Source organism: Mesorhizobium sp. Root695 (assembly GCF_001428185.1).
Classification (GTDB): Bacteria; Pseudomonadota; Alphaproteobacteria; order Rhizobiales; family Rhizobiaceae; genus Mesorhizobium.
On the sequence record NZ_LMHO01000010.1, the window covers coordinates 110,279 to 166,276 of the forward strand.

54 protein-coding genes and 2 pseudogenes (2 of these 56 only partly in view) are annotated in these 55,998 nt (G+C 63.8%); 27 read left to right on the forward strand and 29 right to left on the reverse strand.

The annotated features are described in order from the left end of the window. From ASD99_RS11980 to ASD99_RS12020, 9 genes and pseudogenes are all read right to left on the reverse strand, one after another. Positions 1-1,034, reverse strand: the 5' portion of a protein-coding gene (locus tag ASD99_RS11980) for an ABC transporter substrate-binding protein (protein WP_057143792.1). It extends 607 nt beyond the left edge of the window; the window shows 1,034 of its 1,641 coding nt (coding positions 1-1,034); it begins with the start codon at positions 1,032-1,034; its stop codon lies off the left edge, out of view. A 157-nt stretch (positions 1,035-1,191) separates the two neighbouring features. Next, a complete protein-coding gene (locus ASD99_RS11985; protein ID WP_082583256.1) occupies positions 1,192-2,139 on the reverse strand; it encodes an alpha/beta hydrolase in 948 nt (315 codons plus the stop codon). Positions 2,140-2,150: 11 nt separating this feature from the next. Further along, positions 2,151-2,831, reverse strand: coding sequence for an isochorismatase family protein (locus ASD99_RS11990; RefSeq protein ID WP_057143794.1), 681 nt, complete (start codon positions 2,829-2,831; stop codon positions 2,151-2,153). Then, positions 2,828-4,123, reverse strand: coding sequence for a M24 family metallopeptidase (locus ASD99_RS11995; protein WP_057143824.1), 1,296 nt, complete (start codon positions 4,121-4,123; stop codon positions 2,828-2,830). The genes ASD99_RS11990 and ASD99_RS11995 overlap by 4 nt, the downstream gene beginning before the upstream one ends. 322 nt (positions 4,124-4,445) lie before the next feature. Beyond that, positions 4,446-5,417, reverse strand: a complete 972-nt coding sequence (locus ASD99_RS12000; RefSeq protein WP_056585499.1) for a GlxA family transcriptional regulator — start codon at positions 5,415-5,417, stop codon at positions 4,446-4,448. Positions 5,418-5,510: 93 nt separating this feature from the next. Next, complete coding sequence (locus tag ASD99_RS12005; protein WP_057143795.1) at positions 5,511-6,692, reverse strand: trans-sulfuration enzyme family protein; 1,182 nt, start codon at positions 6,690-6,692, stop codon at positions 5,511-5,513. Next, positions 6,689-8,110, reverse strand: coding sequence for a pyridoxal-phosphate dependent enzyme (locus ASD99_RS12010; protein ID WP_057143796.1), 1,422 nt, complete (start codon positions 8,108-8,110; stop codon positions 6,689-6,691). Before ASD99_RS12010 ends, ASD99_RS12005 begins: the two co-directional genes overlap by 4 nt. A 167-nt stretch (positions 8,111-8,277) precedes the next feature. Continuing rightward, a complete protein-coding gene (locus ASD99_RS12015) occupies positions 8,278-9,612 on the reverse strand; it encodes an FAD/NAD(P)-binding protein (RefSeq protein WP_056585505.1) in 1,335 nt (444 codons plus the stop codon). Between the two features lie 22 nt (positions 9,613-9,634). Then, positions 9,635-9,970 (reverse strand): annotated as a pseudogene (locus ASD99_RS12020) (RrF2 family transcriptional regulator); the annotation flags it as partial. A gap of 411 nt (positions 9,971-10,381) precedes the next feature. On the opposite strand from ASD99_RS12020, the pseudogene ASD99_RS12025 reads away from it, so the two are divergent. Further along, positions 10,382-10,621 (forward strand): annotated as a pseudogene (locus tag ASD99_RS12025) (ABC transporter ATP-binding protein); the annotation flags it as partial. A 196-nt stretch (positions 10,622-10,817) separates the two neighbouring features. On the opposite strand, the gene ASD99_RS34075 reads toward ASD99_RS12025, so the two are convergent. Then, positions 10,818-10,994, reverse strand: a complete 177-nt coding sequence (locus ASD99_RS34075; RefSeq protein WP_164482288.1) for a hypothetical protein — start codon at positions 10,992-10,994, stop codon at positions 10,818-10,820. Positions 10,995-11,303: 309 nt separating this feature from the next. Here ASD99_RS34075 and ASD99_RS12030 point away from each other — a divergent pair, with 309 nt between their 5' ends. The 4 genes from ASD99_RS12030 (at position 11,304) to ASD99_RS12045 (ending at position 14,668) form a co-directional block, all read left to right on the forward strand. Next, entirely contained in the window at positions 11,304-11,663 is a 360-nt protein-coding gene (locus ASD99_RS12030; protein ID WP_056585512.1) for a septal ring lytic transglycosylase RlpA family protein, read from the forward strand. Positions 11,664-11,955: 292 nt separating this feature from the next. After that, positions 11,956-13,233 (forward strand): polyhydroxyalkanoate depolymerase, encoded by a 1,278-nt coding sequence (locus ASD99_RS12035; RefSeq protein ID WP_057143798.1) that lies wholly within the window; start codon positions 11,956-11,958, stop codon positions 13,231-13,233. A gap of 247 nt (positions 13,234-13,480) precedes the next feature. Further along, complete coding sequence (locus ASD99_RS12040) at positions 13,481-14,098, forward strand: transglutaminase-like cysteine peptidase (RefSeq protein WP_056585516.1); 618 nt, start codon at positions 13,481-13,483, stop codon at positions 14,096-14,098. Positions 14,099-14,431: 333 nt separating this feature from the next. Beyond that, positions 14,432-14,668 carry a hypothetical protein gene (locus ASD99_RS12045; RefSeq protein WP_056585518.1) on the forward strand — a complete coding sequence of 79 codons (237 nt, stop codon included), beginning with the start codon at positions 14,432-14,434 and terminating at the stop codon, positions 14,666-14,668. Between the two features lie 180 nt (positions 14,669-14,848). On the opposite strand, the gene ASD99_RS12050 is transcribed toward ASD99_RS12045, so the two are convergent. The 4 genes from ASD99_RS12050 to ASD99_RS12065 are packed head-to-tail and all read right to left on the reverse strand — an operon-like array spanning position 14,849 to position 17,638. Further along, positions 14,849-15,217 (reverse strand): helix-turn-helix domain-containing protein, encoded by a 369-nt coding sequence (locus tag ASD99_RS12050; protein WP_056585520.1) that lies wholly within the window; start codon positions 15,215-15,217, stop codon positions 14,849-14,851. 25 nt (positions 15,218-15,242) lie between these two features. Continuing rightward, positions 15,243-15,788 carry a Smr/MutS family protein gene (locus ASD99_RS12055; RefSeq protein ID WP_057143799.1) on the reverse strand — a complete coding sequence of 182 codons (546 nt, stop codon included), beginning with the start codon at positions 15,786-15,788 and terminating at the stop codon, positions 15,243-15,245. Next, a complete protein-coding gene (locus tag ASD99_RS12060) occupies positions 15,785-16,909 on the reverse strand; it encodes a murein transglycosylase A (protein WP_057143800.1) in 1,125 nt (374 codons plus the stop codon). Before ASD99_RS12060 ends, ASD99_RS12055 begins: the two co-directional genes overlap by 4 nt. Positions 16,910-16,933: 24 nt before the next feature. After that, positions 16,934-17,638 carry a Tim44/TimA family putative adaptor protein gene (locus tag ASD99_RS12065; RefSeq protein ID WP_056585526.1) on the reverse strand — a complete coding sequence of 235 codons (705 nt, stop codon included), beginning with the start codon at positions 17,636-17,638 and terminating at the stop codon, positions 16,934-16,936. A gap of 199 nt (positions 17,639-17,837) precedes the next feature. On the opposite strand from ASD99_RS12065, the gene ASD99_RS12070 reads away from it, so the two are divergent. Both ASD99_RS12070 and secB read left to right on the forward strand, forming a co-directional pair. After that, the gene (locus tag ASD99_RS12070; protein WP_082525386.1) at positions 17,838-18,338 is read left to right on the forward strand and encodes an FxsA family protein; all 501 of its coding nucleotides are present in this window, start codon (positions 17,838-17,840) and stop codon (positions 18,336-18,338) included. Positions 18,339-18,469: 131 nt separating this feature from the next. Then, positions 18,470-18,970, forward strand: a complete 501-nt coding sequence (secB, locus tag ASD99_RS12075) for a protein-export chaperone SecB (protein ID WP_056585530.1) — start codon at positions 18,470-18,472, stop codon at positions 18,968-18,970. On the opposite strand, the gene ASD99_RS33295 is transcribed toward secB, so the two are convergent. The 6 genes from ASD99_RS33295 to ASD99_RS12100 all read right to left on the reverse strand — a co-directional run bounded on the left by ASD99_RS33295 (position 18,940) and on the right by ASD99_RS12100 (position 23,476). Further along, positions 18,940-19,215, reverse strand: a complete 276-nt coding sequence (locus tag ASD99_RS33295) for a GIY-YIG nuclease family protein (RefSeq protein ID WP_156388979.1) — start codon at positions 19,213-19,215, stop codon at positions 18,940-18,942. The genes secB and ASD99_RS33295 overlap by 31 nt on opposite strands. Positions 19,216-19,376: 161 nt before the next feature. Further along, the gene (dnaQ, locus tag ASD99_RS12080; protein WP_057143801.1) at positions 19,377-20,081 is read right to left on the reverse strand and encodes a DNA polymerase III subunit epsilon; all 705 of its coding nucleotides are present in this window, start codon (positions 20,079-20,081) and stop codon (positions 19,377-19,379) included. 177 nt (positions 20,082-20,258) lie between these two features. Further along, the gene (coaE, locus tag ASD99_RS12085) at positions 20,259-20,864 is read right to left on the reverse strand and encodes a dephospho-CoA kinase (protein ID WP_056585534.1); all 606 of its coding nucleotides are present in this window, start codon (positions 20,862-20,864) and stop codon (positions 20,259-20,261) included. Next, positions 20,861-21,703, reverse strand: a complete 843-nt coding sequence (locus ASD99_RS12090) for a shikimate dehydrogenase (protein WP_056585536.1) — start codon at positions 21,701-21,703, stop codon at positions 20,861-20,863. Before ASD99_RS12090 ends, coaE begins: the two co-directional genes overlap by 4 nt. Continuing rightward, positions 21,696-22,295 (reverse strand): Maf-like protein, encoded by a 600-nt coding sequence (locus ASD99_RS12095; RefSeq protein WP_057143802.1) that lies wholly within the window; start codon positions 22,293-22,295, stop codon positions 21,696-21,698. The genes ASD99_RS12090 and ASD99_RS12095 overlap by 8 nt, the downstream gene beginning before the upstream one ends. 359 nt (positions 22,296-22,654) lie before the next feature. Then, complete coding sequence (locus tag ASD99_RS12100) at positions 22,655-23,476, reverse strand: pyruvate, water dikinase regulatory protein (protein ID WP_056585540.1); 822 nt, start codon at positions 23,474-23,476, stop codon at positions 22,655-22,657. A gap of 405 nt (positions 23,477-23,881) precedes the next feature. On the opposite strand from ASD99_RS12100, the gene hemE reads away from it, so the two are divergent. From hemE to ASD99_RS12120, 4 genes are all read left to right on the forward strand, one after another. Then, positions 23,882-24,913: a uroporphyrinogen decarboxylase gene (gene hemE / locus ASD99_RS12105; protein WP_057143803.1), complete on the forward strand. Its 1,032-nt coding sequence runs from the start codon at positions 23,882-23,884 to the stop codon at positions 24,911-24,913. Then, positions 24,913-25,449 (forward strand): protoporphyrinogen oxidase HemJ, encoded by a 537-nt coding sequence (gene hemJ / locus ASD99_RS12110; protein ID WP_057143804.1) that lies wholly within the window; start codon positions 24,913-24,915, stop codon positions 25,447-25,449. Before hemE ends, hemJ begins: the two co-directional genes overlap by 1 nt. A gap of 174 nt (positions 25,450-25,623) precedes the next feature. Continuing rightward, positions 25,624-26,889, forward strand: coding sequence for a transcription termination factor Rho (rho, locus tag ASD99_RS12115; protein WP_082525387.1), 1,266 nt, complete (start codon positions 25,624-25,626; stop codon positions 26,887-26,889). Between the two features lie 172 nt (positions 26,890-27,061). Further along, on the forward strand, positions 27,062-27,979 hold the full coding sequence (locus ASD99_RS12120) for a DMT family transporter (RefSeq protein ID WP_082583253.1): 918 nt from the start codon (positions 27,062-27,064) through the stop codon (positions 27,977-27,979). A 1-nt stretch (position 27,980) separates the two neighbouring features. Here the strand turns inward: ASD99_RS12120 and ASD99_RS12125 are convergent, their stop codons facing one another. Continuing rightward, the gene (locus ASD99_RS12125) at positions 27,981-29,999 is read right to left on the reverse strand and encodes a thioredoxin domain-containing protein (protein WP_057143825.1); all 2,019 of its coding nucleotides are present in this window, start codon (positions 29,997-29,999) and stop codon (positions 27,981-27,983) included. Positions 30,000-30,066: 67 nt separating this feature from the next. On the opposite strand from ASD99_RS12125, the gene mnmE reads away from it, so the two are divergent. The 7 genes from mnmE to ASD99_RS12160 all read left to right on the forward strand — a co-directional run bounded on the left by mnmE (position 30,067) and on the right by ASD99_RS12160 (position 37,930). Continuing rightward, positions 30,067-31,386, forward strand: a complete 1,320-nt coding sequence (gene mnmE / locus ASD99_RS12130) for a tRNA uridine-5-carboxymethylaminomethyl(34) synthesis GTPase MnmE (RefSeq protein WP_057143806.1) — start codon at positions 30,067-30,069, stop codon at positions 31,384-31,386. A gap of 389 nt (positions 31,387-31,775) precedes the next feature. Next, the gene (gene mnmG, locus ASD99_RS12135) at positions 31,776-33,656 is read left to right on the forward strand and encodes a tRNA uridine-5-carboxymethylaminomethyl(34) synthesis enzyme MnmG (RefSeq protein WP_057143807.1); all 1,881 of its coding nucleotides are present in this window, start codon (positions 31,776-31,778) and stop codon (positions 33,654-33,656) included. Continuing rightward, positions 33,653-34,285, forward strand: a complete 633-nt coding sequence (rsmG, locus tag ASD99_RS12140; protein WP_056585552.1) for a 16S rRNA (guanine(527)-N(7))-methyltransferase RsmG — start codon at positions 33,653-33,655, stop codon at positions 34,283-34,285. The genes mnmG and rsmG overlap by 4 nt, the downstream gene beginning before the upstream one ends. 53 nt (positions 34,286-34,338) lie before the next feature. Then, complete coding sequence (locus ASD99_RS12145; protein ID WP_013528736.1) at positions 34,339-35,139, forward strand: ParA family protein; 801 nt, start codon at positions 34,339-34,341, stop codon at positions 35,137-35,139. Between the two features lie 69 nt (positions 35,140-35,208). Continuing rightward, positions 35,209-36,099: a ParB/RepB/Spo0J family partition protein gene (locus ASD99_RS12150; protein WP_056585553.1), complete on the forward strand. Its 891-nt coding sequence runs from the start codon at positions 35,209-35,211 to the stop codon at positions 36,097-36,099. Between the two features lie 383 nt (positions 36,100-36,482). Then, on the forward strand, positions 36,483-37,109 hold the full coding sequence (locus tag ASD99_RS12155; RefSeq protein WP_056585555.1) for a DUF1326 domain-containing protein: 627 nt from the start codon (positions 36,483-36,485) through the stop codon (positions 37,107-37,109). A 32-nt stretch (positions 37,110-37,141) separates the two neighbouring features. Continuing rightward, positions 37,142-37,930: a DUF2182 domain-containing protein gene (locus ASD99_RS12160; protein ID WP_056585557.1), complete on the forward strand. Its 789-nt coding sequence runs from the start codon at positions 37,142-37,144 to the stop codon at positions 37,928-37,930. Between the two features lie 44 nt (positions 37,931-37,974). On the opposite strand, the gene holA is transcribed toward ASD99_RS12160, so the two are convergent. Continuing rightward, the gene (gene holA, locus ASD99_RS12165; RefSeq protein ID WP_057143808.1) at positions 37,975-39,018 is read right to left on the reverse strand and encodes a DNA polymerase III subunit delta; all 1,044 of its coding nucleotides are present in this window, start codon (positions 39,016-39,018) and stop codon (positions 37,975-37,977) included. Positions 39,019-39,489: 471 nt separating this feature from the next. Between holA and ASD99_RS12175 the strand changes: the two genes are divergently transcribed. From ASD99_RS12175 to ASD99_RS12195, 5 genes are all read left to right on the forward strand, one after another. Next, positions 39,490-40,722, forward strand: coding sequence for a 3-methyl-2-oxobutanoate dehydrogenase (2-methylpropanoyl-transferring) subunit alpha (locus ASD99_RS12175; RefSeq protein ID WP_057143810.1), 1,233 nt, complete (start codon positions 39,490-39,492; stop codon positions 40,720-40,722). A 3-nt stretch (positions 40,723-40,725) separates the two neighbouring features. Next, positions 40,726-41,739: an alpha-ketoacid dehydrogenase subunit beta gene (locus ASD99_RS12180; protein ID WP_057143811.1), complete on the forward strand. Its 1,014-nt coding sequence runs from the start codon at positions 40,726-40,728 to the stop codon at positions 41,737-41,739. 1 nt (position 41,740) lies between these two features. Continuing rightward, a complete protein-coding gene (locus ASD99_RS12185; protein WP_057143812.1) occupies positions 41,741-43,060 on the forward strand; it encodes a dihydrolipoamide acetyltransferase family protein in 1,320 nt (439 codons plus the stop codon). Between the two features lie 98 nt (positions 43,061-43,158). Then, the gene (gene lpdA, locus ASD99_RS12190) at positions 43,159-44,556 is read left to right on the forward strand and encodes a dihydrolipoyl dehydrogenase (RefSeq protein ID WP_057143813.1); all 1,398 of its coding nucleotides are present in this window, start codon (positions 43,159-43,161) and stop codon (positions 44,554-44,556) included. A gap of 100 nt (positions 44,557-44,656) precedes the next feature. Continuing rightward, complete coding sequence (locus ASD99_RS12195) at positions 44,657-45,508, forward strand: glycosyltransferase (RefSeq protein WP_162256691.1); 852 nt, start codon at positions 44,657-44,659, stop codon at positions 45,506-45,508. A 48-nt stretch (positions 45,509-45,556) separates the two neighbouring features. On the opposite strand, the gene ASD99_RS12200 is transcribed toward ASD99_RS12195, so the two are convergent. Further along, positions 45,557-46,660, reverse strand: coding sequence for a saccharopine dehydrogenase family protein (locus ASD99_RS12200; RefSeq protein WP_057143815.1), 1,104 nt, complete (start codon positions 46,658-46,660; stop codon positions 45,557-45,559). A gap of 125 nt (positions 46,661-46,785) precedes the next feature. Here ASD99_RS12200 and ASD99_RS12205 point away from each other — a divergent pair, with 125 nt between their 5' ends. Further along, a complete protein-coding gene (locus tag ASD99_RS12205; RefSeq protein ID WP_056586784.1) occupies positions 46,786-47,214 on the forward strand; it encodes an Lrp/AsnC family transcriptional regulator in 429 nt (142 codons plus the stop codon). Positions 47,215-47,352: 138 nt separating this feature from the next. Here the strand turns inward: ASD99_RS12205 and ASD99_RS12210 are convergent, their stop codons facing one another. The 3 genes from ASD99_RS12210 to ASD99_RS12220 all read right to left on the reverse strand — a co-directional run bounded on the left by ASD99_RS12210 (position 47,353) and on the right by ASD99_RS12220 (position 50,293). Beyond that, the gene (locus tag ASD99_RS12210) at positions 47,353-48,717 is read right to left on the reverse strand and encodes a sensor histidine kinase (RefSeq protein ID WP_057143816.1); all 1,365 of its coding nucleotides are present in this window, start codon (positions 48,715-48,717) and stop codon (positions 47,353-47,355) included. Beyond that, the gene (locus ASD99_RS12215) at positions 48,714-49,391 is read right to left on the reverse strand and encodes a winged helix-turn-helix domain-containing protein (RefSeq protein ID WP_056585581.1); all 678 of its coding nucleotides are present in this window, start codon (positions 49,389-49,391) and stop codon (positions 48,714-48,716) included. The genes ASD99_RS12210 and ASD99_RS12215 overlap by 4 nt, the downstream gene beginning before the upstream one ends. Before the next feature lie 104 nt (positions 49,392-49,495). Further along, positions 49,496-50,293 (reverse strand): hypothetical protein, encoded by a 798-nt coding sequence (locus ASD99_RS12220; RefSeq protein WP_056585583.1) that lies wholly within the window; start codon positions 50,291-50,293, stop codon positions 49,496-49,498. 253 nt (positions 50,294-50,546) lie between these two features. Between ASD99_RS12220 and ASD99_RS12225 the strand changes: the two genes are divergently transcribed. Further along, positions 50,547-51,182, forward strand: coding sequence for a methyltransferase family protein (locus ASD99_RS12225; protein WP_056585585.1), 636 nt, complete (start codon positions 50,547-50,549; stop codon positions 51,180-51,182). Positions 51,183-51,261: 79 nt separating this feature from the next. On the opposite strand, the gene ASD99_RS12230 is transcribed toward ASD99_RS12225, so the two are convergent. Next, positions 51,262-51,747, reverse strand: a complete 486-nt coding sequence (locus ASD99_RS12230; protein ID WP_056585586.1) for a hypothetical protein — start codon at positions 51,745-51,747, stop codon at positions 51,262-51,264. Between the two features lie 218 nt (positions 51,748-51,965). Here ASD99_RS12230 and ASD99_RS12235 point away from each other — a divergent pair, with 218 nt between their 5' ends. After that, positions 51,966-52,331, forward strand: a complete 366-nt coding sequence (locus ASD99_RS12235; protein WP_056585588.1) for a RidA family protein — start codon at positions 51,966-51,968, stop codon at positions 52,329-52,331. A gap of 32 nt (positions 52,332-52,363) precedes the next feature. Then, positions 52,364-53,599: an amidohydrolase/deacetylase family metallohydrolase gene (locus tag ASD99_RS12240; RefSeq protein WP_057143817.1), complete on the forward strand. Its 1,236-nt coding sequence runs from the start codon at positions 52,364-52,366 to the stop codon at positions 53,597-53,599. A 153-nt stretch (positions 53,600-53,752) separates the two neighbouring features. Here ASD99_RS12240 and ASD99_RS12245 read toward each other — a convergent pair whose 3' ends face one another. Together ASD99_RS12245 and ASD99_RS12250 are read right to left on the reverse strand one after the other, a co-directional pair. Further along, positions 53,753-55,546, reverse strand: a complete 1,794-nt coding sequence (locus tag ASD99_RS12245) for an NAD(P)/FAD-dependent oxidoreductase (RefSeq protein ID WP_057143818.1) — start codon at positions 55,544-55,546, stop codon at positions 53,753-53,755. Positions 55,547-55,612: 66 nt separating this feature from the next. Continuing rightward, positions 55,613-55,998, reverse strand: partial view of a MurR/RpiR family transcriptional regulator gene (locus ASD99_RS12250; RefSeq protein WP_057143826.1) — the end only. 559 nt of this gene lie beyond the right edge of the window; only the last 386 of its 945 coding nucleotides appear in the window; its start codon lies beyond the right edge, outside the window; it ends in the stop codon at positions 55,613-55,615.

Here is a 55,998-nt window from a genome sequence, read left to right on the forward strand (position 1 = left end):
AGCACGGCGGAATTGTCGACGGCGAGCTGGGCGGCGCGGCGCACCCTGGCGTCGTCATAGGGCGCGTTGCCGACATTGAAGCGGGCGACGATGGTCGAGCCGGTGGCGATCTCGGAATTCATCAGCCCCATCTGCTCGGTCTGCGAGACGGCGTCGGAGGCGGTTTCGTGGTCGGTGTCGATCTCGCCGGATTCGAAGGCCGACAGCATGGCGTTGGGGTCGGAGCCGTAATCGACCCATTTGATGCCGTCGAGGTGGAATTCGCCCTTCCACCATGGCTTGTCCTTGCGCTTGACCTCGGCGCCGGTCTCGGCATCCCAGCTGACCAGCTCGCACGGGCCGGTGGTAATCGCCAGCGCCTTCAGCGGATCCCCGTCGCCCTCATAGGAGCGGTGCATGATCAGCGCCGGATAGTCGGCCATGCCGGCGATCAGCGAAATGTCGGGCTTTGGCAGGTTCAGCTTGATGGTGAAGTCGTCGACCTTGGCGATGCCGCCGTCGACGACCTTCTTGGTGTCGGCGTTGACCAGCGTCCCCATGCGCGCGGCGACCGAATTGCCGGGCACCGAGGCATCGCACCAGCGGGTGAGGTTGTGGATGACATCGTCAGCGTTGAAGGCATCGCCGTTCGACCAGGAGATGCCCTTGCGCACATGCAAGGTGAGCGTCCTGGCGTCGTCGCTCGCCTCCCAGCTCTCGAGCAGCCAGGGCTCGAAGGAGAAGTCGGTGTTCCAGCGCACCAGATATTCGTTGCAGTGGCGGGCGACGTTGGACATTTCGACGCCGTCGAAGGTGCGCGGGTCCTTGAAGCCCTTGACGTTCATGGCGACGCGCAAGACGCCGCCCTTCTTCGGTTCCGCCGCGCGGGCAGGGGTGGTGCTCAGACCGCCCAGCGCCAGCGCGCCGGCAGCGCTGACGCCGAGGCCGGCCATCAAAGCAAGATACTCGCGGCGGTTGATGCCGCCGGTCTTGAAATCGTCGGCAACGGGCTTGGCCTTCGGGTGCAGTTTGCGGTCGGTCAGCATGAATTTCATCGTCGTTCCCCTGTTGTTGGGCGCCCCGGCCGATCGACAGACGCGGGGGCGGACGCGACCGCCGGGACGCCATTGCCTGGGGCGATGATAAAGCGGCGTGACGGTGAGGAGTGTTCGGTTTTCCGCAGTGATTGTGCGGCGCTCCGCCGGCGGCACCTCAGTAAGGCCACTCACCCCGGCCCAGCGCTGCCACCGCCGCCACGATCCGCGCAAACGCTTCCGCCGCCGCCGGCAGGGTCGTGCGGGCGCGCAGGAAGCTGTGCACGAGGCGCTTTTCCTCGTGCCACCAGGCCTTGCCGCCGGCGGCCAGAATGCGGTCGCGATAGGCCTCGCCGTCCGACGACAGCGGGTCGCATTCGGCGGTGACGATCACCGTTGGGGGCAGGCCGGAGAAGTCGGTGTCGCGCAAAGGCGAGAAGGTCGGGTCGTCCAGTGATTGCCGCTTGGCCGAGCGGACGTCGCGGTAGAAGGCGACGTCGGCCACGGACAGCAGCGGCGCCTCGGCGTGTTCGATGTAGGAGCCGGCGGTCTCGTCGCCGCCCAGGCCGGGATAGATCAGCACCTGGCCGATGGCGGCGCTGACATGGCGGCGCGTCGCCTGCGCCACCCCAGCCGCCAGATTGCCGCCGGCGCTTTCGCCGCACAGCACCAGCGGCAGATCGGTGGTCGCGGCTGCCCATTCGAAGGCGGTGACGGCATCGTCGAAGGCGGCCGGATGCAGATGCTCGGGCGCCAGCCGGTAGTCGACCGACAGCACGTCGAAACCGGTGCCGGCGCAGAGCTCGGCGCAGATGTCGTCATGGCTCTCCAGCCCGCCAAGGATGAAACCGCCGCCGTGGAAATAGAGCACCAAGGCCCTCGCGGCCCTGCCGGCAAGCTGGTAGCGCCGCACCGGGATGTCGCGGCCGGCGGCGGCGATCAGACCGTCGCTGGCCTTGACGCCGGGCGGGCGGCCCTGGTGGAAGGCCCGGCTCATCCTGTCATAGACGGCACGCTGCTTGTCGATCGGCAGGCCGAGGATTTCGGGCGGATACCAGGCGTTGACGGCGTCGATATAGGCCCACAGAGCGGGGTCGAGCCTTGTTTCGTATTTGCCGCGAGTCATGCTTTCGGCGGTCATAGATCGGCGTAGAGCGCGGCCGCGTTGTCGAAGCTGAAGCGCAGCGGCACCGAGCCTTCGACCTGCCAGACGGTGACGGTCTCGCCGGCCAGCAGCCGGCAGGCGCCGTCGGTGTCGGTGACGGCGCCGCCATAGAGCCGGTTGGCGAGGTTGAGGATGCCGGTCTGGTGCATGGCGGCGCTGCCGCTGCCGCAGGCATCCTTGACCAGCAGCACGCGAAAGCCCTTGGCCACCGCATCCTTGACCGTGGCGTCGATGCAGGCCTCGGTCCACACGCCTGATACAACCAGCCATTCGATGCCGGCCGACTTGATGTCGCAGGCCGCCGGGCCGGAGCGGAAGGCGCTGGCCTCGGCCTTGACCAGCAGCGCCTCGCCCTTGATCGGCGCCACCTCAGGGCAGATCTCGGTCAGCGGATCGCTCTTGTCGGAAAAGGCCGACTTGCCGTCCTCGCCGACAGGATGAAACGGCCGGTCCTGCTTGTCGAGATCGACGATGTAGGCCCAGTGATAGAGCGGCACATGGTTTTGCCGCGCCGCCGCCTGCAGGCGCTGGACGTGGGCGAGGACGCCGGCAAAGCCGTCGACAAGGTAGCGCTTGTCCTGCCGGTGCTCCTCCTGCAGGTCGATGAAAACAGCGGCCACCGTGCCGCGCTTGATAGCGATGGGAGCCTTCACGCGAGAAACTCGTCCTCATAGGGAAAGCGCGACAGGAGTTCGGTGCCGGTGTCGGTGATCAGGATCTCGTCCTCCAGCTTGACGCCCTCGCGGCCGCCCTTTTCGCCGATATAGCTTTCGACGCTCACCACCATGCCTGGCACGATATGACCGTCGCGGCCATAGGTCTCGTAATCCATGGCATGCGCGATGAACGGCGTTTCGCCATGCATGCCGACGCCGTGCATGACCGAGGTGTAGCGCTGGTCGACGAAACGGTCCGGGATCTTCCACGCCTTCTCGGCAATCTCGCGGAAGGCCATGCCGGGTTTGACGATGGATATGTTGTGCTGAACCTGGTCATGCGCCATGCGGTAGAGCGATTTCTGGTAAGGCGTCGGCTTGCCCGGCCCGCAGCGGAAGGTGCGCGAGAAATCGGAATAATAGCCGTAGCAGCCGATCGTGTCGGTATCGAGCGCCAAAAGTTCGCCGGGCCGGATCTTGCGGCCGCTGGCCTCGTTGAACCATGGGTTGGTGCGCTGGCCGGAGGTCAAGAGCCGCGTCTCGATGAACTCGCCGCCCTGGCGGATCACCTCGCCATACATGATGGCGAACAGGTCGTTTTCGGACACGCCGGGCTTGATCGCCTCGCGCACGGCGTAGACGGCGGCCTCGGCGCCGGCCATCGATACCTGCAGGCATTTGACTTCCTCCGGCGTCTTGACCGCGCGCACGGCCAGGATTTCGCCCTGGCAATCCTTGACCTCGCAGCCGCGCTTTTCCAGGGCCAGCGCCTGCAGATGGCTGCAGCGGTCGAGGCCGAGCTTCATCGAGCCGCCGCCGTGCTGCTTCAAAAGCTCGGCGATCTCGTCGGCAAAGGGGCCGGCGGTTTCGTCGTCGCGGCCTGACACCGACGACCACACGAGCTTGGAAGGCCGCGCCTCGTCGATCGTGTCGAGCACCATCGAGACATGGTAGCTCTGCGGGTATTCGAACAGCACGATCGGCCCGTCGGTGGGCACGAAGAAATAGCGGGTCGAGTTGCGCAGGAAATAGCCGAACATGTTGCGCGAGCCGGTGGCATAGCGCTGGTTGTAGGGATCGAACAGCACGACGCCGCCATAGCCGGCCTCGCGCATCCAGCCGCGCAGCTTGGCCAGCCGGCCCTTGCGCAAGGCGTCGGCGTCGATGAAGGACGGCTCGGTGTCCGACAGCCACATGCCGCCGGCCGGGTCCGCGGCGGCCGGATGGCGCATGCGGTCCTTGAAGTCCACGTCCTCGGTGCTGTCGGGGTCGAAAACGACGATGCTCATGGGTGTGCGGCCTTGGCTGGGTTGCGAGGCCGGAGCATGGCGCAGGAGACGCGAAAGCATTGTGCGGAAAACCGCGTGTGTTGTGCGGGATGCCGCTGGCAAGTCGGTTGCGCCGCGATCCTTCGCGCCCCCCTCTGCCCTGCCGGGCATCTCCCCCACGAGGGGGGAGATTGGCAGCGTCGCCCGCCACGCTTCACTCTTCAATTCTGGCGATTGGCGAAAGCGCCGGTGACAGCCGATCTCCCCCCATGTGGGGAGATGTCCGGCAGGACAGAGGGGGGGGCGCTGTCCCGCCAACGTCCCACCCGTCAGCGAGCGCAAGCTAATGCCTCCTCGCCAGCTTCGGCGGATGCCCATGCTCCTCGCGAAAGGCCCGGGCAAAACTCGACATCGAGGCGAAGCCGCAGGCGAGCGCGACGTCGCGCACGGCGAGCGTCGAGTGCGCCAGGAGATCCGCGGCGCGTTTCAACCTGAGCCGCCGGTAGTAGCCATTGGGCGAGATGTCGAGTTCGGAGCGAAAGGAGCGTTCGAGCTTGTCGGAGGAGACGCCGAGCTTCGCGGTCAGCTCGGCCATGCCGAGCCGTTCTTCCACCGCTTCCTCCATGATGGCGATGGCCGACAGCACCAGTTCGTTCTGGACGCCGGTGCGCAGGCGAAGCGGCATCATCTTGCGGTCGATGCTGGAACGCAGCTGGCTGTGCACGAACCATTCGGCGACACCGGCGGCAAGCTCGGCGCCGTAGTCGCGGGTGACGATCTCCAGCATCATGTCGAGGCTGCCGACGCCGCCGGCCGAGGTGAAGCGCTTGCGGTCGATGACATAGAGGTCGCGCCGGAGCTCGATGTTGGGGAAGGCCTCGGTGAAGGCCGCCTGGCTGGTCCAGTGCAAGGTGCAGGCATGGCCGTCGAGCAGGCCGGCCCGCGCCAGGAAGAACGCCGCATCCGCCACCGCGCCGATATGGGCGCCACCCCGCAGGCTCTTGCGGATCCAGCTTGCCGCATCCTCGGCGACGAGGTGATCGGCATCGCCGCCCGAGCAGACGACGATGCGGTCGACCTTGGGAGCATCCTCGGCATAGAAGCCCGGCTGGATGACGACGCCGTTCGAGGCCTCGACCGATCCTTTCGTGCCGCCGACGATGATCCAGCGATAGCACTGCCGCTTGGCCAGGATATTGGCGGCGCGCAGCGGCTCGATGACGGAGCTGAACGCCATCATCGGAAAGCCGGGGAACACCAGCACAGCGAAGGTGAGGGGTGTCTCGGTGGGTTTGGGTGGTTCGCGCGTGGCCATGGGGCGCTACACTTCGGGCAGATGGGGTTCGGCGTCAATTGGGTCGTTGGCCGGTCAGTTCATCATGCGAAGTCAGCAAGTTGATTTGAGCTTCTAATCCCCCAGCGCCTGGTCCAGATCCGCGATCAGATCATCGCCATCCTCGATCCCCGCCGACAGACGCACCAGTGAATCCGATATGCCGATCTCCGCCCGCTTCTCGGCCGGAATCGAGCCATGCGTCATCAGCGCCGGGTGCTCGATCAGGCTTTCCACCCCGCCGAGGCTTTCGGCGAGCGTGAACAGCTGCGTGCGTTCGAGGAAGCGTTTGGTGCCGGCGAGGTCGCGGTCGAGCACCGCCGTGATCATGCCGCCGAAGGCATGCATCTGGCGCTTGGCGATATGGTGCTGCGGATGGCTGGCGAGGCCGGGATAGATGACGCGGCGCACGTCGGGGCGCGCTTCCAGCCACTGCGCGATCTTGAGGCCATTGGCGGAATGGCGCTCCATTCTGAGCGCCAGCGTCTTGAGGCCGCGCAGCGCCAGAAAGCTGTCGAACGGGCCCGATATGGCGCCGATGGCGTTCTGCAGGAATTTCAGCTGGGTGGCTAACTCCTTGTTGTCGCCGACTATCGCCACGCCGCCGACCATGTCGGAATGGCCGTTGAGATATTTGGTCGTCGAGTGGACGACGATGTCGATGCCGAGTTCCAGCGGCCGCTGAATATAAGGGCTGCAGAAGGTGTTGTCGGCGACCGACAAAATCCCATGGCGCTTGGCGAGGGCGGCGACGCCTTCGAGGTCGACGATGCGTAGCAGCGGGTTGGTCGGGGTCTCGACCCAGAGCATTTTCGTCTCGGGGCGGATCGCGGCTTCCACGGCGGCCAGATCGGTGAAATCGACGAACGAGACCTGCAGATTGGCGGAGCGTTTCCGCACCCGCTCCATCAGCCGGAAGGAGCCGCCATAGATGTCGTCGGTGGCGACGATGTGGGCGCCGGAATCGAGCAGTTCGAGCACGGTGGCGATCGACGCCAGGCCGGACGCGAAGGCGAAAGCGGCCGAGCCGCTTTCCAGGTCGGCGACCGCACGCTCGAAGGCAAAGCGCGTCGGGTTCTGGCTGCGGGCATATTCAAAGCCCTTGTGCACGCCGGGCGACTGCTGGGCAAAGGTCGAGGTGGCGTAGATCGGCACCATCACCGCGCCGGTCAGCGGGTCGTGGCTCTGGCCGCCATGGATGGTGCGCGTCGAGAAGGCCAGGCGATTCTTGCCCGACTGTGAAGTCTTGGTGTTCATCGTGCGCGCCTCAAATGGTTGATCAGGTCGATGCGAGTTATCAGGCCGACGAACTCGTCGCCGTCGAAGATGATGGCGACCTCGTTGCGGTCGAACACCGGCAGCAGCGCGTCCAGCGTCTGGCTGGCCTGCAGCGTGTGCAGATTGGAGGTCATCGCCGTGCGCACCGGTCCGTTGAAGCGCTCCCAGCGGCCTTCATAAGGACCGTCGACATGAGCAAGGATATCGCTTTCGTCGACGATGCCGACAAGCTTGCCATTGTCGAGCACCGGCAACTGCGAGACATCGGAGCGGCGCATGCGGCCATAGGCGTTGAGCAGGCTTTCGTCCGGGCCGACGGAGACCGTGTCGCCGGTGCGGTGCGAGCGCATCACCAGATCGCGCAGATCGCCATGCTGCTCCTGTTCGGCCAGCCCCTGCTCGGCCAGCCAGAAATCGTCGAACACCTTCGACAGATATTTGTTGCCGCTGTCGCAGACAAAGGTGACGACGCGCCTAGGCACCGTCTGCTCGCGGCAATAGCGCAAAGCCGCCGACAGCAGCGTGCCCGACGACGAGCCGGCCAGGATGCCTTCCTTGGACAGCAGGTCGCGCACCGCCAGCATGCTTTGCTTGTCCGGGATGGAATAGGCCTTCTTGACCAGCGACAGGTCGGCATTGGGCGGTACGAAATCCTCGCCGATGCCTTCCACGGTCCATCTGCCGGCCTCTTCCATCTTGCCGGTCTTGATCAGCGGCGCCAGCACCGAGCCTACCGGATCGGCCAGGATCATCTCGGTCTTCGGCGACACTTTCGCGAAGTAACGGCCAAGCCCGGTCAGCGTGCCGCCGGAGCCGACGCCGACGACCACCGCGTCGACATCGCCGTCGAGCTGCGAAAAGATTTCCGGACCGGTCGTGGTTTCGTGCGCCAGCGGGTTGGCCGGGTTGGCGAACTGGTTGGCATAGAAGGCGTCGGGCGTTTCCGCCGCGATCTTCTCGGCCATGTCCTGATAGTATTCGGCATGGCCCTTGCCGACATCGGAACGCGTCATGCGCACCTCGGCGCCGAGCGCGCGCAGATGCTGGATCTTTTCGCGCGACATCTTGTCTGGCACGACCAGCACGATGCGATAGCCCTTGGGGATGCCGACCTGCGCAAGGCCAAGGCCGGTGTTGCCCGCCGTCGCCTCGACAATGGTGCCGCCGCGCCTGAGCTTGCCCTCCCGCTCGGCCGCCGCAATCATCGACAGCGCGATGCGGTCCTTGATCGAGCCGCCGGGATTCTGGCTTTCGAGCTTGATGAACAGCCGGCATTTGCCGGTGTCGAACTTGGTCAGCTCGACGACCGGCGTCTGGCCGATCAGGTCGAGAACCGACTTGTAGGGCGGACGCAGGCGGGACAATTCGTCGGGTGCGGCGATCTCGTGCTCGCTCATATCGATGCTCCATGACCAAGCGACCGCCTCGTGGCAGAGCGGCAGCGTATCCTCTTTTCCAGTCCTTTGCAGTCGGAAAGAAGATAGATCGTGCCAATGAACTGGCCAGATGAGGAATGAAATTCCGGGGTTGGCCCGGTCAGTGGGGCACGCCCCCTGCAACCGCTTCACCCCAGCAGCTGCTTGCTCAGCCTGGCACACTGCACCCGGATATCGGGAATAGCGTCGATCTCGAAAAAGGTGCCGCGCGTCAGCGGGCCGACGGCGAGGATCTTGGCGGAAACCGCGCCATCGCTGGCGATGGTCTCGCAATTGGCCGAGACGTCGAGGCCGATGCGCAGCGGGTCCGGCCGGGCCAGGCCGCGATCGACCAGCGAGCGCACGACGCTGTTCGACGAGGTCGAGATGTCCCTGACGATGCCCGAGCAATCGTAGATGCGGGCGACCTCGAAGGTCTCGAGGCGCTGGGTGTGGCGTGACTGGACCTGGACGGTGAATTCACCACCCTTGGCGATGTCGACGACGCGCCCGGCGACCAGGCGGATGCGGCCGGATTGGACGGCCTCCGTGACGCGGGCGTAGACCTCGGGCGCCATGCGATGGCGGTGGATGTCCCACCAGGCCTTGGTGTGTTCGACAAAGCGGCGCTTGGCGGAAGCGGGCCAGTTCTGCCAGATCTTCTGGTTGAACGGCCGCAGGCCGTCGACGACGTCGCGCCAGTCGATGCCGGCCTTCTGGTTCTCCTTGATCAGGTCGCGGAACCAGCCGACGAAATAGGACAATTGGGTGCCGAGCGGAATGTCGGCGACGTCGAGCTTGATCGGATTGCCCTTGCGATGCGGCGAGGGCAGCAGGCCACGCCGCGACACCGCGATGATGTCGCCGCGATGGCCGCGCTGTTCCAGCGCCAGGAACGCGTCGACCATGCTGAGGCCGGTGCCGAGCACCATGACGCTTCTGTCGGGATCAAGCGCTGTATCGGCTTCCGAGCCCATCCTGATGGCATGGCCTTGCGCCGGCTCCTCGTCATGACCGGTAGCCAGCACGGCCAGATGCGCAACCACGCTGGTGCCGTTGGCCAGCGCCACCTCGACGCCGGACGCTGTGGGGGTGATCGAGAGGCTTTCCTCGCGGACCAGGCGAAGCCGCCCTGTCTGCTTTTCCCGCGCTTCCAGATCGTCCAGCAACTCGCCGAGGTAACGGGCATAGATGCTGCGTGGCGCGTAGACCGGTGCCTGTTCGGGGGTTGCAAAGCCGCGCTCCAGCAGCCAGCGCCAGAAATTACCGGGATCGTCGGCATAGGCGCTCATGCCGGCGGCGCTGACGTTCAGCACATGTGCCGACAGCAGCGTCGAATAGGCGATGCCCTGGCCGAAATGCGGGCGCTTTTCGATCAGCGTGACGCGCAGGTCGGGATTGGTCGATTTCAGGAGATGTGCGGCCAGCACGACGCCGCTGGCGCCGCCGCCGACAATGATGATCGAGTTGGCGCGCCCGGTCATGCGCGCACCAGCAGTGCCAGACTCAGGCCTGGACCTTCATGGCGACCGGCAGGTCGTCGATGTCCCTCGCGACCGAAAGGTCGTCGAGGACCATGTCGCGCATTTCGGCGAGGCTGCGCTGATCGAGCACCTCGGCGATCGCCTGCCGAACCTCGAGCATCAGATGTCGGACTTGGCATGTCGCCTCGTCGCAATCTTCACAGCGCTGGTATTGGGTGCGGCTGGCGCAAGGGATCGGCGCCAGCGGTCCGTCGAGGACGCGCACGACATGGCCGACCTTGATCTCGTCGGCAGGGCGCGCCAGGCGATAGCCACCATCCTTGCCCTTGCGGCTCTGGACGAAACCGGCATTGCGCAGCTAGCGTCATAATGTACAAGCCGAAGACTGTTGATTTTACTTCGTTTTCAAGCCGCAGTAGCCGTTTTGTCGGGCCTCTGTGCCCTTGAGAGCGCAAAAATGCGCTTTGATGGCAGCGGGATGGCAAATGGTCCTCCAGAGCCGGATGTAGCTTGCATCGACTCACGCGACGGCAAAAGCCGATCCATGCCGCGAGCTATCATGGTGATGTGGTGACCGCTCATCGCCGGCTCAAACTCCCTCATATCGATAAGATTACTATACTTACCCCCAAACACGCGGAACGCATTTTCAAATCCGCACCTGTTTGAGGCATGGATTTGCCTGGCGGGGGTCCAGAGGGGGAATTCTCGTTCGCGGGTGGCTTGGCGATGCAGCGAACCTTCGCGTCTCTTTGTCCTGCGGGCAGTTGCCTTGACCCGCATCGAGATGCAGCAATTGCTGGAACGCATCTGGCTGGCGCAGAAGTTCACCACAGTGCTGGTCACGCATGATGTCGCCGAGGCGGTTGCGCTCGCCGACCGGGTCGTGGTGATCAGCGCCGGCAAAATCGCGCTTGATCTGGATGTGCCCGTCGAACGGCCGCGGCGGCGCGGTTCGGTCGAGCTTGCCCGCGTGGAGGGCAAGATACTGGATCGGCTGTTCGGGTAGGTCTGTCGGGGACAAGGCATTCGGAGTTGGCCGAGGCTTCCCCCTGCTTCGTCACGTATGGGCAAAGCAAGGCGCTGGCCGCGCGTCGGATCGCCAGCGCATGAGCTCGCGCCTTTCCTCTCCCCCGTCGAACGGGGTAGAGGTGTCGAGCGAAGCTCGACGGAGTAGGGGTCGACCTTTCATCGAAGCTCACACCCTACCGGTTCGCCCAGACCAGCCCCACCAGGCCAACCAGCATGGTGACGATGCCGATATAGAGCCATTGCGACTGGCCGGTCATGAAGCTGCCGCCAATCACGCCGATGCCTTGCAGCGACCACAGCGCGCCGATGGCAAGCACAATCAACGCCAGCAGATTTTTGGTCAGTCTCATTGCCGGATCTCGCTTTCGAAGTCGATCGATTGCGGCGCCATGGCCGCGATGAAAGAGCCAAAGGAAGTGGCGCGATTGCGTCGACATTTACTTGGATATCTATGCTCGATCTTGTCAAACAAATTCCGGATATCGGCGCGAAGATCATCATCAATTGATCTCTTCTTGCCGGAAAATCCCTGACAGACTGTTACCCAATGACTCTAAACGTGTGCCGCTGCCACGGAACCGCCAGATCATTGCCGCATTTCCTGCCTTATTTGGCACCTAACGGCTGGGGTCTGTCAAAGAACGGAGCCATCCCTCAACATGAAGAACTCAAAACAGACCGTGCTTGTCGCGGTAACGATCGCTGCTGGCCTAATGGTCGGCGCTTCTTCGGCAACCGCCGCCGCCCAGTGCGGCCGTGCCTCGTGGTATGCCCTGCACTCCAAGACCGCATCGGGCGAGCGCATGAACCCGTCGGCGATGACCGCCGCCCACCGCACTTTGCCCTTCGGCACCAAGCTCAGGGTCACCAACAAGAACAACGGTCGCAGCGTCATCGTGCGCATCAACGATCGCGGCCCGTTCATCAAGGGTCGCGTGCTCGACCTGTCGAAGGGTGCGGCCGGCCAGCTCGGCTTCATCGGCTCCGGCCACACCGCCGTGTGCATGGCGCGCGTCTGATGCGACTATTTCCTGGACCATGATCTCTGCCGAAAACCGGAATCCACTTCTCGGGATCATGGTCGAGTGTCCGGCAAGAGGGGCCGGACACATTACTTACACATTTCGCAGCCGCACACTGAGCCGGCTGGCGCCGTTCAGGGCCGATTCCCAGTGCCTTGACCCAAAGAAACATTGGTCACGCCGCGTGACGTATTGCATCGCAGCAATTAGTTGTTAACTTCGCCGCGAGACATTCAAGGCTCGGCGCTGCTCGTCGTCCCTTCGGTCGCAGGCAGCAGCGGGGTTCTCGATGTTCTACCAGCTCTATGAAATGAACCACGCTGCCTTGCAGCCGGCGCGTCTCTATGCCGACTCGGTGCGGCTGTTCTACACCAATCCGCTCAATCCGTTTTCCCATACGCCCTGGGGCCGTTCGGTCGCGGCGACCGCCGAATTGTTCGAGCGCACCACGCGCCGCTACGGCAAGCCGACCTTCGGCCTCGACAAGACAGTGGTCGACTGGAAGAGCGTCGAGGTCACCGAAAGGACCGTCTGGTCGAAGCCGTTCTGCAAAGTCGTCCGCTTTGAACGCGCCATTCCTGCCGGGCGCAGGCCGGATCCGAAGCTTTTGATCGTGGCGCCGATGTCGGGCCACTATGCGACGCTGCTGCGCGGCACGGTGGAAGCCATGCTGCCCCATGCCGACGTGCACATCACCGACTGGGTCGATGCCCGCATGGTGCCGCTGGCCGACGGCAGTTTCGATCTCGACGACTATGTCGACTACGTCATCGACATGCTGCATGCGCTCGGACCCGACACGCATGTGATGGCGGTGTGCCAGCCTTCCGTGCCGGTGCTGGCCGCCGTGGCGCTGATGGAAACGAAGGGCGATCCCTTCGTGCCCTCCACGATGACCTTGATGGGCGGGCCGATCGACACCCGCAGCAATCCGACCGCGGTCAATTTGCTGGCGCAGGAAAAGGGCATCGACTGGTTCCGCGACAATGTCGTCATGAATGCGCCCTGGCCGGTACCGGGCTTCGGCCGCGAGGTCTATCCAGGCTTCCTGCAGCTTTCCGGCTTCATGAGCATGAACCTCGACCGCCACATCATCGCCCACAAGGACTTCTTCATGCACCTGGTGAAGCATGATGGCGACAATGCCGAGAAGCACCGCGATTTCTACGACGAGTATCTGGCGGTCATGGACCTGACGGCGGAGTTCTACCTGCAGACGGTCGACACCGTCTTCGTGCGCCAGGCCTTGCCCAAGGGCGAGATGACGCATCGCGGCACCAGGATCGATCCGTCGGCGATCCGCAACGTCGCGCTGTTCACGGTCGAGGGCGAGAATGACGACATTTCCGGCCTTGGCCAGACCAAGGCGGCGCATGATCTGTGCCCCAACATTCCTGCTGAGCGGCATGCCCACTACATGCAGCCGGCGGTCGGCCATTACGGCGTATTCAACGGCTCGCGTTTCCGCTCCGAGATCGTGCCGCGCATCGTCGACTTCATCACCAGCTATGGCCGCCAGGAGCGTGTCGCGGTGAAGCCGAAGCTTGTCCGTACCGCCAAAAGATAATGCGCATCGCCCAAAAGCATGGCCTCGGGCCGACCCGAGGGCGTAGCGATTTTGAGAAATGACGTGCCTGGAACAAGGCTTAACGGCGCCAATCCGGCAAAAACCGGCCGGCTGGCCGATTCTGTTGCACAATAGACGCGGTGCTGCCCCCCGGGTAACCATGCCGACAATCCGACCGTCGTCGTAATTGACACGGACTGTAAATCCCCCTTAACCTTTCGTTAATAACAAAGGGCGAGCGGGGACAATGATATCCTCACCAATGGCGCGAAGGCTGCGCGTGTATGTTGCGGCCGGGCTGGCAGTAACGGGAGGCTGGGTGGCACCGGCTTTGGCGGCAGGAGCGATGGCGACCGGGGGGCTCACCTCGCAGCCGATCGGCCACTATGATTTCTGCAAGCTGAACCCGGGCGAATGCTCTGTCCGTCCGACCAATCTCGCGCCGGCCCCGATGACCGACGGGTTGATGCGCAAGCTTCTCAATGTCACCGCCAGGGTCAACGCCGCCGTCAAGCCGATGAGCGACATGGACATCTACGGCAAGGACGAAGTCTGGGCCTATCCCGACAAGGACGTCGGCGATTGCGAGGACTACGTGCTGGAAAAGCGGCGCCAGCTTTCGCGCATGAGCATCTCGCTTGCCGATCTTCTGATCACCGTGGTGCGCAAGCCCGACGGCGAGGGCCATGCGGTGCTCACGGTGCGCACCGACAAGGGCGACTATGTGCTCGACAATCTGACCGACAAGGTCAAGCCATGGGACGCGACCGGCTACCGCTTCCTCAAGCGGCAGGCGGTCGACAACACCGGCCGCTGGGTCTCGATCCGCGGTGGCCAGCAGGTGCTGGTCGGCGCGGTCCAGTAGGCATCAGCAACGGCGGCTGCCTGGCATCCAACGCTTCGTCATCCCAGGGCGGAGCAGGAGCGGAGCTCCGTCGCAAAGACCCTGGGATCCATGCCGTGAGTCAGATGAAGAACGCTGCGGCGCAGGTACAGGCGCCAGCGATCATCATGCCGGCATCTCCAAATCCTTTGCACCGCCGCGACGCTGGTAATTCGCGGCATGGATCCTCGGGTCTGCGCGTCCGCTTCGCTTCCGCTCCGCCCGTGGATGACGAGAGCGATTTTTCTCCGTGAACCATTTCCTCCCGGCCAGCGACACATGGCCGTAGACGGTAACCAATCATGGAGACTTCAGATGACCGCACTTTTGCGAAATGCCTTCCTCGCCGCCGTGGCGGTATCGGCTTTGGCCGGACCCGCCTTGGCCGATCAGACCGTTACAAGCTGCGCCACATCGCAGACCAATGATTTGTGGAGCGGCCGCTGTTGCGGGGCCGGCGACTCGAGCTGCCTGGGCGGCGGAAACAATGGCCACGACCACAACGACAATGGCGGCCGGGGAAATAATGGCGGCACGGCTGGCAAGAAATGATCTCATCACTGTTGACCGCCGGCGGGCTCTTCAAGTGAAGCGAACGCCGGCGCCAGTAGCGGGCTCGCGCCCTATTGCGCAAACCGTCTGATCCAGACTCCTTGTTTTGACGCAATTCCCAAGGGAAAGCGCTATGCGCTTTTCCCGGGAAAACCGTTTCACACTCTTCCTGGAATTGCTCTACGGCCGTCGGCCGAGCGCCGCGCGGATCGATGCGGTGATGCGGCGAAGCTCCGCCTCGTCGAGCTTTTCGATGTTCTCGGCCAGGAGATTGGCGAGCTCGGTGGCGGCGGGGGAAAGACCCGACGTGTCGAGCCTGACCCGCGGATGTGAGGCTTCGGCCAGCCGCGCCAGCTCCTCGGCATCGTCCCAGATGATGTTGAAATAGCCGATGATCTTCTGGATCAGCGTCCACGTCGGCGCACCGCGCCTGCCATGCTCGAGCGCCGACAGATAGGCGGCGCTGACGCCGATTGCGGCCGCCATGTCCTTCTGGCTGACACCGCGTTCGCCCCGTAGCGCTCGCAACTTCTCGCCGAACGGGGTCATGCGCCCGGCCTTCCGGCTTGAGCCCTCACGACCGCAGTCGCCGCAGCCGGATATAAAGGGCGCCTGAACCACCATGGTTGCGGGCGGCATGGTCGTGGCTGGAGACAAGCGGCCGGAAGGCGGGCGTCGACAGCCAGGCGGGTACCGCGCGCCGCAACACGCCATCGCCACCGGAGGACGAGCCCTTGCCGGTAATGACCAGGACATAGCGGATGCCGCCGGCATGCGCTCGGTGCAGGAATGAGAACAGCAGCGAATAGGCCTCGTCCTGCGTCATGCCGTGCAGGTCGACGCGGCCCTCGATCGGCAGCCGGCCTTTCGACAGTTTGTCCAGCGTCGGCTCGTCGAGGCGGTGCGTGACATGCTGAGCCTTCGGCTTTGCGATCCCTGCGGCATTGGCAGCAGCCAGCACCGGCTGCGACTGACCTGGCCTGGCCTCGGCAGCAATTTCGGGGACGTCGCCGGCGATCCTTCCCTTGAGCGGCTTGGCCGTGCGCGCGACCAGGTTCCACAGAACCCGGTCGTCCTCGCTCAGTTTCGCTTCGCTGAGTCTGTCTGGGCGCCGGGTCATCGATTCGCACCCGGAACGAGCGCGCGCGGCATCAGCGCATAAAAATCGGCCGCATTGCGGACCACACCAGCGATCTCGCCGGCGGCATCGCCGGAACCGGCAAAGAGATCTCCGCGCTCCGGCCCGGTGATGGCCGAGCCGGTGTCCTGCGCGATCATCAGGCGCCGGAACGGCTTTGCGTCGAAAGCGGTGAGCGTCGGTGCGTCAATGTAGAAAGGCGTGCCGAATGTGTGCAGCAGGCGGTCGACGGCAATGGAGCGGCCCGGCGTCAGCGGCACCTTGGCGGCGGCTATCGGACCGAGGGCCGCATCATCGACCGCTGCCTCGCGGAAGAAGATGTAGGAGCGGTTCCGCCACAGGATCTCGTCGACGCGATCGGGATGCGCCTTGAACCAGGCGCGGATCGACTGCATCGTCACCTCCGCCAGCGGGATTTCGCCAATCTCGCTCAGGATCTTGCCAGGCCCGGTAAAGCGCTGGCCGGATTTGGCGGCATAGGTGACGCGGGCAAGCCGGCCGTCGGTCATGGCGAGGCGTGCGGCACCCTGCACGTGAATGAAGAAGGCATCGACCTTGTCGGCCAGCCAGGCGATTTCCAGGCCCCTGCCGGCAAGCGCCCCGCGCTCGATCTCGCCGCGATCGAAATATTCGACCGTGCCGTCCGGCGCCTGCCGCGCGAAGGCGAGATACGAATCCATTCCAGACGGCCGGTTGGCGTCGTCGATATCGACGAGATCGGCCGGACGTGACAGCAGCGGCACCGAAAAGCGGTCCGTTCGCACCGGCGAGGCTTCGACCACGGGTTCGTAGAAGCCGGTGACGAGGCCGGCGCCGCCAGTCGCGGCGCGGACAAGCGCCGGGACAAAATGGCGCTCGAAGAAGGCCCGGGCTTCCTTCCGATCCAGAAATGGCGACCGATTCGCCGGCGAAACAATGCGGGCCTCGGCATAGGCTTCGGCAAAGGCGTCGAAGTCGACGCCGAGCGCACCGCTGCGATAGGGTTTGGTCAGGACATGAAAGGCCGAGCGGCGAAAGGCAGCGAAAGCCGCCAAATGGTCGTCCTCCTCCCAGCCAGGGAGGTCAGCGAAAGATTTTTCGACAAAGAGAGGCGATAGCGACACCGGAGCCTCGCCGCGTGTTCCGAACTAGTCTTCTTCCTCGGTGGCGACGAGCTTCCAGTTCGGATCGCGCGAGCGGGTGTCGCGGGCGAAGGTCCAGACATCCTTGACCTCGGCCACGGTTTCCGGGTCGCCGTCGATGACGGCCCCGGCCTTGTCGCGGGTCGCCGAGATCAGCTCGCTGATGATGCGCAGCGTGACATGCGCCTCGCCACCCTTCATCTCGGCCGAGACGATGTCGGCCTTGTCGATGCCGACGAAAGAGGACTGGATCTTTTCCGCCTTGGCCTCGCGCTCGCCAATGGCCGCGACAAAGCCGTCATAGACCTCGCGCGACAACAGGTTCTTCAGCGTTTTGCGGTCGCCGTCGGCATAGGCCATGACGATCATCTCGTAAGCCATCTTGGCGCCGTCGACAAAACCCTTCGGCTCGAAGGACGGGTCGTTGTCCTTGATCGTGCGCAGGCCCTTGTTGAGGTCGGTGTCGGGCTTGGCGAAGGCGTCGATCGCCGCATAGGTGTCGGCCGCCGGTTCGCCCGGCGGACGCTTGCGCGGCAGCGAAACGACATTTTCGGATTTCTGCGCGGCATCCTTGTCGGCGCGGGCAGCCGTATAGGGATCGAAGGGCGGCCGTTCGCTGCCAGTGCGACGGCCCAGCACATTGCGCAGCTGGAAAAAGATGACCACCGCCGCAATCAGGAAGAAAATCGTGCCGAAGTCGAAGAATCCCATATCTTCCGCCAATCAATCCCTGCCCGTGGCCGGACCGCCCGCCCAGTAAGGCGACGGTCGCATAGCGTTCAACATTCAAAGCATATAGAACGCAAGGCGCAATCATTCAAATCAAAGGCAGGCATACCTATGTAACAGCCTCAGGGCCAGCGGCGATTGCTCGCTGGCGGCCAAAACAATCGAAACGATCGGTCAAGACTTGCGCATTTCGCTGCTTCCCTTCTTTCTCCTCGCGCTTCCGCTGCTGGAAATCGCCGGTTTCGTCATCGTCGGCCGTGAGATCGGCGCGCTGGCGACGGTCGGCCTTGTGCTGGCCTCGAGCATCGCCGGCGTGCTTTTGCTTCGGTATCAGGGCTTTGGCGTGATGGCCCGCATCCGCACCGAGATGGCCGCCGGCCAGAACCCCAGCCGCCACCTTGCGCACGGCGCCATGATCGTGGTTGCGGCGATCCTCCTGATCATCCCCGGCTTCATCACCGACATCATCGGCCTGCTGCTGTTCCTGCCGCCGGTGCGCGACTTTGCCTGGAGCCGGTTCAAGGGCCGCATTGTCGTCGCCACCAATTTCTCGACCGATGGTTTTCGCGGCCGCCAGCGCGATAAGGTCATCGACCTCGAAAACGGCGACTATTCGCGCGAGGACGATCTGAAGCGCGGTCCGGACCACAACTCGCCCTGGCGCCGCCTGAAGGACGATTAGGGCGCCGGCCCTTCTACATCCCCAGGCCCGGGAAGCAAGGCGGCAAACCTTGTCTTGTCATCCCCGCCATGGTAGCGAACGCCCGATTTCAATTCGGTCAGCGACGCTGCCCAGGCAAGAGGACAAGGCTTATGGCCAGCAAAGATGACGCGCCGGTCGGCGCAGCCAACGGAAACGGCAATGCGGCGCAGCCGTCGCTCAACGTGCTGGCGCAATATGTGAAGGACCTATCCTTCGAAAGCCCCGGCGCCCCGAATTCGCTGCGCGGCCGCGACAAGGCGCCCGGCATCGCCATCAACGTCAACGTCAACGCCAACCCGCTCTCCGACAAGCAGTTCGACGTCAACCTGACGCTGAACGCCAAGGCGTCGTTCGACCAGGAAGTGCTGTTCAATGTCGAGCTGGTCTATGGCGGCGTGTTCGCGATCAGCGGCTTCCCGCAGGAACACATGCTGCCGATCCTGTTCATCGAATGCCCGCGCCTTTTGTTCCCGTTCGCCCGGCAGATCATCGCCGAGGCAACCCGCAATGGCGGCTTCCCACCGCTGATGCTCGACCCGATCGATTTCGCGCAGATGTTCCAGCAGAAGCTGGCGGAGGATCAGGCGGCGTCGAAGGTCAAGGTGAGCTGAGGCCTGCCAGCCACGGATTGTGAAAAGCCCGGCCTCGCGCCGGGTTTTTTTGTTTTGGAGAGTCGTGGGGCCAGTTCCGCCTCCCGGTCTATCATACAAGACCAGCCGTTGCACGCCGTGGCGGCGGTGAAACCCGAACCCTCGCCAGATTTGTGCTCCGGCATGCGGCGGCCGAGATCATTGGTGACGCCTATATAGATGGTGCCGCGCTTCTGGCTTGCGGTCATGTAGACATAGCCGGTCATAGATTAGGGCTACCGTGCAATGCGTCGGGAGAACGTCCTGATCCGCTGCATTCTTCGGCAGACTTCACGGCATGGATCCTAGGGTCTGCGCCGCGTCGCTTCGCTCCTTGCTCCGCCCTAGGATGACGAAGACGCGAAGGTTTTCGGCTGGCAGTTTGCCGTCACCCCGTCGCAACCTTCAGCCAAAACGCCTTTTCCCCCAGCGTCGCGACCATGCCGGCATGCGCGTCGCGCTCGGCGTCGGTGAGGCGCGACGGCAAGGGTGCCGGCCGCTGGCTGACCACGATTTCGATCTGGCGGACATTTTCGTTGCCCCTGGCCGGCGCGGTGGCGCTGTCGAGGACGAGGGCCGCCTGCTTGCCGCCGATCAGCTCGATATAGACCTCGGCCAGCAGTTCGGAATCGAGCAGGGCGCCGTGCTTGGTGCGCCTTGTGTTGTCGATGCCGTAGCGCCGGCAGAGCGCGTCGAGCGAATTGGGACCCATTGGATGCTTGCGGCGCGCCAGCGCCAGCGTGTCGACGACAAGGCCATTGTCGATGACGGGGTGACCGAGCCGGCCGAATTCGACATTGAGGAAACCGATATCGAAGGTGGCGTTGTGGGCGACCAGCTTGGCGCCGTCGGTGAAAGCCAGCCACTCCTCGACGATTTCGGCAAAGGTCGGCTTGCCCGCGAGGTCCGCCGCGCTGATGCCGTGCACGGCCTGCGCCTCGGCATGGATCGCGCGCCCTTGCGGGTTGATGTAGTGGTGGAAGGTCTTTCCGGTCGGGAAACGATTGACCAGCTCGACGCCACCCAGCTCGATCACGCGGTCATCGCGCGAATCGAGGCCGGTGGTTTCCGTGTCGAAGATGATCTCACGCATCGAATCAGTCGCTCCAAAGGAGCAGAATCATGAGACCGGAACAAAATGGCAATGGGCAATGCTGACGGCCTGCCGCATGTCCCCGAAAATCGGTACCGATTTTCGGAAAGGACATGCGCAAAATCAAAGTGCTACAGCGTCCTTTGCGCGTCCAAACGGACGCGCGGCGCTGTAGTGTCAGGAGCCTGCCTTGCCGGGCTTATCCCCGGAGAGTTCGGCAATGATGGCTTTGACCGCCGCGCGGGCGGCGTCGAACCCCTGGCCGGTGTCGACGATGAAATCGGCTTGGCGGCGCTTTTCAGCGTCCGGCACCTGCCTGGCCAGGATCGAAGCCAGTTTTTCTTCCGTCATGCCCGGCCGCGCCAGCACGCGCTCTCGCTGGATCTCGGCCGGCGCGGTGACGACGACGACCTTGTCGACGCGGTTGCGGCCGCCGGTTTCGAACAGCAGGGGAATATCGAGGACGGCTATCGGTTCGCCTGATTTACGATGCTTAGCCAGAAAGGCATCGGCGTCGGCGCGCACCAGCGGATGGATGACCGCCTCGAGCCGCTTCAGAGCGGCGGCATCGCCGAGCACACGAGTGCCAAGCTTTGCGCGATCGACCACCCCGGCAAATGTGGTGCCGGGAAAGGCCATTTCCACCAGGGGTGCTGCCTTGCCGGCATAGAGGCGATGCACCGCCTCGTCGGAATCATGAACCGGCACACCGGCTTCGGCGAACATCTTGGCCGTCGTCGACTTGCCCATGCCTATGGAGCCTGTGAGGCCAAGCACGATCATGGCTTCGGCACCAGATCGGCAACGATGATCGCCCGGAGTTCAGCTGTAACTCGCGGCCTGACACCGAACCATCGTTCGAAGCCGGGCACGGCCTGATGCAGCAGCATGCCGAGGCCGTCGACCGTCTTCAGCTTTCTCGCGCGGGCCGCCGCAAGCAGCGGCGTTTCCAGCGGCACATAGACGATGTCGGTGACGATGGCGTGGTCCGGCAGCAAGGCAGGATCGGCCGACAGGCCTTCATTGCCATGCATGCCGAGCGCGGTGGTGTTGACCAGCAGGCCGGCATCGCCAAGCAGTTCGTTGGTCGCGGCCATGCCATGCGCCGAAATGCCGGCGCCGAAACGATCGCGCAATTCCACAGCCCGGGCCAGCGTGCGGTTGACGATGCGGATGTCGGCAACGCCACGCTCCTTCAGCGCATGGATGACCGCGCGCGACGCACCGCCGGCGCCGAGCACCACCGCCGGGCCCTTGCTTGCCCAGCCCGGCGCATAATCGTCGAGGTTGGCGGCAAAGCCGTGCGCGTCGGTGTTGCCGCCCCACAAGATGCCGTCCTCGAACCACAGCGTGTTGACGGCGCCGATCTCCTGCGCCGCCTGGTCGCGGCGCTCGGCCAGCGCGAAGGCCGCCTCCTTGTGCGGGATGGTGACGTTGCCGCCGCGGTAGCCTTTGGCCCGCAGCGTCTTCACGAAATCGGCAAAGTTTTCTGGCGCGACATCAATGGCCTGGTAGCTGCCGTCGATGCCGTGTCTGGCCAGCCAGTGGCCATGGATCTTCGGCGAGCGCGAGTGCTTGACCGGATGGCCGGTGACGAACGCTTTCTTCGACGCTTCAGCCATCGATCGCTCCCAGTGTTCGCAGTTCGGCCAGCAGCGGCAAAAGCGGCAGGCCGACAATGGTGAAATGATCGCCTTCGATTTTCTCGAACAATTGAATGCCTTCGCCTTCGATCTGGTAGGCGCCTACGCTCGACAACGCTTTGGCGCCGACGCGGGCGAGGTGGCGACCGATGAAGGCCGGGTCGAGCTTGCGCATGGTCATGCCAGCGATGCCGACATGCCGCCACAGCACCTGTCCGTCGCGGACCAGCACCGCGGCGCTGTTCAACTGATGGGTCTTGCCCGACAGCGCCAGGAGATGACGGCGCGCGCCTTCCATGTCGGCCGGCTTGTGGAACACCTCGTCGCCGAGCGACAGCGTCTGGTCGCAGCCAAGCACCAGCGCGCCCGGCCGGCGCTCGCTGACTTCGCTGGCCTTGGCCTCGGCCAGCACCAGGGCAACATCCTCGGGCGAGACACCGCTGCCCTGCAAGGGCGACTCGAGCGCCCGCTCGTCGACGTCAGCCGGGACGGCTTCGACATCGACACCAGCACTGACGAGCATCGCCTTGCGGAACGGACTGCCGGAAGCGAGGATGAGTTTTTCGGTCATGATTCTAAGCGCCTGATCAATTGTCTAACCGTTGTTGAGATTCTGGCTCCGCTGCACCTTCGACCATCGTCACGGCACGGATCCTAGGGTCTCCGCAACGTCGCTTCGCTCCTGCTCCGCCCTAGGATGACGAAGGCGTGGTGGCTTTTTGGCCAATCGCGGATGTCGGATTTGGCATCCGCGTCGTCAAAGTGAGGCTGGTGGCAATCGCAAACCTTCGAAATTGGCCGAGACAATCGTCCCTTCGTCATCCTAGGGCGAAGCAAGGAGCGAAGCGACGCTGCGCAGACCCTAGGATCCATGCCGTGAACTTCGAGCTTTGCAGCGGTGGGCGTTGGCGACGCGCCGCACGGCTCCAATTATCTGTTCTTCCCCCGTAGGGCAACGATGGCCGCCGCCGTTTCCTCGATCGAGCGACGGCTGACGTCGATCATCGGCCAGCCGTGGCGCGTGCAGATCTGGCGGGCGTAGGCGAGCTCTTCGGTGATGGCGGCGCGGTCGACATAGTCTGTCGCCTCGTACGAGCTGCTGTTGCCGAGGATGCGGTTTTGCCGGACGTGCGAGATGCGCTCGGCGGTGGCGATCAGCCCAACGATCAGCGGCTTGCTGGCGTTGACCAGGCTTTCCGGCACCGGCACGCCGAGCACGATCGGGATGTTGGCGGTCTTGATGCCTCGGTTGGCGAGATAGATGCTGGTCGGCGTCTTCGACGTGCGCGAAATGCCGATCAGCACGACATCGGCATCGTCCATATTGAGCGGCAGCTGGCCGTCATCATGGTCCATGGTGAAATTGAGCGCGTCGATGCGACGGAAATATTCGGCATCGAGCACATGCTGGGCGCCGACGCGACGGCCGGCCGGAGTGCCGAGATAGGACTGGAACACGGTCAGCACAGGCTCCAGCACCGACACACAGGGCAGGCCCATGGTCGCGCAGCGTTCGTCGATGCCGCGCGCCAGCTTCTGGTCAACGACCGTATAGAGGATGATGCCCGGCTCCTCCTCGATGTCCTCGAACACTTTCGCCACCTGCTTTTCGGTGCGGATGAGCGGATAGATGTGCTCGATGGCGCGCGCATTCTTGTACTGCGCCGAAGCCGCCCGGCCGGCGGCGAGCAGCGTTTCGCCGGTCGCGTCGGAAATCAGGTGCAGGTGGAAGAAGCTCTGGGGTTTGTTCACAGGGGGTCACCTGGGGCTGTGGGCTTCTGTGGATAAAGCGGGATGAAAAGACGGGGCGATCGGAGGCGACTGTATCAGATGCCAGTTTGTCCACAATTCGATGCGCTGTCAGCTTCGTCGGGCGGCTGGGGACAAGTTTGGGGACGGCTTCCTTTGCCTTTCGTCTGTCCACAGGGCGGGTATTTCCAGGCGTCTCGTAACGTTTTGACTCCAGTGACGGATTCCTGTCCGTCCCCAGAACCCTGCAGTTTGGAAAAAGAAACACGCGACAATATGTTGGCTGGTGTTTTCCGGGGCAAAGCGGGACAGGTGGCAACCACCAGAACCAACAGACTCTTAGAATCAGAAGAATCTTAGATATAAGAATCTTTGATTATAGAAGAGGCTGGGAGAAGCGAGCGCTCGATGCCCCAGAACCGGATCATGCTGGACGTCCTGAAGGGCAAGGCTCATTTTCCGCCTCCGCTCTGGATGATGCGACAGGCGGGGCGCTATCTGCCGGAGTACCGTGAAACGCGCAGGCGAGCCGGGTCGTTCCTCGATCTCTGCTATGATCCCGACCTTGCCGTCGAGGTGACCTTGCAGCCGATCGAGCGCTTCGGCTTCGATGCCTCGATCCTGTTTTCCGATATCCTTGTCGTTCCGCATGCGCTTGGCCGCGATGTCCGCTTCGAAGAGGGGCGAGGACCGCTGCTGACGCCGATCACGGTGCCGGAGATTCTGGCTCTGGAAGGCAAGGTGTTTCACGTGAATCTCGAACCAGTCTATGAGACGGTTCGCCGCTTGCGGGCAAAACTTCCGGACGAGACGACCCTGATCGGCTTCTGCGGCGCACCGTGGACGGTGGCGACCTACATGATTGCCGGCCATGGCACGCCCGACCAGGCGCCGGCGCGGCTGTTCGCCTATCGCGAGCCGGCGGCATTCCAGCACCTGCTGAAAGTGCTTGCCGATCATTCGGCCGCCTACCTCATCCGCCAGATCGAGGCGGGTGCGGATGTGGTGCAGATTTTCGATTCCTGGTCCGGCGTGCTCGATGACGCTTCTTTCGACCTGTTCTGCGTCCAGCCGGTGGCCGAGATCGTGCGCCAGGTTCGAGCCGTCCATCCCGATGTGCCGATCATCGGTTTTCCCAAGGGTGCCGGCGCGCGCTACCAGACCTATCGCCAGAGGACCGGTGTGACGGGTCTGGGGATCGACTGGACGGTGCCCCTGGAGGCGGCGAAGGAGTTGCAGCGCTCAGGTGCGGTTCAGGGCAACCTCGATCCCTTGCGCCTCGTGGCTGGCGGCAAGGCATTGTCCGATGGCATCGAGGCGATCCTGAGAGCGCTGGGAGACGGACCGCTGATTTTCAATCTCGGCCACGGCATCACGCCGGAGACGCCGATCGCCCATGTCGAGGCGATGGTGAAACAGGTACGGAGCGCGACACGCTGATGGCTCAGATGAACAACACGAACAGCACTGGCCAGGCGATGATGCGCATGACGATCAGTATCGCCGTGCTGGTCGTTCTCACCGCGCTTTTGTATTTCGCCGCGCCCGACAATTTTTATCCGTGGGCCAAGGCGATCCACATCCTCGCCGTCATCTCGTGGATGGCCGGCATGCTCTATCTGCCGCGGCTCCTGGTCTACCACGCCGATGCCGAGAAAGGCTCGGTGCAGTCGGAGACCTTCAAGGTGATGGAGCGGCGCCTGCTGCGCGGCATCATTAATCCGGCGATGATCGTCGCCTGGGTGTTCGGCCTGTGGCTGGCCTGGAAGGGCTTTGGTTTCGAGGGCGGCTGGCTGCACGCCAAGATCGGCGCGGTGCTTTTGCTGTCCGCCGTTCACGGCTATCTGGCCGGCGCGGTGCGCAAATTCGCCGAGGATCGCAATGAAAAGCCCGCCAGGCACTGGCGAATGGTCAACGAGATCCCCACATTGCTGATGATAGCAATCGTGATCCTGGTTGTCGTCAAGCCGTTCTAGGCCTGTCTGGGCCGCAAAACGCAGCTTGCTCTTTCCCCCGACCGACGATAAAAGACGGGTCTTCCTTCCCGTCATGCGCCGCCCCTCATTGCTTTCGGCCGCGCCCGGCATTTGTCGCATCCCGCCGATATTTTCCCAAAGCTTACCCAGACTCCATCTATTCAAGGTCCGTCTATGCAAGAAATGAAACTCGCCGAGTTCAAAAACAAGAAACCACCAGAGCTGATCGCTTACGCCGAATCGCTCGAGGTCGAAAACGCCAGCGTCATGCGCAAGCAGGAGCTGATGTTCGCGATCCTGAAGAAACTGGCCGCGCAGGACGTCGAGATCATCGGCGACGGCGTGGTCGAGGTGCTGCAGGACGGTTTTGGTTTCCTGCGCTCTGCCAACGCAAACTATCTGCCAGGTCCCGACGACATTTATATTTCGCCGTCGCAGATCCGGCGCTTTTCGCTGAAGACCGGCGACACGGTCGAAGGGCCGATCCGCAGCCCGAAAGAGGGCGAGCGTTATTTCGCGCTGCTCAAGGTCAACACGATCAATTTCGACGATCCCGAAAAGATCCGCCACAAGATCCATTTCGACAATCTGACGCCGCTCTATCCGACCTCGCGCCTGAAGATGGAAATGGAGGTTCCGACCTCCAAGGACATCTCGGCCCGCGTCATCGACCTGGTGGCACCGCTCGGCAAGGGGCAGCGCGCGCTGATCGTGGCGCAGCCGCGCACCGGCAAAACGGTGCTGTTGCAGAACATCGCCCATTCGATCACCACCAACCATCCCGAATGCTATCTGATCGTGCTTCTGATCGACGAGCGGCCGGAAGAAGTGACCGACATGCAGCGCTCGGTGAAGGGCGAGGTCGTCTCCTCGACCTTCGACGAGCCGGCGGTGCGCCACGTGCAGGTCGCCGAAATGGTCATCGAGAAGGCCAAGCGCCTGGTCGAACATGGCCGCGACGTCGTCATCCTGCTCGATTCGATCACCCGCCTCGGCCGCGCCTACAACACAGTGGTGCCGTCCTCCGGCAAGGTGCTGACCGGCGGTGTCGACGCCAACGCACTGCAGCGCCCGAAGCGCTTCTTCGGCGCCGCCCGTAACATCGAGGAAGGCGGTTCGCTGACCATCATCGCCACCGCGCTGATCGATACGGGCAGTCGCATGGACGAAGTCATTTTCGAAGAGTTCAAGGGCACCGGCAATTCGGAAATCGTGCTCGACCGCAAGGTGGCCGACAAGCGCATCTATCCGGCCATGGATATCCTCAAGTCCGGCACCCGCAAGGAAGACCTGCTGGTCCCCCGCCAGGACCTGCAGAAAATCTTCGTGCTGCGCCGCATCCTGGCGCCGATGGGAACCACCGACGCGATCGAGTTCCTGATCGACAAGCTGAAGCAGACCAAGACCAATGCGGATTTCTTCGATTCGATGAACACGTAACGGCCAGGCCGAGACTTTCCGGCCTATGCATTGAAACCCCATTCCGGGAAACCGGGATGGGGTTTTTCATGACCCTGTGGCAAGTCGCTTTCTTGGTATCGAGCGGCCGTATGCGGGGGCAGATGATTTCGCCTTCATGCAAGGCTGGCGTCTTCGAACTGGAAGCAGCGACGTGAAGAAGACAATTCCGACCCTGATCGGCTTTTCGGCCATCCTGACCTGGTCATTCCTGGCATTGCTTTCGACTGCCGCCGGCCCGATTCCGCCTTTTCAGCTGGCGGCCATGACCTTCCTGCTCGGAGCACTCGTCGGCGCGAGCAGCTGGATTTTTCGCCCGGCCGCGATCCGGACGCTGCGACAGCCATGGCCGGTCTGGGCGATCGGAACCGCGGGACTGTGCATCTACCACTGCGCCTACTTCTTCGCGATCCAGTCGGCGCCGCCGGTCGAGGTCAGTCTGATCGCCTATCTCTGGCCGCTGCTGATCGTCGTCTTCGCCGCTTTCCTGCCCGGTGAAAGGCTGAAGGTTCATCACGTCGTTGGCGTCGCTCTCGGGCTTGCCGGCGCCATCGTTGTGATCAGCAAGGGCGGCAACGTCGGCCTCGCCAACGGAGTGATGAAGGGGCATGTCATTGCCCTGTTCTGCGCCTTCATCTGGGCCGGCTATTCCGTGCTGTCGCGCCGCTTCGGCCAGGTGCCGACCGATGTCGTGGCCGGTTATTGCTTTATCACCGCGATCGTCGCCTTCGCGCTGCACCTGGCGCTCGAGACCACGGTCTGGCCGCAGACGCCGACCCAGTGGACGGCTATCGTCATCCTAGGCACGATACCGCTCGGCGCCGGCTTCTACGCCTGGGACCATGGCTGCAAGCACGGGGACATCATGATCCTTGGCGCCCTGTCCTACGCCGCACCACTGTTTTCGGTGATTGTGCTGCTGCTGGCAGCGTTTGGTGTGTTCCACTGGTCGGTGGCGCTCGCTTGTGTGCTGATCACCATCGGCGCGGTGATCGCCGCCAAGGATCTGCTGTTCAAGCCCCGGCTGGCTGCGTCTTCGACCGCGGTCCCCGAGCCGGCGCAAGGCGCCTGACCTATTGGCGGTGCAGGAGGCGTTCCAGCTCTTCCGGATCCGCCACGGCAGGAAGGCAAACCTGCCCGGTGCAGAGCCAGGCACCGGAGCGGTTGGTCGGTGGCAGGATTCCGCCGGGCAACAAGGGTCGATTCGCTACCGTATCGATCGGCACGACAATGTCGACGCGACGCGGGTCCGGGATTCGATTCGCAACCGGAACGAGCTGTGGATCGTTTAGCGCATCAACGATGACGAGCTTCAGCGGCTCGATTGCCAGTGCGCAGGCGTTGACGATGCCGGCCTGGCCATAGGCCTGGTGCGCAGCACGTCCGGCGGCATGCTCGGCGACTTGCCAGGCTCTTTCCTGCAGCTCGAGATCGCCGGTGACAGAGGCGAGGCGGACCAGTGCCTCGATGATCTGGCCGGTGGCGGAGGGAATGGCTTCGTCGACATCGCCCCTGATGCGGATCGGAACGTCGGCGCTGTCCGAAGCGGTCAAATAGTAGCCTGTCTTCTCGGCGTCGGCGTGCCAATGGTCGAGCTGCCCGATGAACTGGCCGGCTTTGCCGACATAGCTCCAATCCCCAGTGGCTTCGAACAGCGAGATCGCTGCATTGGCCATGGCGGCGTAGTCGCTGGACAAAGCAGGGAACAATGTCCTGGCGCCGAGCATCGAATGCGGCAAGCGGCCGTCGCGGCGGGCGGAGCTGATATGGGCAAAGGCTTTTGCCGCGGCGTCGATCCAGTCCGGCCGCGCCAGCGACCGGCCGGCCTCGGCGAGCGCTGCTATCATCTGGCCGTTCCAGTCGGTGAGGGCCTTTGCGTCCAGGCCCGGCCTGACCCGCTCTTCCCGCACAGTAAGAAGCCTCGCCTTCAGCGGGCTGAGCTGTTCGCGGTCGATCACACCTTGCGATTGCTGGGACCTTGTTTGGTGGACAACCGGCTTGCCTTCCCAGCCATGCGGGCTGGAGAGCGTGAAGTGTTTGAGAAACAACGCGGAATCGTCGCCGAGGGCGGCTTCGATCTCGTCCCGGCTCCAGGTGTAGAACAGCCCTTCCTCGCCGTCGCTGTCGGCGTCGAGGCTGGCGGCAAAGGCGCCGCCGTCGACGCGCATTTCGCGCAGCAGCCAGTCGACAGTCTCTTCGATTCGCACCCGGAACAGTTCATTACCGCTCGCCGCATGGGCCCAATTGCAGAACCGGATGAGCTGCGCGTTGTCGTAGAGCATTTTTTCGAAATGCGGCACCAGCCACTCTGCATCGGTCGAGTAGCGGCTGAGCCCGCCGCCGATATGATCGTAGATGCCGCCGCTCACCATCTGTTCGAGGCTGAGCAGGACGTCGTCGCGATGGCTGGCATTAGCGTCGCGCAGCCAGGACAGCCAGAGTGTGAGCATGAACGGCGCATTGGGGAATTTCGGCGCGCCGCGCAGGCCGCCGAGATCGCGGTCGACCATGCCGTCGATGCCCTTGGCAAGTTCCGCCAACGTGTCGCGATCCAGCCCTGTTTTCGCATGCGAAGCGGCGAGGCGCGCCTCGACATGGGTCGTCATGCCGTCGGCGCTCTGGTTCAGGCTCGCTCTCTTCTCGCGCCAGGCCTTGTCCACCGCCTCCATCACCTGGATGAAACCGGGGCGGCCATAGCGCGGCTCGCGCGGAAAATAAGTGCCGCCCCAGAACGGCTTGCCGTCCGGCGTCAGGAACATGGTGAGCGGCCAGCCGCCCTGCTCGCCCATCGCGGAGAGCGCTGCCATGTAGATCTGGTCGATGTCGGGGCGCTCTTCGCGGTCGACCTTGATATTGACGAACAGACGGTTCATGACGGCGGCGACGTCAGCGTTCTCGAAGCTTTCGTGCGCCATGACATGGCACCAATGGCAGGCGGCATAGCCGACCGAAAGCAGGATCGGCCTGTCCAGCGCCTTTGCCTCCTCAAGCGAAGCCGGCGACCAGGCCCGCCAATGCACCGGATTGCCGCTGTGCTGCTGCAGATAGGGGCTGGCCTCCTGGGCAAGCAGGTTTTGCGCGGGTAGCGTCACGATGGGCAAACTCGGTTAGGAATTGTCGTATGGGCGCGAAGCTAGGGTGGTTCGGTGGAGCGGGCAAATGATTTCAGGCGATTCGATCGTTGCACTGTCGAGCGGCCGGCTTCCGGCCGGCGTCGCCGTCATCCGCATTTCCGGCCCACAGACTCGATTCGTAGTCGAAACGATCGCCGGTAGTACGGTTAAGGACCGCGCTGCGATTCTGCGCAGGTTCAGGGCGCCCGATGGAACGGTGCTCGACAATGGCCTGGTTGTCTTCTTTCCCGGTCCGGCCAGTTTTACGGGCGAGGATGTGGCGGAATTCCACGTTCATGGCGGACGTGCCGTGGTGACCAGGATGCTGGAGACGATCACCGGTTTTGACGGCGTCAGGCATGCGGAACCGGGCGAATTCACCCGCCGCGCCTTTCTCAATGGCAAGGTCGATCTGGTCGAGACCGAGGCGCTGGCGGATCTCGTCAATGCCGAAACCGAGGCGCAGCGGCGTTTTGCGGTCCAAAATGCCGAAGGCGTCCAGAGCGAAGTCTATCTCGGTTGGCGCCGCAGGCTGCTCCATGCACGCGCGATGATCGAGGCCGAGATCGATTTCGCCGATGAAGACGATGTCCCTGGTTCCGTTTCGGATACGGTCTGGTCGGACGTTCAATCAATGATCGGCGAGATCGATCGGCACATCGCCGGATTTCGCACTGCCGAGATCATTCGCGACGGCTTCGAAGTTGTCATCCTCGGTGCGCCCAATGCCGGTAAGTCGAGTCTGTTCAACGCTCTGGCGCGGCGGGATGCTGCTATAGTAACGGATGAGCCCGGCACGACGCGGGACCTGCTTGAAGTGACACTTGATCTTCAGGGGCTGCGCGTCAGGCTTACGGATACGGCCGGCCTGCGCGATGCGCCTGGCAAGGTCGAGGCGATCGGCATCGAGAAGGCGAAGGCCAAGGCGCATGGCGCTGATCTCTTGCTGCTGCTTAGGGATGTTGCAGACCCCAAGGACATTGGCCCGCTGCCCACTGGGACGCCAGCCTTGCGCGTCGGTACCAAGCTTGATCTGCTGGAAAGTGGCTCGGCCGGTGATTATGACATTGGTATTTCGGTTAGAGACGGTACCGGCGTGGAGGCACTGCTGGCGGAAATCGGCCGGCGGGCGACGGAGGCGACCGGTAGCGTCGGCGATGTTCTGCCGTCACGCCTGCGCCACGTCGAATTGCTTGGCGCAGCGAATAGCCACCTGCTTCGTGCCATTGACGATAGGACTGCCGGGCAGGAATTGCGCGCCGAGGAGTTGCGGCTCGCTGCCGACCGCTTGGGCCGGATCGTCGGCGCCATTGACGCCGAGGACATGCTGGACGTGATTTTTTCGCAGTTCTGCATCGGGAAATGACTCACGTGAAACAGTGCGACGCCTATCGCTTCGTCATCCACGGGCGGAGCAAGGAGCGCAGCGACGCAGCGCAGACCCGAGGATCCATGCCGCGACTTCGGAGCGTTGCCGCGGTGCGGAATTCTGCTCCGCTACACTCAGAGGTTAAGTTCGCGGCATGGATCCTAGGGTCTCCGCGACGGAGCTTCGCCCTAGGATGACGAAACGTTGAAGTTTTCGCTCCAGTCTGGCGTGACTCACGTGAAACATCGGTGGCCCTGATGACTGACGTGAAACACGCTCGATGGCAAGTGCAACGCTGTTTCACGTGAAACGATCTGCGGAGTTTTCTTGACAGCACTGCTTGGCAGGGACATGTGTCCCCCATCATTGAGTCTGGGAAGTTTGTGATGACCAATCACTATGATGTGGTTGTGGTGGGCGGCGGCCACGCGGGTTGCGAGGCGGCCAGCGCTGCCGCGCGCGCCGGTGCGAGGACTGCACTCGTGACGCTCCGCTTTGATACAATCGGCGTCATGTCGTGTAATCCGGCGATCGGCGGGCTCGGCAAGGGTCATCTGGTGCGCGAGATCGATGCCATGGACGGGCTGATGGGCCGGGTGGCGGATGCCGCCGGCATTCAGTTCCGGCTGCTCAATCGCCGCAAGGGCCCAGCGGTGCGCGGCCCCCGCACGCAGGCCGACAGGAAGCTCTATCGCCTTGCCATGCAAGAAGCGATTCGGCAGCAGAACGATCTCGACGTGGTTGAAGGCGAGGTTTTGGACTTCGAGATCGCCAATGGACGGATCGCGGCTGTTCTGCTGGCCGACGGCAGGCGGCTTGCCTGTGGCGCCGTCGTTCTGACCACCGGGACCTTCCTGCGCGGGCTTATTCATATCGGCGAGAAGAAGCTTGTCGCCGGCCGCATGAACGAGCAGGCCAGTCTTGGGCTCTCGGCGACGATGGACCGTGCGGGCTTCAAGCTCGGCCGGCTGAAGACCGGCACGCCGCCTCGGCTCGATGGCCGTACCATCGATTGGGCGTCGCTGGAAAAGCAGGCCGCGGATGAGGATCCGGTGCCGTTCTCTCTGATGACCAACCGTATCGAGACGCCGCAGATCGATTGCGGCATCACGCGCACGACCGCGGCCACGCACGAGCTGATCCGCGCCAATCTCGGCCGCTCGGCCATGTATTCCGGCTCGATCGAAGGCGTCGGGCCACGCTATTGCCCGTCGATCGAGGACAAGATCGTCAAGTTCGGCGACAGGGACGGACACCAGATCTTTCTCGAGCCGGAAGGGCTCGACGACGACACCGTCTATCCCAATGGCATTTCGACCTCACTGCCTGAGGATGTGCAGCACGAAATCCTGAAAACCATCCCCGGGCTTGAGCGCGCAATCATGCTGCAGCCCGGCTATGCCATTGAATATGATCATGTCGATCCGCGCGAATTGCATCAGACACTGGAGACGAAGCGGGTTGGCGGCCTCTTCCTCGCCGGGCAGATCAATGGCACGACCGGCTACGAAGAAGCGGCCGGGCAAGGCCTGCTCGCCGGCCTCAATGCGGCGCGCCGGGCGTCGGACGATGAGCAGATCGTGCTCAGCCGCACCGAAGCCTATATCGGTGTGATGGTCGACGATCTGACCAGCCGCGGCATCAGCGAACCCTACCGGATGTTCACCTCGCGAGCCGAGTTCCGGCTGTCGCTGCGTGCCGACAATGCCGATGAACGGCTGACGCCGTTGGCGTCCAGGCTGGGAATTGCCTCAACGCAGCGGATGCGGCGCTACGAGACTGTCATGCAGTGCCTCGATGCAGCACGTCAGCTGGCGAAGTCGCTCACCTGGACGCCCAATGAGGCGGCGCGTCACGGGCTGGAGATCAACCGGGATGGCGTGCGCCGGTCCGGGTATGAATTGCTGTCCTATCCCGACGTCGATGTGGCCTGGCTGGCTCGTGTCGATTCGCGCTTTGCGGCAATCGACGGCAAGACGGCGGAACGTCTCGAAACGGAAGCGAAATATTCTGTCTATCTCGATCGCCAGAAGACGGATGTGGCTCAGATCCGGCACGAAGAGAGCCGCTTGATCCCCGAGACGGTCGATTTCGCCGGCGTGCCTGGGCTGTCCAACGAATTGAAGCAGAAGATGCAGGCGCGGCGGCCGCGTTCGATCGCCGATGCCCAGCGCATGGAAGGCATGACGCCGGCGGCGCTGGCGATCATTGTCGCGCACGTCCGCCATGCGGAGAGCGCCCAGCGCCCACAAAGGGTTGTTGCGTGAGTTCTATGTCCTGGAAGAGCCTGCAGGACGCGGCAGGCCCGGTTTCACGTGAAACATTCGATCGGCTGGTGACGTTCGAGCAGATGTTCCAGAAATGGAATCGCAGCATCAATCTCGTGGCGCAATCGACGTCGGGCGATGTCTGGCAGCGCCATATATTGGACAGCGCGCAGCTCGGGCGTATTGAGCCGGCCGCCACGCGCTGGGTAGATCTCGGCTCGGGCGGCGGATTTCCGGGCCTTGTCATGGCTTTCCTGCTTGCCGAGCGCGACGGCGCCAGCATCGATCTGGTTGAAAGCAATCGGAAAAAAGCGTCCTTCCTGCAGACCGTGGTCGGGCAATTCAGCCTGCCGGCGCGGGTCGTGGCGCGCCGCATCGATGACAGCCATGCGCTTGTTTCGACACCGCAAATCGTCACGGCGCGGGCGCTGGCCTCGCTTTCGACGTTGCTGGACCTGTCGGCGCCCTGGCTGACGTCAGGCGCGCGCGGCCTGTTCCACAAAGGCCGGGATTATCGCGCCGAAGTGCAAGAAAGCGTTCACCGATGGTCTTTCGATCTGGTAGAACATCCAAGTGTGACCGACCCTCATGGGGTCATCCTTGAATTGTCGAACCTGCGACCTGTCTGACCCACGACTTTCAGACCATTTGGCGACCAAAAATGAACTTCTGGCATAGACCCATGATGAAGAATGGCCCCCGAATCATCACCGTAGCAAACCAGAAGGGCGGCGTCGGCAAGACCACCACCGCCATCAATCTGGCGACCGCGCTGGCCGCGATCGGCGAAAAGGTGCTGATCGTCGATCTCGATCCACAAGGCAATGCCAGCACCGGCCTTGGCATCGACCGCAAGGACCGCACGGTCTCGTCCTATGACGTGCTGACCGGCGAGCTCGAACTGGAAGCAGCGGCCATTCCGACGGCGGTGCCTGGCCTGTCGATCGTGCCGTCGACGCTCGATCTGCTCGGCATCGAAATGGAGATCGCGTCCGCACCCGACCGCGTGCTCAAGCTGCGCAATGCGCTTCGCGCCGCGACCGAGCGCGGCGCACCGTTCGGTTATGTGCTGATCGATTGCCCGCCTTCGCTTAACCTTTTGACCTTGAATTCCATGGCGGCAGCCGATTCTGTGCTTGTGCCGCTGCAGTGCGAGTTCTTCGCGCTGGAAGGTCTTAGCCAGTTGCTGGAAACGGTCGAGCAGGTGCGTCGCTCGATCAATCCGGATCTCACCATCCAGGGCATCGTGCTGACCATGTATGACGGCCGCAACAATCTCGCCAACCAGGTGGTGCAGGATGTGCGGGCGCATATGGGCGACAAGGTCTACGAGACCGTCATTCCGCGCAATGTGCGGGTGTCCGAGGCGCCTTCGTACGGCAAGCCGGCGATCCTCTACGACCTGAAATGCTCGGGCAGCCAGGCCTATTTGCAGTTGGCGTCGGAAGTGATCCGTCGCGAGCGCAAGTTACGTGCCGCTTGATAAGGTCGGATGCATAGTCAAGAGCCGATTCGATACCGAAACGATTTGGAATAGCCAACTGGAATAAAAATGAGCGAAGACCTTTCGAGAAAGAGACTGGGCCGTGGGCTGGCAGCGCTGATCGGCGAGATCGATCGTCCGGCAGCACCCGAAAAGCCGGGTATGAGTGCCGACGGCAAGGTGCCGATCGAGTTTCTGACGCCAAATCCGAAAAATCCGCGCCGTCATTTCGGCGACGCCGAGTTGACCGATCTCGCCCAGTCAATCCGCGAGCACGGCGTCGTCCAGCCGGTGGTGGCGCGGCCGTCGCCGACACAGGCCGGCCGCTACGAGATCATCGCCGGCGAGCGGCGCTGGCGCGCGGCGCAGCGCGCCGGGCTGTCCGAGATCCCGGTCATCATCCGCGAGGTCAACGACCGCACCGCGCTGGAACTGGCGATCATCGAGAACGTCCAGCGCACCGACCTCAATGCGGTCGAGGAAGCGCTTGGTTATCAGCAGCTGATCGACGATCACGGCTATACCCAGGCCGATCTCGGCCAGGTGATCGGCAAGAGCCGCAGCCATGTCGCCAACACATTGCGGCTCCTGAAGCTGCCGGATGTGATCCGCGACATGCTGGTCGACGGCGCCCTGTCGGCGGGCCATGCTCGTACGCTGGTGACGGCGGACGATCCGGCCGGCCTTGCCAAGCGCATCGTCGAAGAAGGACTTTCCGTGCGCCAGGCCGAATCCCTGGCGCAGATGCCGGCCGGCAGCAGCAGCGCCAGGGAAGCCAAGCCCGCGCCAGGTCCGGAGCAAAAGGACGCCGACACGCTGGCGCTGGAAAAGCTGTTGACCGACACGATCGGCATGATTGTGTCGGTGGACCACAAGGGCAAAGGCGGCACTTTGCGCGTGTCCTATCGGTCGCTGGAGCAGCTTGATGAGCTGTGCCGCAGGCTGAAGCAGGAGCGGTAGTTAGCCGGCGAATTATCTTCAAGCTGGAGATTGATTTGGCGTATATGGAAAGGGGCTGGCCGTAGGTCCGGCCCTTCCTTTTTTGGCGATTGGCGAAAATCGGCGAAGCCGCGCATCTCCCCTCGAGGGGGGAGATCAGGCGCGCCGCCCCAGCCTCGCGCTCTCAACCGCGATCCCGAGCAGCGCCTGTCGCCAGCCCTGGCGCTCGCGGCTTGACAGTGCCAGGCAACGGCGTAATCTATATTAGATATGGCTTAAAGTATGCGCCCTAGCGTGCCGGTCAGTCGAGGCGAGGGCTATTTGCCGTTCCTGCAATAGTCGTGAAATGGCACCGCCTCGCCAAAGCGATATGTCGACGCGCCTGACGCAAGTGGGAGGTGCAAATGGCAGTCCGTTGGCAATTGTCCGGAAGTTACTTCGAAAATTGTAGCTGCGATGTCGTATGTCCTTGCCTGCTATCCACCAACGCGCAGCTGACATCGAAGCCGACGAGAGGTGTTTGCGACGTCGGTTTGGTCTTTCATATCGATACGGGCAACTACGGCGACGTTCGATTGGATGGGCTCAGTGTCGCGATGGTTGCTCACACGCCAGGTCCGATGGCAAACGGCAATTGGACGGCCGCCGCCTATATCGACGAACGGGCCGATGACAGGCAGACAGAGGCGCTAGGTGCCATCTTCACCGGCGCCGCGGGCGGCCCTATGGCGGTGCTGGCACCCATGATTGGCACGAACCTTGGTGCCAAGAAGGTGCCGATAAGCTACCGGATAGACGGCAAGAAGCGGTCGGCGGAGATTGCGGGCGTCATGCAGATGGCGGTTGAGCCGCTGCCGACAATGCGCGAGGACGGGCAGATGTGGGCGGCCACCGGCCATCCTGTCAATCCCGATTGGCTCGCCCTGGCGATGGGGGCGGAAGGCAGTACATTCAGCGACCATGGCATGAGCTGGGACAATTCCCGCCGAAACGGACATTACGCCCCGATCAATTGGTCCGGCCAGCAGTAGCCGTTGGCCGCATGGTACGGACGACCTCGTCCATGGCGCCGACGTTGCAGCGATACATCATTCTCGCGCTGCTGATCGCTATCGCTGCGGCGGCGTGGACCCTGCTTGTCTGGCAGCAGATGGGCATGGACGCGGACATGCGCACGGCAATGTACGCACTCACCATGGGTATGAAGGCGCCGCTGTTTCTTGCCGTCTGGATGATCATGATGATTGCCATGATGTTTCCGACGGCCGCGCCCATGATCCTGACGTTCCACCAGGTCCAGGCCGGCAAACAGGGCCGGGGCGAGACCTTTGTCTCGAGCTGGGTGTTCGTGGCCGGGTACATGCTGGTTTGGGGCGTGATGGGCGTCATCGCCTTTGCAGGTGCGGCGGGTGCGGAGATGTTCGCCGGGCATGTGGGACTGTCCACGGCGACGGCCGCGCGTATCGGCGGCGCGCTGCTGATGATTGGGGGCGCCTATCAACTCTCCCCACTGAAAGATCTGTGTCTGGCCAAATGCCGCACGCCGATTGGCTTCATCCTGACCTCTTGGCGCGATGGTTATTGGGGTGCGGTTCGCATGGGCCTGGAGCATGGACTTTTTTGCCTGGGCTGCTGCTGGCTTTTGTTTCTCGCCCTCTTTCCTCTCGGGATCATGAACGTCGCCGCAATGGCCGTGGTCACCTTGCTGATCTTCGCGGAAAAGACCCTCCCGTCAGGAGGTGGGATCGCAAAGGTGTCGGGTGTCGCCCTGCTTCTTTATGGCGCGGCGGTGCTGGTCTTTCCACAGGCGCTGCCAACCTTCCAGCCGGCGGGCGCCATGATAATGAATTGACCGATGGAGGCAGAGCTCGGCGCCGAAAGAGGAGGATCGCTCTCCTACCGCTGCGCCAGTCGGCTGCTCTCGACCGCAATTCCAAGCAGCGCCTGCCGTGCCAGCGCCACGGAAAGATCCGGCCGCCGCCTCGTCTGCAGCACCGCCGTCTGCAGCCGGGTCAGCGCGCGGCTGAGCGCGTCGGTGCTCCAGCGCTCCAGCGCTTTCTCGACCAGCTTGCGGCGCGAGAAAAACACCGGCGGGCGCGCGGCGGCGACGACCGAGGCGGCATTGCGATTGCCGGAGTCCATCTGGCCGCGCATGGCCTGGATTTGCTGCAACTGCCGCATCGCCGAGGACAGCACCAGGAAGGGCTGGCCGCCGGACTGGCAATGGCGGGTGAAGGCGGTGTCGAAGTCGCCGATCTTGCCTTCGAGAAGCGCATCGACCGCGTCATCGAAAGAGGTGCCGGAGACGTCGCCCGACATCGCCTTGACCTCCTCCAATCCGATCTCGTTCTGGCCATGGGCATAGAGCACGAGCTTCTCGATTTCGCCGCGCGAGGCCAGCCGGTCGCCGCCGAGATTGCGGCGCAGCGCCTGTCTCGCCTCCATCGTCATCGACATGCCGGCCTTGCGCAGTTCATCGTCGATGACGGCGTCGATGTCGCGGGCTTCATCGGCATAGCATGGAAGCGCCATGGCATTGTCGGCCGCCTCGACGATGGCGCGCAGCCCGACGCCCTTCTTGAGATCCCCGGCCTCGATGAGAATGATCGCGTCTCGCGCGGGCTCCGCGGTCAGCGCCTTGACGTCGTCGGCCAGCGCCTTCTGGCCGCTGGCATTGCGCACCCACAGCAGGCGCCGGTCGGAAAACATCGGCACGGTGAGGGCTTCGTCGAGCAGGCGGCCCTCGTCGCGGTCGACCTCCGATCCCTCCAGCCTGACCACCGAGAACGGATCGTCCAGCGGCAGGCCGGTCTTTTCGGCAAAGGCCTTCGCGCGCTCGGAAACGAGGCCGCGATCGGGGCCGTAAAGCAGGACGATCGAGACGCGCTGGTCCGGCCGCGCCAGCCACCCATCGACCTCGTAAGCTTTCTTCTGTGCCATGGCGGGTTGGTTAGCATGATGTGGGCGTGGGATGAAATGGTGGAGTGCGTCATCTCCCCCCTCGAGGGGGAGATGGCCGGCAGGCCAGAGGGGGTCGGTTCGACTGGATGCGACCTCGTTGCGACCGATGGAGGCTGGCGCTCCATGCGCGGCGACCCCCTCTGTCGCCTTCGGCGACATCTCCCCCTCGAGGGGGGAGATGTCGCACTCCGCCGCGCTGCAAGGTGAGCATCCACCCAGCAACTTACCTTATCTGGCAGCAAACCCAGCCCAACCTTCTCCCAAATTGCGCGCGACCGCCCAACATCGACAAGAAATTTCGCGGACATATCTTCATCTTGGTGCTGGGGAGGCTCGATCGGCCGACGCGGCCGGGATCGACGACCGGAGGCTTGCCCCGACGAATTCGCACTGGTCTGGCCGCGCAGATATGCAAATATCGGCTCCAGGCAACATTGGAGGACAAAGGTCATGGCCGATGCTGGGATGTTGCGTTTTCACGTTCCGGAGCCGGAAGTGCGGCCGGGCGGGACGCCTGACTTTTCCAATGTGCCGATCCCCAAGGCCGGCTCGGTGCCGCGTCCGGACATCGATGTCGATCCGCGCACCATCCGCGATCATGCCTTCTCGATCATCCGGGTGCTGAACCGCACTGGCGAGGCTGTCGGCCCCTGGGCCGGACTGCTGTCCAGCGACGAGCTGTTGGCCGGCCTGCGCCACATGATGACGCTGCGAACCTTCGATGCCCGCATGCAGATGGCGCAGCGCCAGGGCAAGACCTCGTTCTACATGCAGCATCTGGGCGAAGAGGCGGTGGCTTGCGCCTTCCGCAAGGCGCTCGAACCCGGCGACATGAACTTTCCGACCTATCGGCAGGCGGGGCTGCTCATCGCCGACGGCTACCCGATGGTCACGATGATGAACCAGATCTATTCCAACGAGGCCGATCCGCTGAAGGGCCGGCAATTGCCGGTCATGTATTCGTCGAAGGAGCACGGGTTCTTCTCGATCTCCGGCAATCTGGCAACGCAGTACATCCAGGCGGTCGGCTGGGCGATGGCCTCGGCAATCAGCAATGATTCGAAGATTGCCGCGGCCTGGATCGGCGACGGCTCGACGGCCGAATCCGACTTCCATTCGGCGCTGGTGTTCGCCTCTACCTACAAGGCGCCGGTGGTGCTCAACGTCGTCAACAACCAGTGGGCGATCTCGACCTTCCAGGGCATCGCGCGCGGCGGCTCGGGCACGTTCGCTGCCCGCGGCCTCGGTTTCGGCATCCCGTCGCTGCGCGTCGACGGCAACGACTATCTCGCCGTCCACGCCGTGGCCAAATGGGCGGCGGAGCGGGCGCGCAGCAATCTCGGGCCGACGCTTGTCGAATATGTCACCTACCGCGCCGGCGCGCATTCGAGCTCGGACGACCCCTCCGCCTACCGGCCAAAGACCGAATCCGACGCCTGGCCGCTCGGCGACCCGATCGTGCGGCTGAAGAACCATCTCATTCAGCTCGGCGTCTGGTCGGACGAACGGCACGCGCAGGCCGAGGCGGAAATCCTCGACACGGTGATCGCGGCGCAGAAGGAAGCCGAAAGCCACGGCACGCTGCACGCCGGCGGCAAGCCGTCGACGCGCGACATGTTCGAAGGGCTCTATGCCGAGATGCCGCCGCACCTGCGGCGCCAGCGCCAGCAGGCGGGAGTCTGAGCCATGCCGAGACGGACCATGATCGAGGCGATCCGCGACGCCATGGATGTGTCGATGGGGCGCGACAGCAAAGTCGTCGTCTTCGGGGAGGACGTCGGCTTCTTCGGCGGCGTCTTCCGCTGTACGCAGGGCCTGCAGGCCAAATACGGCAAGAGCCGCTGCTTCGATGCGCCGATCAACGAATCCGGCATTGTCGGCTCGGCCATCGGCATGGCCGCCTATGGTTTGAAGCCATGCGTGGAAATTCAGTTTGCCGACTACATGTTTCCGGCCTACGACCAGCTGACCCAGGAAGCGGCACGGCTGCGCTACCGCTCGAACGGCGACTTCACCTGCCCGATCGTGGTGCGCATGCCGACCGGCGGCGGTATCTTCGGCGGCCAGACGCACAGCCAGAGCCCGGAAGCTTTGTTCACCCATGTGTCGGGGCTGAAGACGGTGGTGCCGTCCAACCCGCATGACGCCAAGGGGCTGCTCATTGCAGCGATCGAGGATCCCGATCCGGTGATCTTTTTGGAGCCGAAGCGGCTCTACAACGGTCCCTTCGACGGCCATCACGACCGGCCGGTGACGCCATGGTCGAAACATGAGCTGGGCGAGGTCGCCGACGGCCACTACACCGTGCCGCTCGGCAAGGCGGCGATCCGCCGGGCCGGCTCCGCCCTCACCGTGCTCGCCTACGGCACCATGGTCTATGTCGCGCAGGCCGCCGTCGAGGAGACCGGCATCGATGCCGAGATCATCGATCTCAGGACCCTGCTGCCGCTCGACCTCGATACGATCGTCGCCTCGGTCAGGAAGACCGGGCGCTGCGTCATCGTACACGAGGCGACGCTGACGTCGGGCTTCGGCGCGGAGCTGTCGGCGCTGGTGCAGGAAAACTGCTTCTACCATCTGGAGGCGCCGGTGGCACGGGTCGCCGGCTGGGACACGCCCTATCCGCATGCGCAGGAGTGGGACTATTTCCCCGGTCCCGTCCGGGTCGGCCGCGCTCTCATCGAAACCATGGAGGCCTGAGATGGGCGAGCACATCATCAAGTTGCCCGATGTCGGCGAAGGTGTCGCCGAGGCCGAACTGGTCGAGTGGCACGTCAAGATCGGCGACATCGTGCGCGAGGACACGGTGCTCGCCGCCGTCATGACCGACAAGGCGACGGTCGAAATCCCGTCTCCGGTCGACGGCGAAATCCTGTGGCTGGGCGCCGAGATCGGCGACACGGTGGCGATCGGTTCGCCCATCGTGCGGCTGAAGGTGGCGGGCGAGGGCAATGCCAAGCCGCAGGGTGGCGAAGTGGAAGCGGTGGCCGCCGAGCCGCCGGCAAAGCTTCCGACCCCGAAACCCGAGGCTGCTGGGCCGACCGCAAAGACCTCACCAAAGGCCAGCGTGGCGGAGGTGAAACCCGCCCCGGTCATTTCGAAAGGTTCCGGTCAGACCTCCGTCTCCGGCGCACCCCGCCCCGAAGGCGAAAAACCGCTGGCCTCGCCGGCTGTTCGCCTGCGGGCAAAAGAGGCCGGCATAGATCTCAGGCAGGTTGCGGGATCTGGCCCGGCCGGTCGCATCGGTCATGAGGACATCGAGGCGTTCCTGGCCCGCGGACCGCAGGTCGCCAAGGCATCGGGTCTCGCCCGCAACGATGCGATACAGGACATCAAGGTGGTGGGCTTGAGGCGCAAGATCGCGGAGAAGATGTCGCTGTCCAAGTCGCGCATCCCGCACATCACCTATGTCGAGGAGATCGACGTCACCGCGCTCGAGGATCTGCGCGCCGCGCTCAACAAGGAGAAGCGCCCAGGCATGGAGCGGCCGAAGCTGACGCTGCTGCCGTTCCTGATGCGGGCGATGGTCAAGGCGATTTCAGACCAGCCCAATCTCAATTCGCTGTTCGACGACGAGGCCGGCATCATCCACCAGCATGGCGGCATCCATATCGGCATCGCCGCGCAGACGCCGTCGGGGCTGGTGGTGCCGGTGGTCAAGCATGCCGAGGCGCGCGACATCTGGGATTGCGGCGCCGAAATCGTAAGGCTGGCCGAGGCGGCCAAGTCCGGCACCGCGACACGCGACGAGCTGTCCGGCTCGACCATCACCATCACCTCGCTCGGCGCCATGGGCGGCGTGGCGACGACGCCGGTCATCAACCATCCGGAAGTGGCGATCATCGGCGTCAACAAGATGATGGTGCGGCCGGTGTGGGACGGCACCCAGTTCATCCCGCGCAAGATGATGAACCTGTCCTCCAGCTTCGACCATCGCGTCATCGACGGCTGGAACGCGGCGGTGTTCATCCAGCGCATAAAGGCGCTGCTGGAGACGCCGGCGCTGATTTTCGTGGATTGAGGGAAACGATCGAGATGCCGGCGGGATAGCGGGGGGCGCGAAGGATCGCTACAGAGCGCTCTCTTCGAGCTGGCGCGACAAAGAGTTAGGATGCCAAGATGAAGGAAATCTCCTGCAAGCTGCTCGTCATCGGTGCGGGTCCTGGTGGTTACGTCTGCGCCATCCGTGCCGGACAGCTCGGCGTCGATACGGTGATCGTGGAAGCTGGCAAACCGGGCGGCACCTGCCTCAATGTCGGCTGCATTCCGTCCAAGGCGCTGATCCATGCGGCCGGGGAGTTCGAGAAGGTGTCTGATATGGCCGGCGGCAACAGCCCGCTCGGCATTTCGGTCACCGCACCCACGCTCGACCTTGCCCGGACCGTCGCCTGGAAGGACGGCATTGTGAGCCGGCTCAACAGCGGCGTCGCCGGCCTGCTCAAGAAGGCGGGCGTCAAGACCGTGCATGGATGGGCAACGTTTCGCGACGGCAAGACCGTCGCGGTCGAGACCGAGACGGGAAGTCAGGTGATCCGGGCCGAAACCATCGTCATCGCCACCGGTTCCGCGCCGGTCGACCTTTCGTTCCTGCCGTTTGGCGGTCCGGTGATTTCCTCCACGGAGGCGCTGGCGCTAAGCGAAGTGCCGAAGAAGCTTGCGGTCGTCGGTGGCGGCTATATCGGACTGGAACTCGGTATGGCCTTTGCCAAAATGGGGGCCAAAGTCACCGTGGTCGAGGCTTTGCCGCGCGTGCTGGCGCAGTATGATGCCGAGCTGACCCGGCCGGTCGTCAAGCGGCTCACCGCACTCGGCATCGAGGTGATGCTGGGCGCCAAGGCCAAGGGACTGTCAACCAAGGGTGACGCGCTGCTGGTCGAGACCTCGGACGGCAAGAGCGCCAAGGTCGCCGCCGACAAGATCCTGGTGACGGTCGGGCGCAAGCCGGTGACCGAAGGCTGGGGGCTCGAGCAGATCGATCTCGACAGGACGGGCAAATTCATCCGCATCGACGAGCAGTGCCGCACCTCGATGCGCGGCATCTTCGCCATTGGCGACGTCACCGGCGAGCCGATGCTGGCGCATCGGGCGATGGCGCAAGGTGAGATGGTCGCCGAGATCGTTGCCGGCCACAAGCGCAGCTGGGACAAGCGCGCCATTCCCGCCGTTTGCTTCACCGATCCGGAACTCGTCACCGCTGGCCTGTCACCGGAAGAGGCCAAGGCGCTCGGCGGCGAGATCAAGATCGGCATGTTCCCGTTCGCCGCCAACGGCCGGGCGATGACGAAGCTCGGCGAGGACGGCTTTGTCCGCGTCATCGCGCGCGCGGACAACCATCTGGTGCTCGGCATCCAGGCGGTCGGGCAGGGCGTGTCGGAACTGGCGGCGGCCTTTGGACTGGCGCTCGAAATGAGCGCGAGGCTGGAGGACATTGCCGGCACCATCCATGCGCATCCGACACAAGGCGAAGGGTTCCAGGAAGCAGCGCTGAAAGCGCTGGGCCATGCGCTGCATATCTAGGATGGGAACGTCGGTCCACGCGGGCATTTCCGAGAACCGAATTCCACCTTTCAGCATCATGCTCTAGTCTCAGCCAATGAGCTCCGACCTGAAGAAATACGTGGCGATTCGCTACAACACCGCCACCGGCTTCATGCCGAGCCAATGGAAAGGAAAGGGCAGAGCCAATCTCGATCCTGTGTGGCTGGTCGAGCGGCTGGCGCTGTTTGACACCTATTGCGCGCCTTCGCTCGAGGGCCAGTCGCTGACGGACTTTACGGTCCTGGTTGCGTTCGACTCCGAGACACACGAGAATTACATCCGCACCGTCTGCGACTGTGCGATCGGGATTGACGTGAGGCCGGTCCTCGTCGGCGCCGGCCAAAACCACAATGTTGCCTTCAATGCGTTTGTCCAAAGCGACACGGACGCCGAATTTGTTTCGCTGACGCGGCTCGACAGCGATGATGCGCTGGCGCCGACCTTCATGGAGCGTGTCGACTTTTACGCACGCCGGGAAATCGCCAAGGGCGAGGTGGACCAGCAACCGCTCTATATCGCCTTTCCGCACGGCCAGAATTTCGATGCGGCAACCAACCGCTACACCCACCATGAATATCCGACGTCGGCCTTCGGCACTTTGGTCGAAAAGCGATCGCCAACCATGAACGGGGTCTATTGCGACGAGCACACCAGGATGGCGATGCGTTTCAACACGGTCGGGGCGGCCGCGAAGGAGGTTCAATGGTGCATCGTCATCCATGACAACAACGCAGCCAATGTCTTGCGCGGCAAGCCGGTCGCGGAGCCGGCTTTCACGGTGGGCCGCCCCGGTGCCGAGACAGAAACGCGCGCACCAGCCCGAAAAGCGCCTGCGCAAAAGCAGATGCCGCAGACCTCGGCCAAGGTCTCACGCAACGCCGGCAATTTAATTCGGTTTCTGCTCGGGCGGCCGATGGTCTTGCGGAAGTAAGTCGACGGCCAATCACCCCCTCAAGGGGGGAGATTACGCTCGGCCGCTTCAGCTCGCTAGCCGGCTCACCATTTCGTGCTGGGCGTATGCGCGGCCGAAACGGTTGGCGAGGAAGGTGTCGAGTGCGATGTCTTCCTGCCTGATGAAGCCGGTCGCCGGCAGGCTGCCGTCGGCCAGCATGTCGAGCACGGCGCAGATGCCGGAGGCCGTGGTGATCTGGATGGCGCTGCGCACCACCTGGCCAAACCGCTGGGAATAGACCTTGTTGGCGTAGGTCTCCTGCAGCAGGCGGCCATTCTTGCGGCCGGAGACGGTGACGAAGACGATGACCACATCCTGCAGCGTCGCCGGCAGGGCGCTTTCAAAAATGTCCTTCAGCACGTCGCGACGGTGGCGCAGGCCAAGGTCGTTGAGCAGCGCCTTCATGATCGCGGCGTGGCCGGGGTATCGGATGGTGCGGTAGTTGAGCGTGCGCACTCTGCCCTTCAGCGTCTCGGCCAGCGTGCCGAGCCCACCGGACGTGTTGAAGGCCTCGTAGGTGACACCGTCGAGCGAGAATTCCTCGCGCTCTTCCAGCGGCGGCACTTCGACGAGTTCGCCCTCGACGATCGCTTCGCAGGGTTCGCAATATTCGTTGATGACGCCGTCGGTGCTCCAGGTCAGATTGTAGTTCAGCGCGTTGGACGGGTATTGCGGCAGGGCGCCGACGCGCATGCGCACGCTCTCCAGCGTATCGAAGCGGCTGGCCAGATCATTGGCGACGATCGAGATGAAGCCCGGCGCCAAGCCGCATTGCGGAATGAAGGCGCTCTTGCCCGAACGTGCCAGTTCCTTGACCCGGCGGGTCGAGACGACGTCCTCGGTGAGGTCGAGATAGTGCACGCCTGCACTGGCCGCCGCTTCAGCGATGCGCGTGGTCAAATGGAAGGGGGCGGCGCTGAGCACCGCGAATTTTCCAGTGAGCGCGGCTTCCAGGGTGCCGGCGGCTTCGATGTCGAGCTCCAGCGTCGCGACCATGGCCGACAGTTCGGCGGCAGCAAGTTGCGCCGACGAGCGGTCGACGAGCGTGACCTGGTAATCTCCGGTGGCGGAGAGCATCTCGGCAATGGTCGAGCCGATCTTGCCGGCGCCGACAACAACAATTTTCTTCATGACCGATTCCCTCGCGCAAAAGCTTGTTCTTGTCGGCAGAATCGCAGCTTGCCCATCGAAAGGAAGCGTGGAATTGTTCGAAACGAAACATCCGATTGTGCAATCCGCCGATAGGAATCGTCGAAATGCTCACTGACGCCGAACAGGCCCTGCTTTCCCTGCTGCGCGAGAATGCGCGTGCCTCGACCGCCGAGCTCGCGCGGCGGCTTGGCGTTTCCCGCACGACGGTGCAGAGCCGCATCGAGCGGCTGGAACAGCGCGGCATCATCACCGGCTATGGTGTCAGGCTGGCGCCGGACTATGAACAGGGGCTGGTGCGGGCGCATGTGCTGCTCACCGTGACGCCCAAGCTCGCCGACAAGGTGGTGCGCGGCCTGCGCGCTCTGGCGCCGGTCAGGACGCTGCATTCGGTCAGCGGCAATTTCGACATGATCGTCATCGTCGACGCGCCGTCGATCCGCGACCTCGACATGCTGCTCGACCAGATCGGCGCCATGGACGGGGTCGAGCGGACCCTGTCGTCGATCATCCTGTCGACACGCATCGACCGCTAGGGCGGGGCTCGGTGAGGCTGCTGATCTCCCCCCTTGCGGGGGAAGGCCAGAGGGGGTTGGTTCGACCTCCTTGCGACAGATGGAGGTTAGCGCTTCACGCGAGGCGGCCCCCTCTGTCGCCTTTGGCGACATCTCCCCTCAAGCGGGGAGAAAACTCACCGCCACCGCTAGGCCGGGCCGGCAATCGTCGAGCGTAATCGAGGCGCCATGCAGATCGGCAATGGCCCTGACAAGGCTGAGGCCGAGGCCGCTGCCCGGAGTCGACCGGCTGTGGTCCAACCGGTAAAGCCGCTGGAACACTTTTTCCCGCTCGTCGGCCGGAATGCCGGGCCCGTTGTCGGCGACGCTGGCGACGACGCGTTCGCCCTGGCGCGTCACCGACAGTGTGATGGATGTGCCTGATGGACAATGGCGCAGCGCGTTCTCGACCAGATTGGCGAACATCTGCGTCAGCAGCTCGCGATCGCCGTGGATCCGGTCCGTCGTTTCCTGCAGTTGCGCCAACGACAGCGATTTTCCGTCGTCCTCGGCAACGTCGGCATAGATCTCGGCGATGGTCGTCAGCACCTCGCCCAGATCGACATCGGTGAACCGCGCCCGGCGGGCGCCGGCCTCGATCTGCGCGATGCGCAGCAGCGCATCGAAGGTCTCGTTGATCTGCAGACTCTCAGCACGTGCCTCCGCCAGTTCACCGGCGATCTTTTGGCCCGACAGGTTCTTTTCCGACGCGGTGTCGAGGATCATCTGCAGCCGGTTGAGCGGCGTCTTCAGATCGTGGGCAATGTTGGCGCTGACCTGTTTCATGCCTTCGACCAGCGCTGACAGGCGGTCGAGCGCGGCATTGACCTGATTGGAGACGATGTCGATATCGTCGCCCTTGCCGGTCAGCGGGATGCGGGTGTCCAGCCGTCCATGCGAGACATCCACCATGGTGGCGGCGATGCCGTCGAGACGGCGCTGGACGCGCGAGGCCAGCAGGGCGCCGCCGGCAACCGCCAGCCCGGTGATGATCAGCGTTCCCCAGCCGAAGCTCATCAGCACCACCTCTTCCAGCTCCTCCGTCTCGGAAAGGCTGAAGGCGACGGTCAAGGTGTTGCCGCCGAACGAGCCGGAATAGGCGCGGTATTCGGCCCCCGGCGGCACGCCCGGCATTTCGGCATCGAACATCGAGAAGCCGTCGGGAAGCCCAGCCGCGGTGAAATTGCCGGCCAGGCGATTGCCGGCCGCGTCGGTCAGCGAAAACAGCTGTTCCTTCTTGAGGCTTCGCATGGAGTGGCTGCCGACAGTCTCGACCAGCTCCTTGAGATCGTTGTCGGCATAGGTCGCGGCGACGACCGCGTAGGTTTCCTTGATGGTGTCGTCGAGGCGCTCGGCAAGGTCGGCGCTCATCATCTGGTAGACGATGGCGCCCGACAGGACGAAGGCCAGCACGAACAGGAAGGCGAAGGTCAAGGCAAGCCGGAACGGCGTGCTGCGCAGCAGGCGGGACCGCGTTCCTGTCATGGCGGCGCGTGCAGGCTGTAGCCGGTGTTGCGGACCGTGTGGATGAGCTGGGTTTCGAAGGGCTTGTCGATCTTGGCCCGCAGCCGGCTGATATGGGTCTCGACGACGCTGGTCCTGGGATCGAAATGAAAATCCCAGACGCGTTCCAGCAGCATGGTGCGGGTGATGACGCGGCCTTCGCCGCGCATCAGCACTTCCAGGAGGCTGAACTCCCGCGGCTGCAGGTCGATCGGCTGGCCCTGCCTGACAACGCGCCGCATGATCAGGTCCATCTCCAGGTCGGCAACCCGCAATACAGTCTTCTGCTCCAGTGCCGCCGGCCGCCGGCCTAGCGCGTTGATGCGGGCGAGAAGTTCGGAAAAGGCGAAGGGCTTGACCAGATAGTCGTCGCCGCCGGCCTCGAGCCCCTCGACGCGGTCGTCGATGCCGCCGACCGAAGTGAGAAAGATCACCGGCGTTCGCACGCCCGCGGCGCGGATCGCCTTGACCATCGACAGGCCGTCGAGGCCGGGGATCATGCGGTCGGCGACGATCACGTCATAGCTGCCGCTGGTTGCCGCGAAAAGCGCGTCATGTCCGTTGCGCAAGAGGTCACAGACATGGCCGGCCTCGGTCAGTCCCCTGACGATGTAGTCGGCCGTCCTGTGGTCGTCCTCGACAATAAGAAGTCGCATGAAAGGTCCGGTCCGTTGCCGAGATTGGCAGGCTACCACCGGCACGGGTCTGTTCCTAGGATGGTCGTGAGGGTGGCCAAGCCCCTATGGCGCCAGCCGGAAGTTCAGTCCGACTCCAGCAGGATCTCATCGGCATCGTCTGCTGTTTTCTTCAACGTCATGTAGAGGACGAGGGCAAAGATGCAGCCGAGGAAGATCAGGCTGGTGAAGGTGGTGCCGAAGCCGAGACCGCCATATTCGACCGGCTGCGACAGCAGGTCCCCGAAGGAGGCGCCGAGCGGGCGCGTCAGGATATAGGCGAGCCAGAAGGCCAGGATGCCGTCGAGATGCAGCAGCCAGTAGGCGAGCGCGATCAGCGCGATGACGCCGCCGAACAGCAGGCCTGACGTGAGGTAGCCCATGTCGAAGCTTTCGGCGACGAGATCGCCGGCGGCGGTGCCGAGCGAGAAGGTCAGCAGGATTGCCAGCCAGTAGAAGATCTCGCGCCTGGTGGTGAAGATGGTGTGGATCGACAGCGTTCTTTCGCTGGCGAACCAGACCGCGAATGTCGCGGCGAGCGCCACCGAGAAGGCAATCGTCGTCGTCTGCAGGCGCACGCCGAAAGTGTCGACGAGGTTGTCGGTGACCAGCGTGCCGACGACGCTGATCAGCACCACCGCCAGCCAGTAGGCCCACGGCACATAGCGTTTCTGCGCGAGCTGCAGGACAAGGGCTACGATCAGGATGCCGGTCATGATCATCGAGGTGACGGTCAGCCCAAGTCCGATTGTGTCGGCAAGATAATCCGCCGCGGTTTCGCCTGTGGTGACCGCCATCAGCTTGATCAGCCAGAAATCGAGGGTGACGTCCGGAACCCTGTTGTGGCTCGGTGCGGCGTGTTTTTGCCTGTTGGGCGAGGGCATGGCGGATATCCCGAGGTCTTCGATTACGGAGCAGCAGAAGCGAGCCGGCATCCGCACGGTAGGCAGCAGAGTTCACATCAGCCTGGCCGGCAGTATACAAATTCGTAAGAATGGGCGTTTGGCGCGCAAAAGGGCTTTACGAATGCCTCGCGATGCGCTGATGGGACGCGGATGCCTTGCATCTGCCATCAATATGGTGACCAGTGGCCCGAACCTGCTCAACGCCGCTTGTAGAAGCCCAAGGAAAACACGAATGACCTACGCTTCCCTCAAGCCGGTTTCACGGGCCTTCGACCAGCGCAAACGGCTGATCTTCGTGCGGGTCGCGGCGGTGCTGGCGGTGATGATGCTGTTTCTCGCGAAGCCGGCCCTGACCGAGGGCTCGGACGGGCACGAAACGCTCGAACTCCTCGGCCTGTGCCTGGTGCTCGCCTGTGTCGTCGGACGGCTCTGGAGCATCCTCTATGTCGGCGGCAAGAAGAACGAGGAACTGGTCTCGACGGGACCGTTCTCCACAACCCAGAACCCGCTCTATTTCTTTTCGACGGTCGGCGCGGTCGGCGTCGGATTGGTCTTTGGCTCGATGGTGGCTGCGCTGGCGCTGGGCCTCGCCAGCTTTTTCATCTTTCGCGTCACGGCCCGCAAGGAAGCCGCATTCCTGCTCGGCAAGTTCGGCGCGGCCTATCTTGCCTATACCAAGAACACGCCCCGGTTCTGGCCGAACCCCTTTCTGTACCACGACGATGACGAACTGAAGTTCTCGACGCGGGCGCTCAAGCGTACGTTTTTCGACGGGCTCTATTTCCTCGCCATCTTCCCGGCCATCGAACTGGTCGAGCATTTCAGGGCGACCGGCCTGCTGTTCCCAGCCTTCGTCACGCTCTACTGATCAGCGGCTTCCAGCCGCCGATCTTTGTTATTATGCATGTCGTTCTCCCAAAACCGGGGCCACTTTTGGGCGACATGCATTAGCTTCCAAGCGGATGCGGCATGTAGCCGACAAAACCCGCGATCTTCCAGCGTCCGCCGACCCTGGTGCAGAAATACAGCGTCTGCCATTTCAGCCTGTCGACGCTGCCATCCGCCTTGGCGACCGAGCCGTCGAATTTCTTGTGCAGCACGGCGCGGTCGCCGTCGACATCGATGTCGCGCATGTTGGTGACGCGAAACAGCGCCTCGCGCAGCGGCTCGGCGAATTTGGTCGCGGCGGTATCCTTGGCCTGGCGCAGCCACTCGTCGCGATAGACTTCCAGCCGAGGAAACTGCAGCCGCCAGGCGTCGGCGTTGTGGAGGAAATGCGCGTGCATGCCGAAGAAGCTCTCGGCGACGAAATCATCCTCGACCATGGACCAGTCCTGGCCGATGAAAGCATCGATGTCGCGCCGCACCAGCATCTCCCAGAGTGCGTGGCGATCGGCATCGCCAGCCGGAAAAGGGTTCTTGTCGTAGGTCATTGCTGTTGTCTCCGGTCTGGCAAATGCGTCTGTCTGGTGCGGCTTCAAAGGCAGGCCGATAGCGCGCACGATGCAAGCGCTTCTGTAATAAAGCAACATGAATTCCGGGGAATGTTGCTTTCCAACAAGGCCTCTATGAGGATCGAACCGATCGGGGTAAATGTCGTTTGAAGCGGGCGCCGCCATGGCATCCCGTCCTGTCATCAGAGGAGGCCTCATTGCCAAAGCAGTGTTTTGGAACGTCGCATGTGCCGCTGTCGCCCGCCGTGCGGGCCGGTGATCTCGTCTATGTCTCCGGCCAGGTGCCCGTCGGCAGCGACGGCATCGTGGTCAAGGGCGGCATATCTGAACAGACCGAGCAGGTGCTCGCCAACATCAAGGCCGCACTGGCGCTCGCCGGCTGCACCCTGGACGATGTCGTCAAGACAACGGTCTGGCTGGAGGACGCGCGCGATTTCGGCGCCTTCAACGCGGTCTACGCCAGGCACTTCCCGAAGAACCCGCCGGCCCGCACTACGGTCGAATCGCGGCTGATGATCGACATCAAGATCGAGGTCGAGGCGGTCGCCTACCGGCCGGTTTGAGACGACAAGGCAACGAAGCGGAGGTTACCCCAATGCAATTCGACCTCCTGCTGAAGGGCGGACGGCTGATCGATCCGGCGTCCGGGCTCGATGCGCCGCGCGATGTCGCCATCGCCAATGGCCGTATAGCGGCGGTCGACGCCGATATCCCGGCCGACCGCGCCGCGCAGGTCGTCGATGCTGGCGGCTGCATCGTCACACCAGGCCTCGTCGACCTGCACAGCCACGTCTATTGGGGCGGCACCTCGCTGGGCGTCGATGCCGACAGGCTGGCCGCCAAGAGCGGCACCACCACCTTCATCGATGCGGGCAGTGCGGGCGCCGGCAATTTCCTTGGCTTCCGCCGCCACGTCATGGAGCGCTCGAAGGTCCGTATCCTGGCCTATGTCAACATTTCCTTCGCCGGCATCTTCGGCTTCTCGCAGACGGTGTCGGTGGGCGAATGCAGCGATCTGAGACTCTGCGAGCCGCGCGAGGTGGTGGCGGCAGCGCGCGAACACCGCGATGTCGTGGTCGGCGTCAAGGTCCGCTCCGGCAAGCATGCCGGCGGTACCAGCGGCATCGCGCCGGTTGATCTTGCGCTGGAGGCCGCCGACCAGGCCGGCCTGCCGCTGATGGCGCATATCGACGAGCCGCCGCCGGGCCGCTCGGAAGTGCTGCCGCGCCTGCGCAAGGGCGACATCCTCACCCACTGCTTCCGTCCGTTTCCGAACGCGCCGGTCTTTGCCTCCGGCGCGGTGCGGCCCGACATGCGGCTGGCACGCGAGCGCGGCGTCATCTTCGATATCGGCCATGGCATGGGCTCGTTCGATTTCGCCGTTGCCCGCGCCATGCTCGCGGAAGGCCTGGCGCCGGACGTGATCTCGAGCGACGTGCATCTCTACTGCGTCGACGGGCCGGCCTTCGACATCCTGGTCTGCATGTCGAAGCTCTTGGCGCTCGGCATGCCGCTGGTCGAGGTTCTGCGCGCCGCCACGCAAGCGCCAGCGCGGGCGATCGCCAGGCCTGATCTGGGCACGCTGGCGGTCGGCACCGTCGGCGACGTCGCGGTGCTGCGGCAGCGCCCGGGCCGCTTCACCTTCGTCGACGCGGTCGGCGCCTCGCTGGTCGCCGACCAGCGGCTGGTCTGCGAGGGCATCGCCATCGGCGGTACCTGGCGGCCGAACGAGGCGGTCAACGACGTCAGCGAGACCGAGCGATTCGAGCCGCATGCGTCGCATACGCATGTCGAGGCGGCCGCGAGGCACTTTGGGCATCGGCACGATTAGCCAAATCTTCCCCCTTGAGGGGGAGATGTCGCCCAAGGCGACAGAGGGGGTCGCCGCGCATGGAGCGCCAACCTCCTCTTGCCGCAAGGAGGTCGCATCCAGTCGAACCGACCCCCTCTGGCCTGCCGGCCATCTCCCCCTCGAGGGGGGAGATCAGCAATGCCCGGAATTGCTCGGCCTTCCGTAAACCGGCGTCGCTACTCCCTCCATCCGTGCCTTGATCTGCAGCGCCACATATTTCGAGTAAAACCGAGACAGCGCCAGATTGCCGCCGTGGAACCAGAGCGCTTCCTGCGCGGTCGGCTTCCACATGTTGCGCAGCTCGCCCTGCCATGGTCCAGGGTCGCCCTTGACACCCGAGCCAAGCCCCCAGCAGGGGCCGACCTTGTCGGCGACCTCGCGCGAAACGATGGCCGCCACCGTCTCGTTCATCGACTGATAGCCGGTGCAGGCGATGATGGCGTCGGCGGCGAGTTCGCTGCCGTCCTCGAACAGAATGCCGTTCGGGGTCAGCGACTTGATGGCGACGCCGCTGCGAACGCCGATCTCGCCGTCGATGATCAGGTCGGAAGCGCCGACATCGATGTAGTAGCCGGAGCCGGTGCGGTAGGCCTTCATCAACAGGCCGGTCTCGTCGTCGCCGAAATCGATGGCGAAGCCGGCGGCGCGCAAGCGGTCGTAGAACGCCGCGTCGCGCGCCTTGATCACCTCGTAGAGCGCCCGCTGGCCCTTGGGCACCAGCGCGAACGGCGTCGAGGCGACGATCATGTCGGCCTTCTCGGTCGTGATGCCGCGTGCCAGTGCTGTCTCCGAAAAGATCTCGAAGCCGACTTCCATCAACGTGTCCGACTTGACCACGGTGGTCGGCGAACGCTGGATCATGGTGACCTCGGCGCCGCTCTCCCAGAGATCGACGCAGACATCGTGCCCCGAGCTTGCCGCGCCGATGACGGCGACCTTTTTGCCGCGAAATTTCTCGCCGCTGGAATACTGGCTGGAATGCAGCAGCTCGCCCTTGAACTGATCCGCGCCGGCCAGATCGATCCGCCGTGGCGGGCCATAGGCGCCGGTGGCAAAGACGATGTGCTTCGGCTTGAGCGTAATGTGCCGGCCGGCACGGTCGACCACCACGGTCCAGACCTTTTCGACGTCGTCATAGGAGGCGCTCAGGCACTTGGTGGCAACCCAGTAATTGAGCTCCATGACGCGCGTGTACATTTCCAGCCAGTCGCCCATCTTGTCCTTGGGCGTGAACACCGGCCAGTTTTCGGGGAAGGGAATGTAGGGCAGATGGTCGTACCAGACCGGGTCGTGCAGCACGAGTGTGCGGTAGCGGTTGCGCCAGGAGTCGCCCGGCCTTGCATTCTTCTCGATGACGATGGTGGGCACGCCGAGCTGGCGCAGCCGCGCGCCCAGCATGATGCCGCCCTGGCCGCCGCCGATGACCAGGCAGTAGGGCTGCTCGTCAGCACCAAGCTCGCGCGTCTCGCGCGCCCGCGCCTCCGACCAGGTCTCGCGCTTGGGATCGGCCTTGTGGCGCACGCCCAGCGGCCGCTCCGCCCCCTTGCGCTCCTCGAACCCTTTGAGGTCGGTCATTGCCGTGAACAATGTCCGGCAGCGGCCGTCGCGCAGCCGCATGATGCCCTCTCCTGACGCCACCGCGGTTTCGAAGCTGAACCAGGCCTCGATGGTGCCCTCGTCCGAGGTCGCCTCGCCGGTCAGCCGCCATGCCGTCGGCTTGGTCGTCGACAGCGCCGCCGCCAGCATGCCGGCGACCGCCTCGCGGCCTTCCATGGTGGTGATGTTCCACGTGAAGGTCAGGAGATCGCGCCAGTAGCAATCGTCGACGAACAGGTTGCTCGCAGCCGCCCCATCGCCCGCTTCGAGCGCCTTGGCAAAGGACCCGAGCCATGCGGCTGCCTGTTTCGATGGTGCTATCTCAAGCATTTCTTTCCCTCTTGCTGCAATGCGCCGAACATGGCGCAAACTCAATCATCGGACTTGGCACGGGCCCTAATCTCCGAGCGGCTCCATCTCCTTGCCGGTACGATGGATCTGGGCGTTGTATTTGATGCGGCGCACCGTCTCGCGGGCGGAGCCGTCGAGCTTGTAGGCCGAGGCCACCGCCAAAAGGTCGACCGCCGCCAGGAAGGCGAAGCGCGACGCCGTCGGCTTCAGCGTGTCGGGATATTCCGGCACCGCCACCGTCAGCCTGACGTCGCAGGCGCGCGCCAGTTCGGTGTCGGGCGCGGTCACCGCGATCGCATTGGCGCGGTAATGCTTGGCGAGCTCGACGGCTTCGATCACCTCGCGGGTGCGTCCCGTCGCCGAAATGGCGATCACCAGATCGCCGGGCTTGAGCGTCGAGGCGGTCATGCGCATCAGATAGGGGTCGCACT

Excerpts from the sequence above, each read along its gene's own strand:
- ASD99_RS33295 (WP_156388979.1), bottom strand. The coding sequence starts at position 19,215 with ATGACCGGCTATGTCTACATGACCGCAAGCCAGAAGCGCGGCACCATC.
- holA (WP_057143808.1), bottom strand. The coding sequence starts at position 39,018 with ATGGCACAGAAGAAAGCTTACGAGGTCGATGGGTGGCTGGCGCGGCCG.
- ASD99_RS12210 (WP_057143816.1), bottom strand. The coding sequence starts at position 48,717 with ATGACAGGAACGCGGTCCCGCCTGCTGCGCAGCACGCCGTTCCGGCTT.
- ASD99_RS34075 (WP_164482288.1), bottom strand. The coding sequence starts at position 10,994 with ATGAGACTGACCAAAAATCTGCTGGCGTTGATTGTGCTTGCCATCGGC.
- ASD99_RS12015 (WP_056585505.1), bottom strand. The coding sequence starts at position 9,612 with ATGACCGGGCGCGCCAACTCGATCATCATTGTCGGCGGCGGCGCCAGC.
- ASD99_RS12050 (WP_056585520.1), bottom strand. The coding sequence starts at position 15,217 with ATGACCCCGTTCGGCGAGAAGTTGCGAGCGCTACGGGGCGAACGCGGT.
- ASD99_RS12030 (WP_056585512.1), top strand. The coding sequence starts at position 11,304 with ATGAAGAACTCAAAACAGACCGTGCTTGTCGCGGTAACGATCGCTGCT.
- secB (WP_056585530.1), top strand. The coding sequence starts at position 18,470 with ATGGCCAGCAAAGATGACGCGCCGGTCGGCGCAGCCAACGGAAACGGC.
- ASD99_RS12155 (WP_056585555.1), top strand. The coding sequence starts at position 36,483 with ATGGCAGTCCGTTGGCAATTGTCCGGAAGTTACTTCGAAAATTGTAGC.
- ASD99_RS11995 (WP_057143824.1), bottom strand. The coding sequence starts at position 4,123 with ATGAGCATCGTCGTTTTCGACCCCGACAGCACCGAGGACGTGGACTTC.
- ASD99_RS12215 (WP_056585581.1), bottom strand. The coding sequence starts at position 49,391 with ATGCGACTTCTTATTGTCGAGGACGACCACAGGACGGCCGACTACATC.
- ASD99_RS12000 (WP_056585499.1), bottom strand. The coding sequence starts at position 5,417 with ATGGCCACGCGCGAACCACCCAAACCCACCGAGACACCCCTCACCTTC.
- lpdA (WP_057143813.1), top strand. The coding sequence starts at position 43,159 with ATGAAGGAAATCTCCTGCAAGCTGCTCGTCATCGGTGCGGGTCCTGGT.
- ASD99_RS12065 (WP_056585526.1), bottom strand. The coding sequence starts at position 17,638 with ATGGGATTCTTCGACTTCGGCACGATTTTCTTCCTGATTGCGGCGGTG.
- ASD99_RS12040 (WP_056585516.1), top strand. The coding sequence starts at position 13,481 with ATGATATCCTCACCAATGGCGCGAAGGCTGCGCGTGTATGTTGCGGCC.
- ASD99_RS12245 (WP_057143818.1), bottom strand. The coding sequence starts at position 55,546 with ATGCTTGAGATAGCACCATCGAAACAGGCAGCCGCATGGCTCGGGTCC.
- mnmG (WP_057143807.1), top strand. The coding sequence starts at position 31,776 with ATGACCAATCACTATGATGTGGTTGTGGTGGGCGGCGGCCACGCGGGT.
- ASD99_RS12005 (WP_057143795.1), bottom strand. The coding sequence starts at position 6,692 with ATGAACACCAAGACTTCACAGTCGGGCAAGAATCGCCTGGCCTTCTCG.
- ASD99_RS12220 (WP_056585583.1), bottom strand. The coding sequence starts at position 50,293 with ATGCCCTCGCCCAACAGGCAAAAACACGCCGCACCGAGCCACAACAGG.
- ASD99_RS11985 (WP_082583256.1), bottom strand. The coding sequence starts at position 2,139 with ATGACTCGCGGCAAATACGAAACAAGGCTCGACCCCGCTCTGTGGGCC.
- ASD99_RS12185 (WP_057143812.1), top strand. The coding sequence starts at position 41,741 with ATGGGCGAGCACATCATCAAGTTGCCCGATGTCGGCGAAGGTGTCGCC.
- ASD99_RS12205 (WP_056586784.1), top strand. The coding sequence starts at position 46,786 with ATGCTCACTGACGCCGAACAGGCCCTGCTTTCCCTGCTGCGCGAGAAT.
- hemJ (WP_057143804.1), top strand. The coding sequence starts at position 24,913 with ATGGCTCAGATGAACAACACGAACAGCACTGGCCAGGCGATGATGCGC.
- ASD99_RS12160 (WP_056585557.1), top strand. The coding sequence starts at position 37,142 with ATGGCGCCGACGTTGCAGCGATACATCATTCTCGCGCTGCTGATCGCT.
- ASD99_RS12230 (WP_056585586.1), bottom strand. The coding sequence starts at position 51,747 with ATGACCTACGACAAGAACCCTTTTCCGGCTGGCGATGCCGATCGCCAC.
- coaE (WP_056585534.1), bottom strand. The coding sequence starts at position 20,864 with ATGATCGTGCTTGGCCTCACAGGCTCCATAGGCATGGGCAAGTCGACG.
- ASD99_RS12055 (WP_057143799.1), bottom strand. The coding sequence starts at position 15,788 with ATGACCCGGCGCCCAGACAGACTCAGCGAAGCGAAACTGAGCGAGGAC.
- ASD99_RS12045 (WP_056585518.1), top strand. The coding sequence starts at position 14,432 with ATGACCGCACTTTTGCGAAATGCCTTCCTCGCCGCCGTGGCGGTATCG.
- ASD99_RS12095 (WP_057143802.1), bottom strand. The coding sequence starts at position 22,295 with ATGACCGAAAAACTCATCCTCGCTTCCGGCAGTCCGTTCCGCAAGGCG.
- ASD99_RS12180 (WP_057143811.1), top strand. The coding sequence starts at position 40,726 with ATGCCGAGACGGACCATGATCGAGGCGATCCGCGACGCCATGGATGTG.
- ASD99_RS12150 (WP_056585553.1), top strand. The coding sequence starts at position 35,209 with ATGAGCGAAGACCTTTCGAGAAAGAGACTGGGCCGTGGGCTGGCAGCG.
- ASD99_RS12010 (WP_057143796.1), bottom strand. The coding sequence starts at position 8,110 with ATGAGCGAGCACGAGATCGCCGCACCCGACGAATTGTCCCGCCTGCGT.
- mnmE (WP_057143806.1), top strand. The coding sequence starts at position 30,067 with ATGATTTCAGGCGATTCGATCGTTGCACTGTCGAGCGGCCGGCTTCCG.
- ASD99_RS12225 (WP_056585585.1), top strand. The coding sequence starts at position 50,547 with ATGACCTACGCTTCCCTCAAGCCGGTTTCACGGGCCTTCGACCAGCGC.
- ASD99_RS12145 (WP_013528736.1), top strand. The coding sequence starts at position 34,339 with ATGATGAAGAATGGCCCCCGAATCATCACCGTAGCAAACCAGAAGGGC.
- hemE (WP_057143803.1), top strand. The coding sequence starts at position 23,882 with ATGCCCCAGAACCGGATCATGCTGGACGTCCTGAAGGGCAAGGCTCAT.
- ASD99_RS12035 (WP_057143798.1), top strand. The coding sequence starts at position 11,956 with ATGTTCTACCAGCTCTATGAAATGAACCACGCTGCCTTGCAGCCGGCG.
- ASD99_RS12090 (WP_056585536.1), bottom strand. The coding sequence starts at position 21,703 with ATGGCTGAAGCGTCGAAGAAAGCGTTCGTCACCGGCCATCCGGTCAAG.
- rho (WP_082525387.1), top strand. The coding sequence starts at position 25,624 with ATGCAAGAAATGAAACTCGCCGAGTTCAAAAACAAGAAACCACCAGAG.
- ASD99_RS12175 (WP_057143810.1), top strand. The coding sequence starts at position 39,490 with ATGGCCGATGCTGGGATGTTGCGTTTTCACGTTCCGGAGCCGGAAGTG.
- ASD99_RS12240 (WP_057143817.1), top strand. The coding sequence starts at position 52,364 with ATGCAATTCGACCTCCTGCTGAAGGGCGGACGGCTGATCGATCCGGCG.
- dnaQ (WP_057143801.1), bottom strand. The coding sequence starts at position 20,081 with ATGCGTGAGATCATCTTCGACACGGAAACCACCGGCCTCGATTCGCGC.
- ASD99_RS12200 (WP_057143815.1), bottom strand. The coding sequence starts at position 46,660 with ATGAAGAAAATTGTTGTTGTCGGCGCCGGCAAGATCGGCTCGACCATT.